The sequence below is a fragment of the Gordonia sp. ABKF26 genome (genome assembly GCF_041103195.1).
Lineage (GTDB): Bacteria > Actinomycetota > Actinomycetes > Mycobacteriales > Mycobacteriaceae > Gordonia > Gordonia terrae.
Genome location: NZ_JBGCVZ010000003.1, coordinates 3,907,965 through 3,965,230, shown reverse-complemented (window position 1 = coordinate 3,965,230; position 57,266 = coordinate 3,907,965). Strand labels below are relative to the sequence as shown.

General features: G+C 63.5%; 51 protein-coding genes, 1 tRNA gene, 1 pseudogene and 1 other annotated feature (1 of these 54 only partly in view). Of the genes and pseudogenes, 19 read left to right on the top strand and 34 right to left on the bottom strand.

The annotated features are described in order from the left end of the window. The 4 genes from AB4Z55_RS18320 to AB4Z55_RS18305 form a co-directional block, all read right to left on the bottom strand. Positions 1-2,928: the 5' portion of a multifunctional oxoglutarate decarboxylase/oxoglutarate dehydrogenase thiamine pyrophosphate-binding subunit/dihydrolipoyllysine-residue succinyltransferase subunit gene (locus tag AB4Z55_RS18320; protein WP_101819003.1), read on the bottom strand. Its footprint begins 963 nt before the window's first position; the window shows 2,928 of its 3,891 coding nt (coding positions 1-2,928); it begins with the start codon at positions 2,926-2,928; its stop codon lies beyond the left edge, outside the window. A 129-nt stretch (positions 2,929-3,057) separates the two neighbouring features. Next, positions 3,058-6,975 (bottom strand): ABC transporter ATP-binding protein, encoded by a 3,918-nt coding sequence (locus AB4Z55_RS18315; RefSeq protein WP_354560344.1) that lies wholly within the window; start codon positions 6,973-6,975, stop codon positions 3,058-3,060. Then, positions 6,969-7,727, bottom strand: a complete 759-nt coding sequence (locus AB4Z55_RS18310) for a hypothetical protein (protein ID WP_101819002.1) — start codon at positions 7,725-7,727, stop codon at positions 6,969-6,971. The genes AB4Z55_RS18315 and AB4Z55_RS18310 overlap by 7 nt, the downstream gene beginning before the upstream one ends. Further along, positions 7,724-8,794: a glutathione S-transferase family protein gene (locus tag AB4Z55_RS18305; protein ID WP_004021140.1), complete on the bottom strand. Its 1,071-nt coding sequence runs from the start codon at positions 8,792-8,794 to the stop codon at positions 7,724-7,726. The genes AB4Z55_RS18310 and AB4Z55_RS18305 overlap by 4 nt, the downstream gene beginning before the upstream one ends. A 150-nt stretch (positions 8,795-8,944) precedes the next feature. Here AB4Z55_RS18305 and AB4Z55_RS18300 point away from each other — a divergent pair, with 150 nt between their 5' ends. The 4 genes from AB4Z55_RS18300 to AB4Z55_RS18285 all read left to right on the top strand — a co-directional run bounded on the left by AB4Z55_RS18300 (position 8,945) and on the right by AB4Z55_RS18285 (position 14,854). Continuing rightward, on the top strand, positions 8,945-10,471 hold the full coding sequence (locus AB4Z55_RS18300; protein WP_004021139.1) for an MFS transporter: 1,527 nt from the start codon (positions 8,945-8,947) through the stop codon (positions 10,469-10,471). Positions 10,472-10,550: 79 nt separating this feature from the next. After that, positions 10,551-11,741, top strand: coding sequence for an exonuclease SbcCD subunit D (locus tag AB4Z55_RS18295; RefSeq protein WP_239403673.1), 1,191 nt, complete (start codon positions 10,551-10,553; stop codon positions 11,739-11,741). Beyond that, a complete protein-coding gene (locus AB4Z55_RS18290) occupies positions 11,738-14,722 on the top strand; it encodes an SMC family ATPase (protein WP_354560297.1) in 2,985 nt (994 codons plus the stop codon). Before AB4Z55_RS18295 ends, AB4Z55_RS18290 begins: the two co-directional genes overlap by 4 nt. 56 nt (positions 14,723-14,778) lie before the next feature. Then, positions 14,779-14,854, top strand: a tRNA-Arg gene (locus AB4Z55_RS18285). Positions 14,855-15,479: 625 nt separating this feature from the next. Here AB4Z55_RS18285 and AB4Z55_RS18280 read toward each other — a convergent pair. The 14 genes and pseudogenes from AB4Z55_RS18280 to AB4Z55_RS18215 all read right to left on the bottom strand — a co-directional run. After that, positions 15,480-16,508, bottom strand: a pseudogene (locus tag AB4Z55_RS18280) (recombinase family protein); the annotation flags it as partial. Positions 16,509-16,510: 2 nt separating this feature from the next. Next, a complete protein-coding gene (locus AB4Z55_RS18275; RefSeq protein WP_369520250.1) occupies positions 16,511-17,023 on the bottom strand; it encodes an ImmA/IrrE family metallo-endopeptidase in 513 nt (170 codons plus the stop codon). Between the two features lie 153 nt (positions 17,024-17,176). Further along, positions 17,177-17,581, bottom strand: coding sequence for a helix-turn-helix domain-containing protein (locus tag AB4Z55_RS18270; RefSeq protein WP_369520249.1), 405 nt, complete (start codon positions 17,579-17,581; stop codon positions 17,177-17,179). Positions 17,582-17,661: 80 nt separating this feature from the next. Next, the gene (locus tag AB4Z55_RS18265; RefSeq protein ID WP_369520248.1) at positions 17,662-18,267 is read right to left on the bottom strand and encodes an antirestriction protein ArdA; all 606 of its coding nucleotides are present in this window, start codon (positions 18,265-18,267) and stop codon (positions 17,662-17,664) included. A 140-nt stretch (positions 18,268-18,407) separates the two neighbouring features. Beyond that, on the bottom strand, positions 18,408-18,734 hold the full coding sequence (locus AB4Z55_RS18260; RefSeq protein WP_369520247.1) for a hypothetical protein: 327 nt from the start codon (positions 18,732-18,734) through the stop codon (positions 18,408-18,410). Between the two features lie 102 nt (positions 18,735-18,836). Then, entirely contained in the window at positions 18,837-19,898 is a 1,062-nt protein-coding gene (locus AB4Z55_RS18255; protein WP_369520246.1) for a site-specific DNA-methyltransferase, read from the bottom strand. Continuing rightward, on the bottom strand, positions 19,895-20,860 hold the full coding sequence (locus AB4Z55_RS18250) for a replication-relaxation family protein (protein ID WP_369520245.1): 966 nt from the start codon (positions 20,858-20,860) through the stop codon (positions 19,895-19,897). The genes AB4Z55_RS18255 and AB4Z55_RS18250 overlap by 4 nt, the downstream gene beginning before the upstream one ends. Then, positions 20,857-23,214: a type IV secretory system conjugative DNA transfer family protein gene (locus tag AB4Z55_RS18245; RefSeq protein WP_369520244.1), complete on the bottom strand. Its 2,358-nt coding sequence runs from the start codon at positions 23,212-23,214 to the stop codon at positions 20,857-20,859. Before AB4Z55_RS18245 ends, AB4Z55_RS18250 begins: the two co-directional genes overlap by 4 nt. Next, the gene (locus tag AB4Z55_RS18240; protein ID WP_369520243.1) at positions 23,207-23,485 is read right to left on the bottom strand and encodes a hypothetical protein; all 279 of its coding nucleotides are present in this window, start codon (positions 23,483-23,485) and stop codon (positions 23,207-23,209) included. The genes AB4Z55_RS18245 and AB4Z55_RS18240 overlap by 8 nt, the downstream gene beginning before the upstream one ends. Positions 23,486-23,645: 160 nt before the next feature. Beyond that, positions 23,646-23,846 (bottom strand): hypothetical protein, encoded by a 201-nt coding sequence (locus AB4Z55_RS18235; protein ID WP_369520242.1) that lies wholly within the window; start codon positions 23,844-23,846, stop codon positions 23,646-23,648. Then, complete coding sequence (locus AB4Z55_RS18230) at positions 23,843-24,466, bottom strand: hypothetical protein (RefSeq protein WP_369520241.1); 624 nt, start codon at positions 24,464-24,466, stop codon at positions 23,843-23,845. The genes AB4Z55_RS18235 and AB4Z55_RS18230 overlap by 4 nt, the downstream gene beginning before the upstream one ends. Before the next feature lie 86 nt (positions 24,467-24,552). Beyond that, positions 24,553-24,765: a hypothetical protein gene (locus tag AB4Z55_RS18225; RefSeq protein WP_369520240.1), complete on the bottom strand. Its 213-nt coding sequence runs from the start codon at positions 24,763-24,765 to the stop codon at positions 24,553-24,555. Beyond that, on the bottom strand, positions 24,762-25,037 hold the full coding sequence (locus AB4Z55_RS18220; RefSeq protein WP_369520239.1) for a hypothetical protein: 276 nt from the start codon (positions 25,035-25,037) through the stop codon (positions 24,762-24,764). The genes AB4Z55_RS18225 and AB4Z55_RS18220 overlap by 4 nt, the downstream gene beginning before the upstream one ends. After that, positions 25,034-25,336 carry a hypothetical protein gene (locus AB4Z55_RS18215; protein WP_369520238.1) on the bottom strand — a complete coding sequence of 101 codons (303 nt, stop codon included), beginning with the start codon at positions 25,334-25,336 and terminating at the stop codon, positions 25,034-25,036. Before AB4Z55_RS18215 ends, AB4Z55_RS18220 begins: the two co-directional genes overlap by 4 nt. A 294-nt stretch (positions 25,337-25,630) precedes the next feature. Between AB4Z55_RS18215 and AB4Z55_RS18210 the strand changes: the two genes are divergently transcribed. The 3 genes from AB4Z55_RS18210 to AB4Z55_RS18200 all read left to right on the top strand — a co-directional run bounded on the left by AB4Z55_RS18210 (position 25,631) and on the right by AB4Z55_RS18200 (position 27,898). Then, positions 25,631-26,227 carry a hypothetical protein gene (locus tag AB4Z55_RS18210; protein WP_369520237.1) on the top strand — a complete coding sequence of 199 codons (597 nt, stop codon included), beginning with the start codon at positions 25,631-25,633 and terminating at the stop codon, positions 26,225-26,227. Positions 26,228-26,580: 353 nt separating this feature from the next. Continuing rightward, complete coding sequence (locus tag AB4Z55_RS18205) at positions 26,581-27,135, top strand: hypothetical protein (RefSeq protein ID WP_369520236.1); 555 nt, start codon at positions 26,581-26,583, stop codon at positions 27,133-27,135. A gap of 85 nt (positions 27,136-27,220) precedes the next feature. Then, positions 27,221-27,898 (top strand): HAD family hydrolase, encoded by a 678-nt coding sequence (locus AB4Z55_RS18200; protein WP_369520235.1) that lies wholly within the window; start codon positions 27,221-27,223, stop codon positions 27,896-27,898. A 1,070-nt stretch (positions 27,899-28,968) separates the two neighbouring features. On the opposite strand, the gene AB4Z55_RS18195 is transcribed toward AB4Z55_RS18200, so the two are convergent. Then, positions 28,969-29,580: an HAD family hydrolase gene (locus AB4Z55_RS18195; RefSeq protein ID WP_369520234.1), complete on the bottom strand. Its 612-nt coding sequence runs from the start codon at positions 29,578-29,580 to the stop codon at positions 28,969-28,971. A gap of 1,788 nt (positions 29,581-31,368) precedes the next feature. Next, on the bottom strand, positions 31,369-32,472 hold the full coding sequence (locus AB4Z55_RS18190; protein ID WP_369520233.1) for a hypothetical protein: 1,104 nt from the start codon (positions 32,470-32,472) through the stop codon (positions 31,369-31,371). Between the two features lie 676 nt (positions 32,473-33,148). Between AB4Z55_RS18190 and AB4Z55_RS18185 the strand changes: the two genes are divergently transcribed. The 3 genes from AB4Z55_RS18185 (at position 33,149) to AB4Z55_RS18175 (ending at position 35,095) form a co-directional block, all read left to right on the top strand. Then, a complete protein-coding gene (locus tag AB4Z55_RS18185) occupies positions 33,149-33,400 on the top strand; it encodes a helix-turn-helix domain-containing protein (protein ID WP_369520232.1) in 252 nt (83 codons plus the stop codon). 224 nt (positions 33,401-33,624) lie between these two features. After that, a complete protein-coding gene (locus AB4Z55_RS18180; protein WP_369520231.1) occupies positions 33,625-34,581 on the top strand; it encodes an oxidoreductase in 957 nt (318 codons plus the stop codon). Then, the gene (locus AB4Z55_RS18175; RefSeq protein ID WP_369520230.1) at positions 34,565-35,095 is read left to right on the top strand and encodes a hypothetical protein; all 531 of its coding nucleotides are present in this window, start codon (positions 34,565-34,567) and stop codon (positions 35,093-35,095) included. The genes AB4Z55_RS18180 and AB4Z55_RS18175 overlap by 17 nt, the downstream gene beginning before the upstream one ends. A gap of 24 nt (positions 35,096-35,119) precedes the next feature. Here AB4Z55_RS18175 and AB4Z55_RS18170 read toward each other — a convergent pair whose 3' ends face one another. Next, positions 35,120-36,040, bottom strand: a complete 921-nt coding sequence (locus AB4Z55_RS18170; protein WP_369520229.1) for a hypothetical protein — start codon at positions 36,038-36,040, stop codon at positions 35,120-35,122. A 240-nt stretch (positions 36,041-36,280) separates the two neighbouring features. On the opposite strand from AB4Z55_RS18170, the gene AB4Z55_RS18165 reads away from it, so the two are divergent. Next, entirely contained in the window at positions 36,281-36,490 is a 210-nt protein-coding gene (locus tag AB4Z55_RS18165) for a hypothetical protein (RefSeq protein WP_369520228.1), read from the top strand. A gap of 70 nt (positions 36,491-36,560) precedes the next feature. Here AB4Z55_RS18165 and AB4Z55_RS18160 read toward each other — a convergent pair whose 3' ends face one another. Together AB4Z55_RS18160 and AB4Z55_RS18155 are read right to left on the bottom strand one after the other, a co-directional pair. Further along, a complete protein-coding gene (locus AB4Z55_RS18160; RefSeq protein WP_369520227.1) occupies positions 36,561-37,121 on the bottom strand; it encodes an SMI1/KNR4 family protein in 561 nt (186 codons plus the stop codon). A gap of 8 nt (positions 37,122-37,129) precedes the next feature. Then, positions 37,130-37,987 (bottom strand): DNA/RNA non-specific endonuclease, encoded by an 858-nt coding sequence (locus tag AB4Z55_RS18155; protein ID WP_369520226.1) that lies wholly within the window; start codon positions 37,985-37,987, stop codon positions 37,130-37,132. 509 nt (positions 37,988-38,496) lie between these two features. On the opposite strand from AB4Z55_RS18155, the gene AB4Z55_RS18150 reads away from it, so the two are divergent. The 3 genes from AB4Z55_RS18150 (at position 38,497) to AB4Z55_RS18140 (ending at position 42,206) form a co-directional block, all read left to right on the top strand. Continuing rightward, complete coding sequence (locus AB4Z55_RS18150) at positions 38,497-39,021, top strand: CHAP domain-containing protein (RefSeq protein ID WP_369520225.1); 525 nt, start codon at positions 38,497-38,499, stop codon at positions 39,019-39,021. 1,837 nt (positions 39,022-40,858) lie between these two features. Continuing rightward, entirely contained in the window at positions 40,859-41,008 is a 150-nt protein-coding gene (locus AB4Z55_RS18145; RefSeq protein WP_369520224.1) for a hypothetical protein, read from the top strand. An 865-nt stretch (positions 41,009-41,873) separates the two neighbouring features. Beyond that, on the top strand, positions 41,874-42,206 hold the full coding sequence (locus AB4Z55_RS18140) for an Lsr2 family protein (RefSeq protein ID WP_369520223.1): 333 nt from the start codon (positions 41,874-41,876) through the stop codon (positions 42,204-42,206). A gap of 382 nt (positions 42,207-42,588) precedes the next feature. Here AB4Z55_RS18140 and AB4Z55_RS18135 read toward each other — a convergent pair whose 3' ends face one another. Continuing rightward, entirely contained in the window at positions 42,589-42,948 is a 360-nt protein-coding gene (locus AB4Z55_RS18135; protein ID WP_369520222.1) for an Lsr2 family protein, read from the bottom strand. A gap of 764 nt (positions 42,949-43,712) precedes the next feature. Between AB4Z55_RS18135 and AB4Z55_RS18130 the strand changes: the two genes are divergently transcribed. Together AB4Z55_RS18130 and AB4Z55_RS18125 are read left to right on the top strand one after the other, a co-directional pair. After that, positions 43,713-44,078 (top strand): helix-turn-helix transcriptional regulator, encoded by a 366-nt coding sequence (locus AB4Z55_RS18130; protein WP_369520221.1) that lies wholly within the window; start codon positions 43,713-43,715, stop codon positions 44,076-44,078. After that, on the top strand, positions 44,075-44,635 hold the full coding sequence (locus tag AB4Z55_RS18125; RefSeq protein WP_369520220.1) for an ImmA/IrrE family metallo-endopeptidase: 561 nt from the start codon (positions 44,075-44,077) through the stop codon (positions 44,633-44,635). The genes AB4Z55_RS18130 and AB4Z55_RS18125 overlap by 4 nt, the downstream gene beginning before the upstream one ends. Positions 44,636-44,727: 92 nt before the next feature. On the opposite strand, the gene AB4Z55_RS18120 is transcribed toward AB4Z55_RS18125, so the two are convergent. The 5 genes from AB4Z55_RS18120 to AB4Z55_RS18100 all read right to left on the bottom strand — a co-directional run bounded on the left by AB4Z55_RS18120 (position 44,728) and on the right by AB4Z55_RS18100 (position 47,633). Continuing rightward, a complete protein-coding gene (locus AB4Z55_RS18120) occupies positions 44,728-45,006 on the bottom strand; it encodes a hypothetical protein (protein ID WP_369520219.1) in 279 nt (92 codons plus the stop codon). 84 nt (positions 45,007-45,090) lie between these two features. After that, complete coding sequence (locus tag AB4Z55_RS18115) at positions 45,091-45,369, bottom strand: hypothetical protein (protein WP_369520218.1); 279 nt, start codon at positions 45,367-45,369, stop codon at positions 45,091-45,093. Between the two features lie 167 nt (positions 45,370-45,536). Beyond that, entirely contained in the window at positions 45,537-46,220 is a 684-nt protein-coding gene (locus AB4Z55_RS18110) for a hypothetical protein (RefSeq protein WP_369520217.1), read from the bottom strand. Between the two features lie 13 nt (positions 46,221-46,233). Next, positions 46,234-47,241: a Tox-REase-5 domain-containing protein gene (locus AB4Z55_RS18105; protein ID WP_369520216.1), complete on the bottom strand. Its 1,008-nt coding sequence runs from the start codon at positions 47,239-47,241 to the stop codon at positions 46,234-46,236. An 86-nt stretch (positions 47,242-47,327) separates the two neighbouring features. Next, positions 47,328-47,633: a type VII secretion target gene (locus AB4Z55_RS18100; RefSeq protein ID WP_369520215.1), complete on the bottom strand. Its 306-nt coding sequence runs from the start codon at positions 47,631-47,633 to the stop codon at positions 47,328-47,330. Between the two features lie 251 nt (positions 47,634-47,884). Between AB4Z55_RS18100 and AB4Z55_RS18095 the strand changes: the two genes are divergently transcribed. Next, on the top strand, positions 47,885-48,439 hold the full coding sequence (locus tag AB4Z55_RS18095; RefSeq protein WP_369520214.1) for a hypothetical protein: 555 nt from the start codon (positions 47,885-47,887) through the stop codon (positions 48,437-48,439). 782 nt (positions 48,440-49,221) lie between these two features. Beyond that, the gene (locus AB4Z55_RS18090) at positions 49,222-50,289 is read left to right on the top strand and encodes a hypothetical protein (RefSeq protein WP_369520213.1); all 1,068 of its coding nucleotides are present in this window, start codon (positions 49,222-49,224) and stop codon (positions 50,287-50,289) included. Here the strand turns inward: AB4Z55_RS18090 and AB4Z55_RS18085 are convergent. From AB4Z55_RS18085 to AB4Z55_RS18065, 5 genes are all read right to left on the bottom strand, one after another. Further along, positions 50,252-51,802 (bottom strand): DUF2357 domain-containing protein, encoded by a 1,551-nt coding sequence (locus tag AB4Z55_RS18085; RefSeq protein ID WP_369520212.1) that lies wholly within the window; start codon positions 51,800-51,802, stop codon positions 50,252-50,254. The genes AB4Z55_RS18090 and AB4Z55_RS18085 overlap by 38 nt on opposite strands. A gap of 132 nt (positions 51,803-51,934) precedes the next feature. Then, a protein-coding gene (locus tag AB4Z55_RS18080) for an IS3 family transposase (RefSeq protein WP_085949824.1) occupies positions 51,935-53,217 on the bottom strand; the annotation gives its coding sequence in 2 pieces (ribosomal slippage) (positions 51,935-52,929 and positions 52,929-53,217; 1,284 coding nt in all). After that, positions 52,811-52,939: a sequence feature (AL1L pseudoknot), on the bottom strand. It overlaps the preceding gene by 129 nt. 217 nt (positions 53,218-53,434) lie before the next feature. Then, the gene (locus AB4Z55_RS18075) at positions 53,435-54,616 is read right to left on the bottom strand and encodes an McrB family protein (RefSeq protein WP_369520211.1); all 1,182 of its coding nucleotides are present in this window, start codon (positions 54,614-54,616) and stop codon (positions 53,435-53,437) included. After that, complete coding sequence (locus tag AB4Z55_RS18070; RefSeq protein ID WP_369520210.1) at positions 54,613-55,302, bottom strand: hypothetical protein; 690 nt, start codon at positions 55,300-55,302, stop codon at positions 54,613-54,615. Before AB4Z55_RS18070 ends, AB4Z55_RS18075 begins: the two co-directional genes overlap by 4 nt. Continuing rightward, complete coding sequence (locus tag AB4Z55_RS18065) at positions 55,302-56,303, bottom strand: site-specific DNA-methyltransferase (RefSeq protein ID WP_369520209.1); 1,002 nt, start codon at positions 56,301-56,303, stop codon at positions 55,302-55,304. The genes AB4Z55_RS18070 and AB4Z55_RS18065 overlap by 1 nt, the downstream gene beginning before the upstream one ends. A gap of 458 nt (positions 56,304-56,761) precedes the next feature. On the opposite strand from AB4Z55_RS18065, the gene AB4Z55_RS18060 reads away from it, so the two are divergent. Continuing rightward, on the top strand, positions 56,762-57,235 hold the full coding sequence (locus AB4Z55_RS18060) for a hypothetical protein (protein WP_369520208.1): 474 nt from the start codon (positions 56,762-56,764) through the stop codon (positions 57,233-57,235). Positions 57,236-57,266: the final 31 nt, after the last annotated feature.

Genomic DNA, 57,266 nt, shown 5'->3' with positions numbered 1-57,266 from the left:
GCTGCGGTCGATGAGCACCGAGTGACGCTGGGTGAAGGTACCGCGACGCGAATCCTGGCCGGACAGACGCACTGTGCGCCCCTCCATGACCAGCGACCCGAACGCCAGCAACTCGGCGAACGCCCAATCGATGTTGCCCTTGCGTGCGGCCTCGGCACGACGCTCCAGGACCGGCTTCACGCGGGGGTGCGGGGTGAAGCCGTCGGGCACGTTGACGAAGGCGTCGCCGATCAGCTCGAGCGTCGTGCTGTCGACCGCGGTCACCAGCTTCGTCGGCAGTGTCTGGTCGGACTCGACGGACGGCGACGGCTCGACGCTGAACTTCTCGAGTTCCTTGACCTCGTTGAAGACGCGCTCGAGCTGACCCTGGTAGTCGCGCAGTGCGTCCTCGGCCTCCTTGGTCGAGATGTCGCCGCGGCCGATCAGGGCTTCGGTGTAGCTCTTGCGGACGCCGCGCTTGGTGTCGATCACCTCGTACATCGCCGGCTGCGTCATCGACGGGTCGTCGCCCTCGTTGTGTCCGCGGCGGCGGAAGCACACGAGGTCGATGACGACGTCCTTGTTGTAGGCCTGGCGGTAGTCCACGGCGAGCTTGGCGGCCCAGACACAGGCCTCGGGGTCATCGCTGTTGACGTGGAAGATCGGCGCACCGATCATCTTCGCCACGTCGGTGCAGTATTCGGTCGACCGCGAGTGCTCGGGTGCGGTGGTGAAGCCGACCTGGTTGTTCACCACGATGTGCACGGTGCCGCCGGTGCGGTAGCCGGGCAGCATCGCCATGTTGAGCGTCTCGGCGACCACGCCCTGACCGGCGAACGCGGCGTCGCCGTGCAGCATGAGCGGCAGGATCGGAAACCGATCGTCGTCGTCCATGAGGTCCTGCTTGGCGCGCACCAGACCCTCGAGAACCGGGTCGACGGCCTCGAGGTGGCTCGGGTTGGCCGTGAGCGACACGTTGATCTCGTTGTCGCCGAACATCTGGTAGTACTTGCCCTCGGCACCGAGGTGGTACTTCACGTCGCCCGACCCGTGCGCCTGCGACGGGTTCAGGTTGCCCTCGAACTCCGTGAAGATCTTCGAGTACGGCTTGCCGACGATGTTGGCGAGCACGTTCAGGCGGCCACGGTGCGGCATGCCGATGACGACCTCGGAGAGGTTGTGCTCGGCGCTCTGGTCGATCACCGCGTCCATCATCGGGATGACCGACTCGGCGCCCTCGAGCGAGAAGCGCTTCTGCCCGACGTACTTGGTCTGCAGGAACGTCTCGAACGCCTCGGCGGCGTTGAGCTTGCTCAGGATGTACTTCTGCTCGCCGACCGGCGGCTTGACGTGCTTGATCTCGACCCGTTCCTGCAGCCATTTCTGCTGCTCGGGTTCGAGGATGTGGGTGTACTCGACACCGACGTGCCGGCAGTACGCGTCGCGCAGGATCGACAGCACGTCCCGGAGCTTCATCTTCTCCTGGCCGTGGAACCCGCCGACCTTGAAGCTGCGGTCGAGGTCCCAGAGGGTCAGGCCGTAGTTCTGGATGTCGAGGTCCGGATGGCTGCTGCGCGCGTCGCTGTCCATCATGAGCGGATCGATGTCGGCCATCAGGTGGCCGCGGCTGCGGTAGGCCGCGATCAGCTCCAGGACCCGGGTGCTCTTGTCGACGAGGCCCGCGGGCAGGTCGCGACGCCAGCGGATCGGCTCGTACGGCACGTGGAACGCGGTGAAGATCTCGTCGTAGAACGCGTCGTCGATCAGGAGTTCGTGGATCGTGCGCAGGAAGTCGCCCGACTCCGCGCCCTGGATGATCCGGTGATCGTAGGTCGACGTGAGGGTCATGAGCTTGCCGACGCCGAGCTCGGCGATCTGCTCCTCGCTCGCGCCCTGGAACTCGGCCGGGTACTCCATCGCGCCGGCACCGATGATGGCGCCCTGGCCCTTCATCAGGCGGGGGACCGAGTGCACGGTGCCGATGGTGCCCGGGTTGGTCAGCGAGATGGTGACCCCGGAGAAGTCGTCGGCGCCGAGCTTGCCGTCGCGGGCCCGGCGGACGATGTCCTGGTAGGCGGTGTAGAACTCGGCGAAACCCATCGTCTCGCACTGCTTGATCGCGGCGACGACCAGCGTGCGGTTGCCGTCCTTGCCGACCAGGTCGATGGCCAGACCCAGGTTGGTGTGTGCCGGCGTGACGACGTTGGGCTTCCCGTCGATCTCGGCGAAGTGCCGGTTCATGTTCGGGAACGCCTTGATGGCCTGAACGATCGCGTAACCCAGGATGTGGGTGAAGCTGATCTTGCCGCCGCGGGTACGCGCGAGGTGGTTGTTGACGACGATCCGGTTGTCGATCATCGCCTTGGCGGGCACGGCCCGGACGCTGGTGGCCGTCGGGATCTCCAACGACAGCGCCATGTTCTTCGCGATGGCCGCGGCGGGACCGCGCAGCACCTTGTTGCCATCGGCGTTCTCGGACTTCTGGCCTTCGGACGCGCTCGCCTTGCCTGCTTCCGGCTTGGTGGGCTTGGGCTGCGATCGCGCCGAACCGTCGCGACTGGCGACGCTGTGGCCCGATGCGGCCTTCGTCGCGGTGGACTCCTTGGCGGGGGCGGGCTTGCGCGGCGCGGTGCGGGCGGGCGTCTGATCCAGGGTGACCTGCTTGCGCGGTGCGGCCTCCGCGGCCGGTGCGGACGCGCTGCGCGCGGACCCGTTGGTCGACGAACTCGAGGACGAGGAGGTGGTGGAAGTCGTTGTGGCGGAGCGCTTTGCGGAATTCGAGGGCGGGGAGGCGGCCGCGGCGGAGCCGCCGTTGTCGCCGGGCTCGTAGTTCTTCAGTAGTTCGTGCCAACTCGGGTCGACCGAGTTCGGGTCTTCTTTGTACTGCTGGTACATTTCCTCGACCAGCCACGTGTTCTGTCCGAAGTCTGAAATCGAACTGCTGCTCACAGCGGTATCTCGCCTCAATTCCCTGAAGGTGCCGGGTTCTCTGCCACGCGTCGTCTCTTGTGGAGACTATCGGTGAACCACCTGACGATGCTACGCGTCGTCGACTCGCTCGCGCTGACCGACCTGTTACTACGGAGTCAGGTCCGAGGTGGCCCGCGTGACCGTCGTGGCGGCGGTCCGTGCGCTGGTCGGAGCGGGTGGATCGTTGTCGGGCACCGCCGGCTCGTCGGGATCGACACCGGCATCCCAGAAGCCGCGGTACCTCTCTCCCAACGCGAGCAACTCGTCGTGTGTTCCGAGCTCGACGATCCGCCCGCCGTCGACCACGGCGATGGCATCGGCGCGGGCGGCGGTCGCCAGCCGATGCGCGACGATCACCGAGGTGCGGTGCCGGGTCACCGCGCGGCCGGCGGCGAGCACCTGGGCCTCGGTCGCCTGGTCGAGGGTCGCGGTCGCCTCGTCGAGCAGGAGCAGATCGGGTTCGACGAGCTCGGCCCGCGCCAGCGCGATGAGCTGGCGCTGCCCCGAACTCAGTCCCTGTCCGCGCTCGCCGATCGGATGATTCATCCGGCCGGGGAGGACGGCGATCATGCGCAGCGCGCCGACCGCGGCCGCGGCGTCGACGATCGCGGCCCGATCGGCACCGGGCCGGCCGTAGGCGATGTTCTCGGCGACCGTGCCGGTGAACAGGTGCGGCTCCTGCGGGACCAGACCGAGTCGCCTGCGGTATCCGGCGAGGTCGTAGTCGCCGATGTCGGTGCCGTCGACGACGACGCGGCCGGTGGTCGGGTCGTAGAAGCGGGCCAGGAGCTTGACGATCGTGGACTTCCCGGCGCCGGTCCGGCCGACGAGTGCCAGCGACGACCCGGCCGGGATGTGCAGGTCGACGCCGGCCAGCGCGTCCGTCGAGGAGCCCTGATAGCGGAAGCCCACCCGCTCGAAGTCGACGACGCCGTCGAATCCGGTGTCGGGCGGGGACTCGGCCCGCGCCGAGGTACGCAACGAACTCGGCGTGCGCAGCAGGTCACCGATGCGCCGGAGACCCACCGCCGCCTGCTGGTAGCCGTCGAACACCTGCGACAGCTGCTGGACCGGACCGAAGAGCATCGTCAGGTAGAGCACGAAGGCGACCAGGGTGCCCGCCGAGAGCGACCCCGAGGCCACCTGACCGGCGCCGACCCCGAGCGCGATCGCGGTGGCGACGTCCGACATGAGCTGGATGAGCGGGAAGTAGGCGGCGATCGCGCGCTGCGACACCATCCGCGCCTCGACCCATTCCGCCGACCGCTGCGCGAACCGCGTCTGGGCGCTGTCGGTGCGCAGGTAGGTCTGGGTGGTCTTGATGCCGGCGATGTTCTCCTGGAAGTCGGCGTTGACGACGCTGATCAGTTCGCGCGAGCGGGTGTATGCGCGACTCGCCACACGCCGGAAGACGATCGTCGCGCCGATCAGCAGCGGGAAGACGGGCATCACCAGCAGCCCGAGGACAGGACCGGTGACCAACAGTGCGACCCCGACGCCGACCAGGGTCAGGACAGCCACGATCGCCGAGGTGAGCCCCGTCTGCAGGAACGTCGACAACGCGTCGATGTCGGTCGTCATGCGCGTCATGATCCGCCCCGACAGCTCGCGCTCGTAGTAGTCGAGTCCGAGTCGCTGGATGTGGGCGTAGCTGCGGATGCGCAGGCCGAACAGCACGCGTTCGCCGGCCCGGGTCGAGGTGATCGTCATCGACTTCGCGGCGACCCAGCCGACCGCGACCAGCGCGCCGCCGCCGAGCGCGGCCCACAGCAGGGTCGACCGCTCGGTGTGCCCCGTCGCGTCGATGACCGCCCGCGCGATGCTCGGGAAGGCCAGACCGACGAGGGTGTCGACCGCGATGGCGAGCAGTGCGGCGGCGAGCAGCCACCGAACCGGCGCGAGGAGGCCGCGCAGGGTGAAGACCGGGTTCTCGCGCCGAGCGGCGTCGACGTCGACCTCGGGACGCTCCACCGCAGGCGGGAGGGCGTCCACGGACGCCTGGAGTTCGGGGGTGGCCGGCATGGAACCCAGTGCGCTGGCGACGCCACCCCCGCGACCGGTCCGGGAGCCCGCCCCGGCCGCGGGCGAGGTCCGGGCTGCGACGCCGCCGGACTCGGATTCGACTGTCGGCCAGAGGTTCTCGATGTCGGTCGCGGTCGGGCCGCGCAGCGGCGGCGCGGTGTCGACCACCGCGGCCTCACCGGGTGTGCCGTCGGGGGGCGCCGTGCTCGACATCAGCTCGCGGAACCGCGGTGACGTGGCCTCGAGCTCGGCGAGGGTGCCCAGCGCCGTGATCCGGCCGTCGTCGAGCACGGCGACGCGGTCGGCGAGGACGAGCGTCGACCGGCGGTGGGCGAGCACCAGCATTGTGGCGCGCCGGGTGCGCAACCCGCCCAGGATGCGGGACTCGGTGGTCGCGTCGACCGCGGATGTCGCGTCGTCGAGGACGAGGATGCGGGGATCGGCGAAGAGCGCCCGTGCCAGCGCGATGCGCTGGCGCTGACCGCCCGACAGGGTGAGCCCGCGCTCGCCGATGACGGTGTCGTAACCGTCGGGCAGTGCGTCGATGAACTCGGCGGCGTCGGCGGCGGCGGCCGCCACTCGGACCCGGTCGGCGACATCGGGTGCGGTCGCGGCCGGGCCCATCGCGATGTTGGCGGTGATGGTGTCCGAGAACAGGAACGGCTCGTCGAAGACCACGGCCAGGGCGCGGTGCAGGGCCTCGGGCGCCAGGTCGTCGATCCGGTACCGGGGGCGGTCCGCGTCGGCTCCGGTGCCCTCGCCGAGCAGGGAGATGGTCCCGGTGTCGGGTCGTTCGAACCGGCTGACCAGGTCGGCGACGGTCGACTTCCCGGAGCCGGGGGGACCCACGATCGCCACGCATTCGCCCGGTTCGATCCGGAGGTCGATCCCGGACAGCACCGCGGGCGGGTCGTCGGCGTCGTGCGTGTGATGGGCGAATCCCACCCCGGCCAGTTCGACGCCCAGGGGGCCGTCGGGAAGTGAGCCGGTCGCGGCGTCGCCCGGGTCGTGGGGATGGTCGATGACGTCGTAGACGCGTTCGACCGCCGCGCGCGCGAGTTGCGCGTTGACGATGAGGTTCGTCAGCAACCGGGCGATACCCGTCATCGTGGCGACATAGGTGCTGAACGCGAGGAAGGTGCCGGCGGTGATCGCGCCGGTCATCGTGAGATAACCACCCACCACGATCACCCCGACCATGCCCAGCTGCGGGATCGCGGCGAGCGTCGGGGCGAACCGCGAGTTGATCCGCGCGGCGCGCAGCCGTCGCGCGAACACCGTCCGGCAGCGGGTGATGAGGTCGTCGACGGCACGGTCTTCCTGCCCGAAGCCCTTCACGACCCGTACGCCGGTGACGGTCTCCTCGACGTGCTGGGCGACGTCGGCGGCCGACTGCTGGGCCGACCACGTCGCGGCGAACAGGCGGCGTCGCGTCCGCCACACCTCGACGGCGATCAACGGGACGATCAGCAGCGCCACGCCGGTCAGGAGCGGCGACAGGTAGGCCATGATCGCCAGGGCCACGACCATCTGCACCGCGGCGCCCAGGGACAACGGCGCCATGGCGAGCAGGCTCTGCACCACCTGGATGTCGGTGATGGACCGGGACACGATCTGACCGGTGCGGATCTGGTGCTGGCTGCGACCGTCGAGGTGCAGCAGCGTGTCGAGCAGTCGGAGTCGGAGCGAGTTCTGCACGCTCACGGCCAGTCGCCCGGCGAACACCCGCCGGCCCATGTGGCACGCGTACCGCACGACGGCGAAGACGACCAGGGCGACGATGACGGTGCGCAGGGACAGACCGTCGTCGACGACGCCGGTCGCATGGTCGACCGCCGCCTTGGTCAGCAACGGCATGAGCACGTCGACCCCGACCGCGATCAGCGTGACGGTCATCGTGATGACCACGACGCGCCGGTATCGCCACGATTCGCCGACGAGCCGGCGAATCCACCCGGGCGCGGGCGCGGACGGAGTGGGTAGTGGGGGTGCCGCGATCACCAGGAACCGGGCGGGAGCGGATCCGGGGTGGGTGTCTCGGTGAAGTCGACGTCGATGACCCACGCCCGGGGAGCCGGTCCGAAGGCATCCCGGGCGTTGTGTACCACCTTGCGGCCCAGGGCGCGGCTGCCCGCGCCGCCGATGACCGCGCCGATCCCCGCGGGCATCAGCTTGCCGAAGATCAGTGGCGCCCGGCGGATCGCGTACTTGCGGACGAGTTTGTTCACCAGGGTCTTGTTCAGCTTGGTGATCGCCCCGGACGGCAGAGCCGCGCCGCCGAGCCTGCGCAGGGCGCCGCCGCCGGTGCCGACCACCCGACCGAGCGCCAGCACGCCCTCTTCGCCCAGTGCGACGGTCATGACGAGTGCCTTGCGGCGTTCGGATTCGTGCACCGGGATGCCGTGCACCTCGGCGATCGACAGCGCGAGCAGCGCCGAGGCCTCGAGGAAGAACGCCGTGTCCCCGGTCATCGCGCCGAAGGCGGTCATCGTGCCGACTCCGGGCACCGCGGCGGCCGCGCCGACCGCTCCGCCGGAACCGGTGACCGCGTTCAGATAGCGCTTCTCGAGCCGCTCGATGATCTGCGCGGGGGAGTCGTCGGGGTACTTCCGCCGCAGCGAGTCCACGTACTTCTTCACCGCGGGCGCCTGCAGCCGCTGCGCCCGGTCCAGGAGACCGCCGGTCACCTCGACGGCCTTGCCCGGCGGCGTGCGACCCTTGTCCGTCGACAGTCCCTGTGTCGTCTTGTCTTTCATGTCCGGTCTCTCTCGCTCTGGGGTACCCAATCCTGTGCGGGCACGACTTCGGCGGGTCGTGGGGGGCCGGGTGGCGTGCCGTCGCCGAACGGCCGACCGCCGAGGTCGGCACGATGGTGTTCGGTGAGCCAGCCACGCAGATCCGGCCCCTTGGGCACGATCTGGGTGGGATTCACATCGGTGTGCACGATGTAGTAGTGCTGCTTGATCTGCGTGAAGTCGGTCGTGTCGCCGAAGCCGGGCGTCTGGAACAGGTCGCGGGCATAGGCCCACAGGACCGGCATCTCGCTCAACTTGCTGCGATTGCACTTGAAGTGACCGTGGTAGACCGCGTCGAACCGCGCCAGGGTGGTGAACAGGCGCACGTCGGCCTCGGTGATCGTGTCGCCGACCAGGTAGCGCTGCGTCGACAGTCGGTCCGACAGCTCGTCGAGCTTGGTGAACAAGCGATCGTAGGCCGCGTCGTAGGCCTCCTGGCTGCCGGCGAAACCGCAGCGGTACACACCGTTGTTGACCTCGGTGTAGACGCCGTGGCTGACCTCGTCGATCTCGTCGCGCAGACGTTCCGGGTAGAGCTCCGGTGCGCCGTCCCGGTGGAAGGCGGTCCATTCCAGGGAGAAGTCGATGGTGATCTGCGGGAAGTCATTGGTGACGACCTCGCCGGTCGGCACGTCGACGATCGCGGGCACGGTGATCCCCTTGGGATAGCCGGGGATCCGCTTCTCGTAGGCGTCCTTGAGCCGCGGGATCTGCAGGACCGGGTCGACTCCGCCGGGGTCGAGATCGAAGGTCCACGAGTTCTTGTCGTGCGTGGGGCCGCACAGTCCGAGGGAGATGGCGTCCTCGAGCCCGAGGAGCCGCCGGACGATCAGCGTCCGGTTGGCCCACGGGCACGCGCGGGCGGCGACGAGCCGATAGCGGCCCGCCTCGACCGGGTAGCCGTCCCGGCCGTCGGCGGTGATGCGGGTCTCGATGTACTTCGTGTCCCGGACGAATTCCTCGCCGGTCATCACGTACGAACCCTGTTCGTCCTCGGATGCGGTGCTCTGGTCGGACTCGGTGGTCATGGGTTCCACAGTAATGATGTCCGGCGACAATGATGTCCGGCGACGATGACGTCCGACGACGATGATGTCCGGCGACAGACGACCCGGTCGCGGTCGAACCCCGCGATCGTGCGGGTCGTCGGCGAATCGGACAGGTCTAGCATCGGGAAAATGCGATCGAGCGACGCCACCCGCGGCGAGAACGCGGGTACCGACGAGATGGTCACCACCCGGCCGTGGGCCGCGATGCTGGCGCTCTGTGTGGGCTTCTTCATGATCCTCGTCGACATGACGATCGTGGCCGTGGCCCAGCCGCGAATCCAGGCCGATCTCGACACAAACGTCAACGGCGTCGTCTGGGTCACCAGTGCGTACCTGCTCACCTACGCGGTGCCGCTGCTGATCACCGGCAGGCTGGGTGACAAGTTCGGTCCCAAGACGATGTACCAGATCGGTCTCGCGGTCTTCACCGTGGCGAGTCTCTGGTGCGGGTTGTCGTCGTCGATCGGGGAGCTGATCGGCGCGCGCGCACTCCAGGGTGTCGGCGCGGCGCTCATCACCCCGCAGACGATGGCACTGATCACGCGCATCTTCCCGGCCGAGAAGCGCGGCGCCGCAATGGGTGTGTGGGGCACCGTCGCCGGCGTCGCGACCCTCGTCGGACCGCTGCTCGGCGGTGTCCTGACCGACGCATTCGGCTGGGAGTGGATCTTCTTCATCAACCTGCCGGTCGGCGTCGTCGGTCTCGTCCTCGCCGCGATCCTCGTCCCACGGGTCGGGACCAACGACCACCAGTTCGACTGGATCGGCGTCGCGCTGTCCGCCGTCGGTCTGTCCGCGCTGGTCTTCGGCATCCAGGAGGGGGAGACCTTCGCCTGGGATGCCTGGATCTGGCTGCTCATCGTCGGTGGTCTGGTGGTCCTCGGGGTCTTCGTCTACTGGCAGTCCCGGATCCGCACGGAGCCGCTGGTCCCGCTGTCGCTGTTCCGCGACCGCAACTTCTCGCTGTCGACCATCGGCATCGCCTCGATGGGTTTCGCGGTGTCCGCGATGATGATCCCGCTGACCTTCTTCCTCCAGCTCGTCGGCGGGATGTCGCCGACCGAGTCGGCGGTGGTCCTGGTGCCGATGGCCGTGCTGACCGGTGTCCTGGCCCCGTTCGTCGGGCGGATGGTCGACCGCGTGCACCCGCGCACGATCGTGTCCTCGGCATTGCTGCTGAACGCGATCGCGATCGCGTGGCTGGGCTTCGTGGCGCGTCCGGAGACCCCGGTCTGGCTGATCGTCGTCCCGCTGTGCCTCATGGGTGTGGCCTCGGCCGGAATCTGGGCGCCGCTGGCGGCGACGGCCACCCGCAACCTGCCGTGGCATCAGGCCGGTGCCGGTGCGGGCGTGTACAACACACTGCGGGTCATCGGCTCGGTGCTGGGTTCGGCGATGATCGGCGCGCTCCTGCAGACCCGGCTCGCGGCCGAGCTGCCCGGGGTCGACGCCGAGAACGCGCAGGACGGCGCGGCGGGCCAGCTGCCGGAGTTCCTCCGCGAGGGTTTCGCCGCCGCGATGGGACAGTCGCTGTACCTACCCGCGGCCGCGCTGCTGATCGGCGTCGTCGCGACGTTCTTCTTCGTGCGCCCCGCGCACCAGACCGTTCCACCCCAGGTCGTCGATCCACACGCGGTGGCCACCGACGCCCGGTAGCCGACCGCCGTCCCGGGGTCCGGGCGCCGGCGAGCGCGCGTCCCACGATCTGTCGGGACCCGACCGTAAGGTTGCGCCCATGCGGATCGTGCACACCTCCGACTGGCACCTGGGCCGGACGTTCCACGGGGTCGAGCTCCTCGCCGACCAGCGCCGCGCGCTGACCCACCTGGCCGAGCTCGTCGCGGCGGAGTCGGCCGACGCCGTCATCGTCGCCGGGGACGTCTACGACCGGTCTGTCCCGTCCGCGGACGCGGTGCGGGTGTACGACGAGGGCCTGGCCGAGATCGCCGCTGCGGGAGCGCAGATCGTCGTCACCTCGGGCAATCACGATTCACCCACCCGGCTCGGCGCCGGATCGGGGTTCGCGGCGGCCGGCGGCCTGCACCTGCGGACCTCGATCGCCGACATCGACCGGCCGGTCCTGCTCGCCGACGCCCACGGCGACGTCGCGATCTACGGCATCCCGTATCTCGAACCCGACACCGCGCGCCGCCACCTCGGGGTCGAGTCGGCCGGCGGCCACACCGCGGTGCTCGACGCCGCCATGACGCGGGTCCGCACCGACCTCGCCGCGCGCCGCGCCCGGTCCGTGGTGGTGGCGCATGCCTTCGTCAGCGGGGCCGCCGCCTCCGGGTCGGAGCGCTCGATCAGCGTCGGCGGTGTCGAAACCGTTCCCGCCGAGACGTTCTCCGGGGCAGACTACGTGGCACTCGGTCATCTGCACTCGCCGCAGCGCGTCACCGACACCGTCCGGTACAGCGGGTCGTTGCTGCCGTACTCCTTCGGCGAGCGAACCCATCGCAAGGCCGCCCTGGTGATCGACCTCGACGCCGACGGTGTCGCGGAGGTTCGTCCGCACGAGCTGCCCGTCGTTCGCGAATTGAGCTCCCTCACCGGCGTTCTCGGCGATCTGCTGACTGATCAGCAGTACGACGCGGCGCAGGACCACTACGTCGAGGTGACGCTGACCGACCCGGTCCGCCCCACCGATGCGATGCGACGCCTGCGTGAGCGTTTCCCGTTCGCCGTCCACGTGCAGTGGGAGCGTCCGCATTCCGGCTCCGGGGTCGACTACCGGTCCCGTGTGCGTGGGCGGAGCGACGCCGAGATCGTCGCCTCGTTCATCTCCGACGTGCGCGATGAGCCGACGAAGGGGGAGCGGGTGCTCCTCGAGCGGGCACTGCGCGCCGTGGTCGGCGAGCCCGAATCCGACGCCGCCGAACTGACTCTCTTCGACATCGAGGCGATCGTCGCGGAATCCGCATGAGGTTGCATCGCTTGCGCATCCGCGCGTTCGGCCCCTTTGCCGACGAGATCACCGTCGACTTCGACGACCTCGGCGGCGACGGACTGTTCCTGTTGCACGGCCAGACCGGTGCGGGTAAGACGACGGTGCTCGACGCCGTGGCCTTCGCGTTGTTCGGGCGGGTCCCTGGCGTGCGTGACGTCAATCGGCGACTGCATTCGGATCACGCGGCGGCCGACGAGATCCCGGAGGTCGAACTGGAGGCGACCATCGCGTCCCGTCGTCTGCGGATCACGCGGTCGCCCGAGCACGAGCGACCCAAGAAGCGCGGGAACGGCACCCGTAAGGTGAACGCCCGGGCGACGCTGATGTGGGTGGACGGGTCAGGTCCCGACCTGACCCGTATCCCCGAGATCGGTGACGCGGTGGTCCGGCTGCTCGGGATGAGTGCCGACCAGTTCTTCCAGGTGGTGCTGCTGCCCCAGGGCGACTTCGCACGGTTCCTGCGCGCGCACTCCGATGAGCGGGAAGCGTTGCTGGAGAGGCTGTTCGACACCGAACGTTTCGGTGATCTGGAGGAGTGGCTGCGCGAGCGGGCCCGCGAGAGCGCGGCCAGGCTGACCGAGCAGACCGCGGTGCTCGACCGGATCGCCGGCCAGATCGTGGCGGTCGGTGGTGCCGACCCGGCCGCCGAGCCAGACTTCGACTGGGCGCAGGAGTGTCTCGAGCGTGCCCGGGCGGTCGCGGAGCGCACGCTCGCGGAATCGACTGCGGCACAGGCTGCGGCGGACCAGGCGCAGGCCGCCCACGAGAGCGGGAGCCGGCTCGTGGAGCTGCGACGCCGGGGGCGTGCGGCCACCGAGCGTCTGGCCCGGCTCGCCGACGGGGAGCAGTCGCTGGCGGCCGCCGCGCACGCTCGCCGGCTCGCGCTGCGGGCGGCGCCGATCGTGCCGCTCGCCGACGACTCCGACCGGGTGGCGCGCGAACTCTCGGCCGCCGAACAGTCCGTTGCCGCTGCGCGTGCCGAACTGTGCCGGATGCCCGAGGGCGAGATCCTGTGTGCCGTCGAGCCGGACGCGGACCTCGACGAGCGCCTGGACGCCGCGATCGACCGCTGGACCGAGGAATCGGGTCGATGGGAACCCCTCGCCCAGCGGGTTGCGCAGCGGCCGGCACTGGTCGCCGAGATAGATGCACTCGACACGGCCCTCGCCGACGCCGATCGCCGGGTCGCCCAGACGCGGGAGTCGCTCGAGGCCGCACCGGGTCGGCGTGCCGAGGCCGCCGACGCGCTCCAGGCAGCCGGAGACCTGCGCATACAGGCCCCGAAGCTGCGGGCCGAGCGTGACGCACTGCGACGGGTCCGCGACGCCCTGACCGACCGGGACGAGGTCCTCGTGCGGCTCGCCGCCGCCGACAAGGAGCTGCTCGGCGCACGCGACGCGCATACCGACGCCCGGGAGCGGGTGCTCGACGCCCGGGAACGCCGCCTCGCCGGGATGGCCGTGGAACTGGCAGGCGAGCTCGTCGACGGAGAGCCGTGCGTCGTCTGCGGTTCGGTTGCGCACCCGCAGCCGGCAACGGATGTCGCCGCCTCGCTCGAGACGGCCACCGACGAGGAGGAGGCGACCGCAGCCGAGGAGCGGGCGAGTGCGATCAAGGCCATCGCGCAATCCGCGGTGGCCGCGCTCGGCGAACGCCGCGCCCATCTCGACGCCGTCATCGGCGGTGCCGACGCCGCGACCGTCGATGCCGACCTCACCCGTGTGAGTGCCGAACTCGCGGCGGCGGAGCGTGCCGCGTCTCGACTTCCCGCACTGCAGAAGGCCGTCGACCGGATCGACGCCGAGATCGATGCGTGGCGCACCGTCATCGCCGACACCGAGGCGGGACAGTCGGCGCGTCGCGAGCGCGTGAACTCCTTGCGCGAGAACCTCACCGAGCTCGACGCGGCAGTCCGCGAAGCGACCGGTGGGCGCGGCGGGGTCGCCGAGCGGCGACGTGAACTCGCCGACCTGGTCCGCCGCGCACGTCGGTTGCGCGACGCCCGCCAGGAGGCCGCGCGAACACGGGATCGGGTGGCCGAGGCGACCGACCGGTTGTCCGCTGCCTGCGCCGGCGCGGGATTCGACGACGTCACGGCGGTTCGGGCGGCGTTCGCCCCGGATACCCGCATCGCCGCGTGGGACGCGATGCTGCAGGAGGCGGCGAGTCTGCGCGCCGCCGCGGAGGAGACCCTCGCCGACGACGATGTGCGGGCTGCGATGACGGCTCCCGAGCCGGACCTCGACCGCCTCACCGCCGATCGCGATGCCGCGCGCCGCCGCCTCGACACCGCGTCGAAGGCACACGCCGTGGCCGGTCGGCAGGCGGCGGGGCTCGAGGAGTTCGTCACCCAGTTCTGGGCGGCCCTCGACGCCCTGGCGCCGATGCGGGACCGTCACGCCGAACTCCAGGGACTGGCCGAGCTGGTCAGTGGGCGAGGCCAGAATGCGCGCCGGATGTCCCTGCGGTCGTACGTGCTGGCCGCGCGCCTCGATGAAGTGCTCGTCGCCGCGTCCGGCCGGTTGCGTGAGATGTCCTCGGGCCGTTACGAGTTCGTCCACACCGACGCCGCGGGTGTCCGGGGCCGGCGCGGCGGCCTGGGCATCGAGGTGCGCGACGAGTACACCGGTGCACTCCGGGCGACGACGACCCTGTCCGGCGGGGAGACGTTCTTCGCATCGCTCGCTCTCGCACTCGGCCTCGCCGACGTCGTCTCCGCGGAGTCGGGCGGACGCGTGCTCGACACCATCTTCATCGACGAGGGATTCGGCACCCTCGACCCCGAGGCGCTCGACCTCGTGATGGGTGTTCTCGACGACCTCCGGACCGGTGGGCGTGTCGTCGGCGTGGTGAGTCATGTCGACGAACTCCGGGCACGAATCCCGGCCCAACTGCATGTCCTGCGCGGTGAGCACGGGTCGTCGGTGCGGGTGCAGAGCCCCCTCGGCGTGTCGTGAGCTGCCCGATTGGGATGCCGGTGGAACAGTGCGCTAGGCTGAGTCCCGCCCGATGAGCCCCCGTAGCTCAGGGGATAGAGCGTCTGCCTCCGGAGCAGAAGGCCGCAGGTTCGAATCCTGCCGGGGGCACCAACACCGTTTCTTTCAAACCCGCGTCTACGTGCGCGGGTTTGTTCTGTTTCTCGAGGTCGCCCGGGTTCTGAGGTCCGAGGGCCGGAGACGCCGCAGATTCGCGTCCGACCGTCGAGGCGGCGGTTCGTATGGACTCGAACGGTTCCTTCAAGGTCCCCGTGGCCTCGTCCTCACCCAGCTCGATCTTTATGAAAAAAGCCTGGTTGTAGAGCCGACGGACGGATGGTGCGGCAGCCATGTAACCCATGTGGCAGTTCGCTGCGTAACGCATCGCGAGCTGGAGGTTGTGCTCGATCTCGACCGCTTTGGTGATCGATCTCTCCATCTGCGTCTCGATTGTGGCGAGCTGTCGGGCAATACGGTCTTGCTCGGTCTTGAGGAGGTCGAGCGGTACGGCACCTGCGTAGTGCGCGCGAAGGAGTTGAGTGCGTTCGGTTAGCAAGCGGTCCTTCTGAGTGGTCAGTTCCCGGTGCGCCTGATCCACGGCTGCCTGACTATTCGACAACTCGGCCTGAACGAACGAACTGACCGATTCGTGCTGCTCGGGCGTCAGCTGTACGTCGCGGTACAGATCCTCCACCAGGCTCTCGGCGATGTCGATGGGGATCGCTTTTTGGTAGCAGTCATTTCGCTTCTGGTGGCGGCCGATACACATGAAGTAGGGGTAGATCCGACCTTGGCGGTTCTTGGCCATCGTCACCACGAGGCGGCTTCCGCAGCGGCAAAACACCGAGGACTTCAGGTAGTGCGGATGTTCGCGTTGCTTCTCGCCGCTCGCGTGCTCGCCCAGGACGACCTGAACTTGTTCCCACGTTTGCGGATCGATCAGGGGCTCGTGTCGTCCCGGATATGAAATCTCGCGGTAGACAACCTCGCCCTTGTAGTACGGGTTGCGCAGGAGCTTACTGAGTGAGTTGATTCTGATCGGTTGCCCTGGGCGGTTACGTGCGCCGCGTGAGGTGAACCCCTTGGCTTCGAGCGCCTCCGTTAATGTTCGGAGTGTCCAAGCGCCGGTGGCGTATTGCTGGTAGGCCCAGGTGATGAGCGGCCCTCGCTCGGGATCGATGTCAACCGTTCGGATCTCACGACCGTCGGCGTTGATGGCGGCGACGTTTCGGTATCCGAGGGGAGCGAGTCCCGGCGTTCCCCCCGTCCGTGCCTTCTGCTCCATGCCCTTGACGACCTCGGTAGCAAGGTTGCGCGAGTAGAACTCGGCGATGGAACTCATGATGCCGTGGAGCAGCATGCCCGACGCCGTCTCGTCAATGTTCTCAGTGCACGAGATCAGGCGCGCTCCTGCTTGCTGTATCCGCCAGGTGATCTCGACGTCGTCGCGTCGGTTCCGTGCCAGGCGGTCGAGCTTGTGGACGAAGACGTACTCGATGCCGTTCGTTTCGATGAAGTCGAGCATCTCCTTGAGTGCCGGCCGGTTGGCGGTGGACGTTCCTGACTCGCCACGTTCAACGAAGTCCCGCACGACCTCGCACTGGTAGGACTCGGCTTTGCGTTGGCATTGCTCGATCTGTGCAGGTATGGAGAACCCATCCCGCTCCCCGCCACGGGTTGCCTGATCGGCGGTCGAAACGCGCGCGTAGATGACGCCGCGTCGCGCATCCCCGGTTCCGTCCTGATCTGAGCGCGGATCGGTGGTCATGGTCATTGTTGATCTCCTGGAGTGCGGACCGGCGCTGCAGCGAGTTGTGTCGAACGAACCGCATGGTGGCGGCCCATGCAGCGCGGCGTCGCGTCGACGATGCCGATTTGATTGAGGCGAATGGTGATTGACCGCTCAGAGACCTGGAACAGGTCGGCGAGATCGTGGACGCTTTGGAGTCCCTGCATGTACGCGCGTTTGAGCAACACTCGGGGAACAAGTAGGCAGCCGGCGAAGTAGTCGGCGACGTACTCAGCGTGGTCGAGTTGGTGATCGCAGGTGATCGGCGGGTACAGGTAGTCGGTGTAGCCGTGATCGATGATGTGTTTGAACTCGTGGGCGGTCACGAAGCGCTGCCGGGTGAACCGCTGCTGTTGGTTGACTTCGATAACCCACTCCGTGCCATCCCAGTAGCACGCGCCGGAAAGCGGCGATGCGACGTGTTCGAGTCGGATCTTGGGGAGGCTCAGGATGACTTCCTCGGAGATGGGAGGCGCGTCGACGTGGTGCATCATGAGCAGATGTGAGGCCTGTAGTTCGGCGATGTGGAGGGCTTCGTCGATACTGAGTGGGCGGTGCGGCACGAGCTTGCGGAGACGTCGCAAGGCGCCTGCGTGATCGAGTGCGTTGTGTGGCATATCATTTCCCTCCCTTCATGATCTTTAGTGCTATTCGTCTTCGCCCGGTTGTGGTCCCGACGCGGCCCGGTCGTGGGTGGCGGCGATTCGCTCGATGTGGGTCTCGATCTCCGCGATGGCAGATGGCGGGAGATGCTTGAACTTCGCCTTGAGGTAGATCGCGGGTGTCGGCAGTTGGCTGCTGGGCAGCCACCCGGCCGCGGTGTACAGATCCGCCACGGGGATGTCGAGCACGTCGCCGATATGCTTGAGACTGTCGACAGTCGGGTTGGCGATGTCGCCGTTCTCAATACGGATGAGCGTGGACTTATTGATCCCGGCGCGGTCGGCGACGGTCTGGGCGCTCAGGTGCTGTGCGATACGTTCTTTTCGAACGAGGTGGCCGATGACACGGCGTTGTACATTGTTCATTGCGTGAATTTCCTTCTCTATCAATCAATTCTAATTGACACGGTGCATTGGTGCAATGAATTTAAGGTTCGCTTAACAACTTTCGGGGTCCGGGTCAGCTCGCCCTACCCCGTAAATACCCAGACGCCCGATTCGTGCGGGTAGGTGGCCACCGAGCCGCTGAGTTCGAGATCGCGGGCGTATCCATCGATATCCACCTTCACGTAACCGCGCAGGGACTCAGGGACGACGCGGTCGAGCAGTTCGTCGAGCCCGTAGTCGTCGAGCAGTTCGGTGGCGTAGTCGCGGAGCGTCGGGTAGTCGCCGAGGTAGTTGTCGGTGAAGTGCGCGAGGCCGTCGAGGTTGCCGTCCATGACATCGGCCCATGCGCTGAACGCCGGACCATGCTCGGCGATGCCGCGTGCGACGGCGCAGACCCAGTCGAGTTGGTCGTACTCGCCGAGGCGGAGGTATCCGAAGTTCTCGAAGTCGTGGATGGCGAACTCTTCGGCGCCGGGGACTGGCGAGCGCGCCAGCATCTTCTGGATGTCGGCGGCGACGGCGTCTGGTTCGCGGGCGGCGTCTAACCAGGTGCCGTGCAGGCGTCCGTCGACGTAGTCGGCCAGGCTGGCGACGTAGATGCGCGGCGGATCGTGGAGCCGATCGTGCTCCGGCGTGTGCGCTGGTTCTTGGGTCGGCGCGTATTTTGGTGGCTGTGGTTCGTGGTTCATGTGTCCTCCTTTCGATTGCGTTGGTGGTGAGTGGGCCCCCGAAGGGCGGACAGCACGGATGGTCGCGGCGGCAGGTGCCGGAGGATCATTCGTGCGCCCGCCGCTTCGGGGGAGTGAGGGCCGGGGCGACCGGCTTGCTCTTAGGTGGCCGGTCCGTCCGTGGCTTTGCGGCCACGGGCGGGACTCTTGGAAGACGTCGGCGGCGGCGCGGTGCCGAACAGCGCCGCGATGGCGTCGCGGCGGGCGGCGGCGTCGCGTTCGATGTCGGCGAGCGCCTCGTCGGCGCGGTTGGCGAGATCGTGGGCGTCCTTGGCTGCCGCGATGTGGGCGTCCAGGGCTGCGTTGATCTCGTCGGTGATGGTGCTGCCGCGCAGGTTGGCGATCAGAGCCAGCTGCGCGTGCACCGCGCCTTTGAGACGCACAGCAAGCGTCTTGACCCCTGCTTTGGGGTCGTCCGGTGCGGACATGGGGACCTCCTCGGTGGTGGTGCGGCTGGCGATCTCCTGTGAGATCGCGGGGTCAGCCGCATGGCACCGACGAGGCCTCGGCCCTGTCCGTTTGCGAACGGTTCAGGCAGCGGCGGGTTCGGGTCCGGCGCGCTGCTGATTGGCCCGCCGTTGACGTTCGGTTCGAATGCGAGCGGACGCGGCGGCGGCGAAGTCGGGATTGAGTTCGATGCCGAGCCAGTCACGCTTGAGGGTCTCGGCGGCGACGGCGGTCGTACCGGCGCCCATGAATGGGTCGAGCACGATGCCTGGTTCCGGTGGTGCCTCGCACTGGCACGTCGGGTGCAGGGCGCTTCTTACGGCGGTGGCTCCGAGACGCCGGATGACGTCGCGGCGCCACGGCAGTCGGCAGGTCTGACAGCGGGCTTCCGGGCAGCCGGCGGCGATGCAGCGTGCGGCGAGACGTTCTGGGAAGACGGCGTGATGCTTGCTGCCTCGGACGGAGCCGGGCGCGATGACCCAGACGTCGCCCGGGTTCTTGCCGAGAACGTGACCGACGCGGCCGTCCCGGCGCACGATGTCGAGGCCGACGGCGGTGTTGCTGTTGGGGCCGCGCCAGGCTTCGCGGGTCTTCCTCGCCGACTGTGCATCCGCGCTCGCGGCCGCGGCCGATCGGTGGGGTTGGCGGATGGCGTCGAGGTCGAAGAAGTACGTCGGGTGGCGAGCGAGGAGGTAGACGACTTCGTAGGTACAGGAGAGTCGGTCGCGGACACTGGAGGGCATCGGGTTGGGTTTGGCCCAGATGATCTTGTTGCGGATGATCCAGCCGTTTGCTTGCAGTGCGATGGCCAGCTTCTCCGGCGCCAGCAGCAGTGACTTCCGCTCAGCCCCGTCACGGGGGTGCGCGGAGTAGCTGTCGCCGAGGTTGAGCCAGACGGTGCCGGTGGGCACGAGGACCCGGGCGAGTTCGTCGAGCACCGCCACCAGACCCGTCACCCACTCGTCGACTGAGCTTTCGAGGCCGAGTTGCCCGGTGATGCCGTAGTCACGCAGGCGGAAGTACGGCGGGCTGGTGAGGACGGTGTCGATGGACGCATCCGGCAGGGATCGGAGCCGCGTGGTGGCATCGCCGATGAGGAGTTCGCGGCGCGGCAGCAGCGGTGACGGTGATGGCGATGCCGTCATAGGTCGCCTCCCTGCAGGATGAGCGCCGGCAGGTCACCGGGCGCCACGATGCGGAACAGGTCGCTCGGCAGGCGCGGGTCGCGGTCGATGGCTTCGGCGAGGGCTGATCGGCGGCGAGCGGCTCGTTCTGGTGTCGTGGCCGTCATGGACCAGATGACGAGGGGGAAGAAGCCGGTGCGTTCCTGTTCCTGGCCGCTGGCGCGGTAGTCGACGTACTGCTGGCATTTCTTGATGAGCGTCGGGATCGACTCCGTGCCGCGGTCGATCTCGATGAACCAGGCATCCTCGTATTCGGTGGTTTGGGTGACGAGGTACATGTCGGGACGGAGCGACTGCCCTGCCCCGCCGGGACCGGCGTAGCGGCGCGCAGCCGCGCCCTCGATGGCGAGTTCGGTGATCGTGACGTCCGGGTCGGTGTCGACGGCGGACTGCACGGCGACGCGGGCGTCCGCGATGGCCAGGCAGTGGTCGAGGAACCGCGTGGACGGATCAGGCGGCAACCGGTGCGCCGAAGTGTGGCCGCTGCGCATCGTGAGGATGCGCGCGCCCACGACGTCGACGTAGTGGGCCAGCGGACTACTCCCCGCCGTGATGCCACCGACGCGGCGATCGAGTTCGCCGAGCACCCGGAGCGAGCGCAACCGGGCGGCGGCGCGTCTGGCAGCGCGGGCGGCAGTCGCGTGCGAGGCGTGTCCTCGGAAGTGCAGGGCCTGGATCTGTTCGATCGTCAGGAACCGGTGCGCGGCCACGCTTTCGAGAATGGCGAGATCGCGATCGGACAGACGCTGGGCGATGGCGTCAACCTGCTTCTGATACGTCCGCTGACGGCCGGACGGGGTCTGGCGGATGGCGCGCGGGAGCGCGCCATCTTTCGGGCGGCGTGGCGGCCGTGATTGGCCTGGGACCGCCGATGACGGGGCGGCAGTCGGGTGCGCGATGGGGTGGTCGAGAGGGTGCCTCATGACGACGTTCCTCCTCGGCGGGAGCGGCGCGACGAGGCGTCGCCCTCGGCATCGTCGGCGCGGGTGTCGGCGTCGGGTCGCCCGTCATGGGTGCGGCGCGCACGGGTGCGCCGAGAGCCGGCGGCGGCGTCATCCTGGTCGTCTACGTGGTCGGGATTGGGGCCAGCAGCCGACGCGGTCTCGGGGTGGGATCGGCGGCGCCGGTTGCTCACCCGCTCAGTCGGTGGGTTAAGCAGTTCGGCGAAGCCCGCCTCAATGTCGCTCAGGGGTTGGCCGTAGCGAGACCGGGAGCGGGCGCGAATGTCTTCCGGGTCGGAGCAGCGCGGCGGTGGCGGCAACGTGCGGCCCGAGGCCCATGGTTGGACGGTGTTATCCCGGACCACCTGGGCGTAGATCTCGTACTTGCCGAGCGCGCTGAAGTCTTCTGGCGCGAGTAACGACTGCCCGGTGGCCATGGCGCGGGCGTCGGTGGCGCCGAGCTGGAAGACGATTCGCGAGCGGGCGTTGGCCTCGACGGCCGCCAGCATCGCGGGTGGCAGCTGGGTGCGGAACTGGTGCGCTAGGTGGAACCCGGCCCTCAGACTTCTGGCGGTGGCCAGCGCGTCAGCCAGGTCGGTGGGCAGGCGCAGATAGTCCTGCACCTCATCGATATAGATGCTCACCGGCGCGCGCTCGGTCTCGGGGATGGTGACGCGTTCGCGGATGGCTTGCCACAGCTCCCCGATGACGACGGCCGCCAGCAGTTGGACGTTCTCCGGCCCGAGTGTTCCGGCGTGCAGCGGCACCAGCAGGATCTTGTTGTCGGTGAGGACCTCGCGCACGTTGAAGCGGGGGCGGCGCTGGGAGAGGACCGCGCGCAGCGTTGGTGAGAGCAGCGGACGCACCTTGTTGGACAGCGGCCCGACGACGCGGGCGGCGGCGTCGGGGGAGAGGCTGTCGAACCAACTCCAGAACGGACCGGCGGCGAAAGGGTCGTCGCGCATGGCGTGCTGGGTCAGCGAGCGGCGCACCCCGGTGTTGGACAGCAGCAGCGGCAGCATGACCAGACTGGCGTCGTCGCGGCGCGCCAGGACCTCGAGGGCGTTGCGCAGGATGTCGGCCGAGCGCGGCCCCAGTCCGTCGCCGTGGAGCGCCCGGAACATCCCGTAGAGCGTGTCGGCTGTGACCTGCCAGCGCCGGCCCCGGCTGCCCGCCAGTGGATTGATGCCGACGGGTTCGGGATCGAGGGGGTCGAGCACGACGACGTCGTCGCGGCGCTCGGTCGGGATGCGGGCCAGGACGTCGGCGACCAAGTCCTTGGGCTCGATGACCACGACACCGCGTCCGGCAGCCATGTCCTGACAGATGAGCGAGAGCATGAGGGCGCTCTTGCCGACGCCGTTGGGACCAAGCATCCAGGTGTGGCGCATGGCATCGGTGATGCCGTAGCCGAGTTGTCCGCTCGCCCCCGGCGCCGTCGCCTCGGCGACGATCCGATCGCCGTCCTCAGCAAACCGAGCGGGACGGAGCGGTCGCGGATGCTGGGCGGGTTGTCCGGGCAGCGGCGGGTCGTGGGGCCCGGCGATGGGCCAGCCGAGGACGTGACTGACCTCGGCCACGTTCCAGGTCTGTGCCCTTCCCAGCCACCAGGCGGTCGTCTCCCCGCGGTTGAGCTTCTCCGCCTTGGCGGTGCCGATGGTGAGGCGCACGCCCGGGGCGTCGGCGGTGCCAAGGGCGCTGGCGACGCCGAGCAGCAAGGTGCGGCGACGCTCCGGGGTGGCGGCGGTGGCGCCGATCCGGACAGTGGCCGCGAAGGCGTGCTGCGCCAGCTTGGCGCCCAGAGCCGCTCGTTCCTCGTTCGAGGGTGTCCGGTCGATGCCGCGCACCAACTTGGCGGTGGTCGACTGCGTGGTGCTCGGCGGCGCGGGAGGCGCCGGTCGCGGCGTGCGGCGTTCGGCCAGGACGACCTGGAGGACCAGTTCCTCGCGCGGCGCCACGGCGGTCAGGGCCGTTAGGACCGAGCGCGCCGAGGCCGCCGGGTCGAAGGCCACCAGCGGACGCCGATCGGTCGAGAGTCGGATGGCCCGGGCCGTGTCGACGTCCTCGCGCTCGTCTGTCGGAAACGACGTCACGATGCTGCCGGTGGCGAGCTGCTCGATGGCGCGGCGGACGCCTGGAGCGTGGCGGGCCTGCGAGCCGATCACGTACTGCACGCCCGCGCTGTCGGCGCGCGCTTCCAGAATGAGGCGCGGGGCGTGCCGCTGCGCTGCGAAGTGCCGCAGGAGCGCCACGGCCGACGACTCCGGAAACGGCACCGGCCAGAACACTTCCTGCCAGACCAGCGTGTCAGGGCGAGCGGGACGCGTCTCAGTCATGCGACCCTCCGTCGTTCGGGCGGGGCTCGTCGCTGCCGTTCGGGTCGTCGAGCTGCGGCGGGGTCTTCGCCTGCGTGCCGCGCGCGGCGGCATCGGCAGCGGCAGCCCGCTCGGCCTCGGCCAGGGCCAAACTGATGACGGCCCGGCCAAGCTTGGCGATGTCCGGCTGGTCGCGGCGGATGCCCCGAACGCTGATCTGGCGGTGCCGAGCGCGTCCGCGTCGGCCGCCGCGCGGGGACTTGCCGGATGTTGAGTGGGGTGTTTTGGACATAGGGGTAGCCTCCTTTGAAATGAATTAGTTTGATTAATGGTGCGCAGATGCACCGCGCAATGTCCCTATTTAATGATGCTTTAATGCACCGGTCAATACCATAAGCTCATTGCACAACACCGAACGGAACCGACTGTCTCGGAGTCGAATTACTCCATTTTCACCAGCGATTTAGGCGCCAGCGATTGAATACAACGGCCGCAATCAAGAACGCGGCGACGACGCCGACAATGACGACCAACGGCACCCAAATCGCACGCATGATCTCGACGGCGAGGCTGAGCGCGATCGCCGCGGCGAGGACCAAGAAGCAGCCGCGGATGAATCGGCTGAACACGCCGGTCGACGCGCCGTCGCTCACGACGACTCCCTGGCGATCTCGCGCAGGATGCCCTGCTCGAAGCCGAACTGCTGGCACTCCAGCGCGAACCGCGCCTGATCCTCCGGGAAGCGACGCGCCAGCGCGTTGACTATGACCTGACCGAGCGTGTCGGCCTTGAGGAAGGCGTACTCCAGGGCGTCGGGGGAGAAGCCGTCGCGCTCTAGTTCGTCGAGGTGCCAGAGCGCCAGCGCGAACTCGTCCGGGAGCGAGAAGGTCAACTTGCGCTCAACGTGGGCCACGTCGTGGACGAACCGCCAGGCGTAGTTGGCCTCCGGCGAGATCAGGATGACGGCGTCGGAGTGCTGCGACGATACGGCGAGCGGGTGCCCCACGACGCTCGAAGCGAACACCGCCATACACAGGTCGGCGTAGATGGATGGGGCGTGGGCGCTCGGCGCCCATCTGAACCCCACGCGCTCCGCCGTTGCCTCGGCGCGTTCGTGGACCCAGGCGCTGAGCCGTGCCCGTGCGTCGTCGATCTCGCTGGTGAGGACGTAGTCGACTTGACGATCGGCGGCTGCAGCGGTCGCCTGTTCGGCGACGAGATCACGTCTGCCGGGCCAGCTGCCGTCCGGAGTCGTCTTCGGTGAGGTGGACACCTGCGGGGTCCTTCCGTGATCGTGATGTGGAATGGGTTCTGCGGCTCGACCCGGACTGGCTACGTCCGGGCGGCTGCTGTCCGGGGCTAGTCGACGAGGTTGCGCCATGACTGCCCCGCTGCCTCGTTCATGGCTCGCCGTGCGAGCCGAAACTCGTCTTCGACTTTCTGGTCGGCATCCCGAAGGGTCCGCTGCAACTGTTCGGCGCCGGATGTCGTGGCTGCCGGCCCGGTCGCCAGCAGACCGCTGAGAATGACGCACAGCAACCCGATCGCCAGGGCGACCGCAAAGATCGTCACGATTGCCCCTCCTGCGTTTCGAAGCGCCGGAGCCGGGCGCGGAGGATGCGGTCGTCTCCAGCAAGGGCATCCGCGAACTCACTCACCGCGCGGTGCGCCGCGGCCACGTGGCTAGCGAACTCACGTTCGACCTGTTCGCGGTCAGCGTCGGTCAAGACGTGCGCTGCCGGGTCGGGACAGCGCCGGCCCCGAAGGTGTAGGAACACAGCCGAGGCGCCGACGGCGACGCCGACGAGCCAACTGGACGTGCCGACCAAGAGCGCGGCGGTCACAGCGGGAACTCCGAACCGAAGTTGTGCTGGATGCGCTCGACCTTGGCGACGAACCCAACCTCGATGCGCGTGAGCACCGCGTCGAGCACCGGGTCGCCGTTGGCGAGCTGCTTGCGGTAGTTGTCGATGTCGACGGCCCGCTCCATGATCTTCCCTGTCAGGGCGGCTTCGGCGTCGACCCGAAGGCCCGTCAGGCGCGTCTCGCGCATCAACTGGGCGACTGCCTTCTTGTGGTTGCGCTCCTCACGCGACGGCACGATCGCCGACCCCGAGTTGCCCCACCGTTCCAGTTCACTCACCTGTTCGTTCCTCACCGTTCGTCGTGGTCAGCGGGTTGCCGACCGGTGAGACCAGACTGAGGGATGACCTAGCGGACTTCACTGACAGAAAACTGACACGATGAAGTAATGGCTGGCCCTACGACCGTCGACCCCATGCGAGCGGGACTGCGGGACGAGCTTCGCGCCGTGCGACGAGGCAATGGTCCGTACATCGAGCGACTGGCTCGACTCCCATGGCTGATCGACTGCCTTGGACAGGGCAGTGTGGAGCGCGCAGTTACTCGGCTCGAGGAACTCCGACAGCAGCACGGCATGAATCCCGAGGAACCGATCGGTGCGTTCTTCTGGCTCGCAGACCAGGGCTTGCTCGCGCACAGGCCGTCGCTGGAAGCCCGTCAGGTTGCCTACGAGACCCAGATCGGGTGGAACGCGAGGACTGTGCTGCGGCGAAGCGATGTCGGAATCGAGGTACTTGCGGGCCTAGCTCGAGATCTGACTGAGACGTCCCGTCCCGTCGGCATGTTCTGGCTCTTTCAGGGGTCAACGGCCACCGTCGTGCTGGACTTTTGGATGAACCGAGAGTCGTTCCGGAGCCCCGAGATTCTGGTCAACGACGACGTAGCCGACACCGCATTCGCGGTCGATGACTCCTCCGAGTCCGAGTGGGGCCACAGATGGCACAGCCGAGTCATCCTTGACGAACTTCCGATTTCGGTGAACGTTGAGCCCTATGAACTGTCGTTACGCGTTCGAGCAACGTGGGAGATGCCGATCTGGCCTGTTTGGCAGGTGACAGGGTGGACCGCTGATCCGCGATTCGCGGTCAGACTGCAGACGTTCCGACAGCGCGCTGCTGAGGCAGGTCTGATGCGCACCGGAGAAAATATTGACACAAATCCGCCAGCGTAAATGCCACGCACGCAAATACGTCGCCAATTAGGTCCCAACTCTGAGCAGTGCCATCGCCATCAAGACACCTTGTCAAGGTGTAATAGGATTGGGTCAGGTTTTGTTGAGCGAACGTGGGTCGTAGGTGCTGATCGTGAAAGGCACGCCCGGGGATCTGACGTCGCCAAAAATAACGCCTTTGACATTCCCAAGCGACATCGCACCCGGATCACGCATCGCAGCACTTGGGCCAGGTGGGGGGCATGTGCCGAGGTGGTCGGGGGTTGGTACACTACAGTGTCCGTATGCCTATAGTAAAGTGTCGGTGACTCGTGATTGGTCCAACCGTCGTGCGTTGGGAGTACTCCGCAGTTATGGACGCGCTCGACATGGCGTCGTCCTACTGCATGGATATCTTGTCGCTCCCTACCAGTGAGTCGCGTGCGGACGGTCTCGAAGAGGCGGCAAGTGCGGTCAACAGCGTTCTAACGTCGGCCCTCGATAATTTTGAGATGTCTGCCAACAGCAGCGGCACCGGCTCCAGATTCGGCTGGAGCGTGAACCCGATTTCCGGCAGGACGAATGTCTTGGCGGGATTGTACGACTGCGGAATCTCAATAGTTCGAACTAACAAGAATCAAGACACTGTCTTCGCTGCTATCTCGGTGCCAGTTATGGGCCGGATTTACGGATCTGACGGCACAATCATAATCAAGCGTACTCGCGATTCCTCAACCGGCCACATTGTGGAGCGCGTCTTCGAGGCGCGAAAGACGATTGAAGCTGCGGGCCCCGATGCCGACTCGCTTTCGACAGGGTGCTACGTATATGACGCGGTGCTCTATCTCGAGGGAAGAACCTCTGGATTGGCAAACAACGCCGAATCTCCAGTCGACCGCACTGCAGTCTCGTTTATATTAGATCAGTAAGCCATCGTCACCTTCGTATAAAGATAGAGTGCCGCTTTACCTTACTAGTAAGCTATACATTCTTGTGATATACTAAGACGAGTTTATGAACTGCTATCTTTTCGACATCGATGGAACAATCATAGCCTCGGCTGAGGGGCATAAGGACTCTTTCGCAGTCGCATTTAATCAGGTCGTCAATGTTGATGTCTCGATCCACGAGGTCGAATTTTCCGGGTGTACAGATTTCGAAATTATTCAGCGCTTGGCGACAAGCCACTCAATTGAACTCAGCCGGGATAACCTGGTGAAGATCGAGAATACAATGACGCGGTACTACGCAAGCGTGTCCCGAAATATCGAAATTGAACCGGTGCGTGGAACCGAGGAAACGCTACTAAGGCTTCGTGATGCTGGACACAGAATCGAACTATTGTCAGGCAATTTGCGCGAAATAGCACACGCCAAGCTAGAAAAGGCCGGCCTATGGCATCTGTTCGACTCAGGCACATTCGGCGATTACGCGCCGAACCGAAACGATCTAGTCAAGTCGGCCATAAGCGGCCGAGCAGATCGCAACTTTAACGAGCGATTCGTAGTAGGAGACACTCCGAAGGACGTTGTCGCAGCCGTAACGAACGGGCTGAGTGCTATCGCGGTCTTAACAGGGGGCTACGACGAGAAAACGCTGGTCGATTCTGGCGCTAGTGTAGTCCTTGACTCGGTCGCAGATCTTATAAGTCTCGATTTGCAACCCTCGAGTGCAGCTGCCATAGCTGCCTGACGGTAGCGATTCCAGGCACAAGCACCAATGAAATGTACCCAATATACCAGCCTGAGTCCTTAGACAGAAATAGTCCATAAATGGCAAGTCCTGTCAAGATAAGAAGGACTTGGCTATAGGTGAGCGTTCGCCAGAAATAGCCAGTGTTTATGCTGTTGTACTGTTTTACGTATACCGATTCGAGGTTCTGTGCCAGATCTTCGGCTTCTTCGAGTATCAACGCTAGATCGTGAACCGGTAGTGTGACAGCCTGACGGGCTGATGCTAGACGCAGTGCGGCGAGAGCCCAGCTAGTCTCCCACGAGTCGTGATACCAACTACCGTCGAGTCTTCGCCCGTCGTTGAACAAATCATCGATGCATGCTGCCACCCTGGCCGCATGTGCCGGATGAGTGCTCCCAGACAGTCCGATAAGTGCGGAGCAATACTCAACGAAGTTCGCTTTAGTGACGTCTACACTGCCAAGCCATGCGGCCAGCTCATCGCACTGTAGACGAAAGTCCGTACTGGCATCCAGGGCGATAGAAAGCGCAGACGACACTTGACCTAGGCAATAAGGCGTCGCCGGGTGAATTCTATGGATCTGTAGGAGAGAAACCCACAACGAGATATTCGAAGAATTTGGTTGAGTAGACGTCAGAGTAATTACGAGTTGCGCTGCGTGATGGGGCTTCAAATGGGGATCGGGCGTGATGAGTGCCAAGTAGTTCGTAGCTCGGTCAACCCACTCACGAACGGCGGAAATGCGCGACTCATGCAAGGCAATTACCGCCATTGCTGTGTCCCAGACTGTTTCCATACGTCCCGCTGGTGCGGATGACATTATGTGACTTGCCGCGCGTGAAAACTCGTCTGTTTCTACCCACGCCGGCCGCCACGTCCGGATTGTTTTCACTGCGATCGCAGAATAAGCCGGACTGTCATTGCCAAATCCCCCGGAAGAGAGTTGCGACGAGATTAGCCACTCTATCGACTGATGTATTCGTGGATCAGTGTGTTCGTCAACTGGAGACTCGACAGTATAGTCAGCTAGCTGGCGCCGCACATGATTCACCAGACTTCGGGCATCATCAGCCATGCGAAGTATCTTCGTTCGCTAGTCCCAGTGATCTAACCCACGCGTCAGAGCCGTCGGCGTACAAAGACTCGATATTCAAAGACTGAGCTGATTCGATGTTGGTTAGATCGTCGTCAACAAAGATCACCGATTCAACCGGAGCGTTCACAATCTCAAGTAGTTCCACGAAATACCTCTCATCCGGCTTTCGGTAACCCATTTCAGAGGAACACGCGATGTAGTCGATCTTACGAAACCACGCAAACTTTCGATTCCAGATATCAAGCCATGGGGCATAGTGGTTTGTTGCAAGAACCGTTCTACCGCCGGTGCTGGAGAAACTCCTGAGTGCACTGATGCCGAGGTTGATCTCGGTAAACCCGCCCAAGAACTGAGAACGAATATCTTCGGGTTTTAATCGAGTGATAAGCGAGAGTGCTCCCCAAACCTCATTCTCAGATAAGTGTCCGGTTTCGAATGGCGTCCGAAGTTCGGCAAGCCATCGATGCCTGGCCGCAGCTGCCAATTGCTCGTCGCCACGCGCGATGTTGCGCCAGAAGTTTCCACGGGTCGGATCGTGGAGCAACACGCCGCCGAGATCTATCGCTAAGATCGGATGTCTCACGCGGAGCAGGCCTCCTGCAAGTTGTGCCGGATTTCGCGAATCAACGCCAGTTTGACTTCTCGTAACGCAACAGATTCGCTCCGCGACTCTATCCAGTTGAGGGCGCTCTGGCAGTTCTTTACCATCTCTGATGGCGATGCCGAAAAAGCCAAACTGTGAACGAGATCGCCGCCATCCACGGCCCTGCTCTCGAATCGCCGAGACGGTTCGCGAAAGTTTGGTCTGCCGAGAGTTCTTTCCTCGACTAGGCATAGTAGCGACTCAACGACTCCGGTCATTCTGCATCGAGCGTTGAGGAACTCTCGTCGTCGGAGCTGAATGGCCACGTTCGACAAATGGTAGAGTGCACCGTCTAGCGTGTTCTCGATACTCGAGCTCGCAGAAGACGCTCTATCAAGCGTGTTGTTCCGAACCACATTATCGTGATCCTTCAAGATTCCGTCTACCGAGTAGAACAAGGTAGGCCACCGTCGGATATCATCTTCACGCGACCGATCGAGGACGCTAAAATCTACGCCGATTGCGTTGACAATGGAATGAAACTTGGTGAGGCCGTTCCAGTACACAACCTGGGGTTCTAAATCGCAAGCAGCGAGGAGCTGGATAACGTACTCTCGATCCCAATCATCTATGTTGCTAGTGAATATGAAGTAGTCCAAATCGGAAAATTGGTCACCATTTAGGATTGATTGTGAGCCAACAATAAGCGCGGACGATACTTCGGTCATGTTAAGAATCGAAGTTCGGATTCTGGCATCGATCTCGAGCCGACTGATGGGAGCAGTCACTTTGCATATCCTTTGGCCACGGCCGACTCGTATAGTTTTGATTTGACGGCTGAAAGCACTGCGATGGACGTGTCCTCTGAGGAGCGCGGGAAGTCGAGAAAAAACGGCCAGTCATCATCATGCCAGTACGCACCCCCAAATCTTACGGGTCCGCTATAGCGAGGGATGGCATGGAAATGGACCGAAGGATCATGCTGCATGGACGCGACGTAGTTGAAATGCGCCGGCCGGAAAGCATGGGAGACGACCGATTCGAAAGCCGATACTGCCCTTTGGAAGTCGCGCATCTCGGCGCGTTTGAGATCTGGTATTTTGGGCGCACTTCGCTTCAACAGAAGTGCGCAGCTTCCAATTGTGATTTGGCGTGGTCTAACTGCGACGATCCAGTGTCTGGTCTCGAGGAGCCTGGTCTCGTCTAGGCGGAACCGGTTCCAGTGCGAAAGATCGGTCAGCGTGGACTCCTGGTGTCGTCTAGCAGGGGATTGCAGGGATGCTACCTGACGATCATTGTCTATGACTGTCCTTCTCATGGACGATAGTTACAACCACCCTGCTCGCACGAGTGGAGCGAGCTACCAAAGCGTGCTTGTTCCGGCGCATGCAGTTGGACGCTCCTCGCACGTGGCAATGACGCAAACCGGGCGGCTCGCTCGTGATGCGTGCCTGGGTGTTCTTGTGTTCGATCGTCTGGCCGGGCAAGTGTTCTGGTTGGGCCTTCTGTCCATGCGGGCCCGGCAGGGCCAAGTCGGCGACCAGCTCCGCCTTACGGCTGCGAGGGGTATGGTTTCACGTCCCTGGTTCAACGTGTCGGGCTCAGTAGGCAGTAGATGTTGGGTTCATTATCATGGAGGCTTCCGTCATGCAGGCGATCCTGTGCGGAAATTCATCATGCGTGTACGTGAAACGGCGGGTGCCGTGGATCGGGACTCCAGTGCTGAGTCGGAGGGCCGTCACAGGCAATCAACAGGCACCGAAGTAGTCAAGTCCAGCCGGGTCTCATTCACTGTCGTGTCGTCGTGTACCGCATCGCTGGCGTACTAACCCATACGAAAACTACCCCGCTCCTTTGCATGACCCACCCGTCGTGCGAAACAACGACCGACCGCTCGGGCACTGTCGGCGGCATGTGCTCAATGTTGGTCTTGTGGCTGCTGACGAAGAAGTCAAGCACGTTGACGTAGTCGATGTTGGTGTCGCTGTAATCCAGCTCGATGTCGACATTGCGGGTTGGTTGTTCCATGTCGAGATGCAGCAGGTGTCCGTGCTGGAACAGCATGACTCGGTATGTGTAGGCGATCGTGACGGCTTGGCCAGCGTCGACGAGGTCTTTGCCGATGGCTGCGGTGAACATCTGTCCGCGTTTGCGGGTAGACCGCTTGATTGTGCGCTGTTCGCCGTTGACGCTGAACTGGGCCAGTTCGAACGCCTCGGTGGAGCCGGCGTCGATGGCGCCCTGTGGCCGGAAGAACCATGCCGACATGGCGCCGAGTTCGCTAACGAGTTCGCGGTAGTCCTCCCGATCGGAGACGACGGCGAATCGTCGGACGGCGTGTTTCGGAACCGTGGTGTACTCCCAGCGGATCGTGGCGATGTACGCCGGGATACGAGATTTGCTCGTGGCCGTATCCATCGAAAGGCGGACGGAGATCTTGGCGTCGTGCCAGCGCTCTTCCGCAGTGATGGCCTGGTCCCGGACGTCTTCGTAGACTTCCTCGGCAAACTCTGCGTCACCGAGACGCAGGGCAAGGCTGTTCGTGGTGATGCGGTCGAGCATGTCGGGTGTGGCGACGCGGGCGAGATCCTCGGCGTCGAAGGCGAATCCCTTGATGACTGATTCCCGGAAGGCTGACACGTTGGCCTTCAGGAGCCGGTCAAGCCGGGCGTCGTTTCGCTCGTCGTCACTCTTGCTGAGCAGGTGGTCGATGACGATGCCGAGCGCGGCGGCGATGAGAAGGGCATCACCAACGCCAAATACGAAGTTCGAGAGCTTGTCGTCGTCCAGGAACCACACGCTGGTAGCCATCAGCGCGAGCCCGGCGAAACTAAGACTGACGGCAATGAGTGCCAGCTTGATGGTGTGAATTCGTTCGAACGGGTCACGCATGAATATAGTTAGTATAGCAAACGAAAGCGTTGTGGCCCAGACTATTTCGCATCAAACGGTTGGTGGCCAGGGGTGCTGTGTAGAGACGAAGTCAGGCGATGCAACAGCCGTCGCCACGACACGGATGGAGTGGCAGTGGCCTTCCAGATCACATGCCGAAGGATGTCTGGATGGATCGACCTTTGAGCACGTCGTTGTGGTTAGGTGGCGCGACCACTCCACCTAGATACCGGTTGGTGTCCCCCGCGCGGCGATGGTCGACTGGATCGACACCAAGGGTGGGTACGCCTACGTCGAGGGTCCGTTTTCGCGAGCCGACGTTCATACCGTGCACCGGTCGGGCCGCGCCGCCGCGTATATCAAGACTGAGCCGAATCGGGACGGCACCGACAATCTGCTCGCTCTGGCAGTAGTAATATCAAGAACCCCTGGGCGTGTACACGACGCCCAGGGGTTCTTGACTGCTTGTGGTGACGCACGAGGCTCAGATCAAGCCACCGCCGCCACCGAGGAAACCGCCTCCGCCGCCCATAGCTCCACCTCCCCACCAGATAGGGTGTCCAATTCGCCGACCCCAGGCACCGCCCGGTCTCGGTCGGACCAATGTACCAGGATTCATAGACATGGGATTCAACGTCTCTGGATTGATGGTCATGGGACGTATGGGGTTGGTGGTGTGCCTGCCCCGTCCAAGTCGCCTGTCTCGCCGGCGACCCGTGAGTTCGGTCTTCGGGTGCTTGCGCGGCGAACCGAACTCGGGCTCAGTCAGGAGAAGGCCGCAGAGCGATGCGGGCTGCACTGGACTTACCTCGGTCAGGTGGAGCGCGGACGCCGCAATCTGACACTGCACAACATTCTGAAGATCGCCGCCGGACTCGACACTGTGCCCGGTGAGCTGGTCGACGGACTTGAGGTACCAACCGACTGAGCGCGAAGTGGTTCGAATCTCCTAGTTGGCGTGTGCGTAACCCAGACTGTCCTCCGGCTGGATGAAATTGCCGGATTCTGCGGCGAGGCTCGCCCGTCGGCTCTCTCGAGCGGCGGGATGTCCGTAATGTCTGGACGCCTGGGCGCGACGCCAACCCCAAGCGGACGAGTGCCTGTCGGTGGTGCCGCATACGGTTACATAGAACGAGAATTGAGGAGCGCGCGATGCAACGCAGTGTTCAGTACTGGCGGATCGTCGATGTCGATGGTGCTTCACTCTCGGGTCGATTCCCTGCGAGGCAGGTGACGCGAGTGCTCCGCGAGGCTCAGGAAGCGGGACTGGATCGTCATCTCGCGTGCCGAGATGGAATGGTGCTGATCGCTCACGCAGAGGAGCGAAACGAGCGACGTCCCATGGTCGTGCTAGACAAGGTGCGCCGAGAGAACCTGCCCAGCATCGGCGACCGCAGCGGTACACGGAAACCCATTGGGCTCGCCAGCGGCGAAGGTTTACTTGAACCGACCTACTGCATGTTCGGTGAGAACAACGTCGTCGCCATGCTGACGAGTGGGGACGGGCCGAGAGCGAAGCGGCTGTGCGACTACCTGTCGGCCAAGCTATCGATCGAAGTCGGCGTTGACCCTGTCTTGACGCAGGATCTGGATCAGGTGCTCGACGAGATGCGCTTTTCGTCGATCGAGGTGGCCATCCCCGCCGAGCGGATCGATCGTGACCTGGTCGGCGGCGATTGGGTCGAGACTCTCGCTGCGAGTCGCGCACTTGCGCAGAATGGGGGTGTGGTCCACGTCGGTATGGCCGTCGGTCGCAGAGGGAGTCGATCTTTCAAAGAGACGATCCGTCAACGCATCCGGGAACTCACGAGCCAGCTCCGCGGATCATCTGGGTTGTCTGAGATGCAATCGGCTCGCGTGACCGGCACAATCCGCGGGCAACAGCGGACGGTAGACCTTTTGGCCGATCGATTCGTTGAGAAGGTCGATGTCGATGCTGACCGACTGGCCGATCCCGCTGAATCGGTGGCGTATGCCCGTCAGGTGTTGGGCAAAGCCCTCCGCGACAGGAGCGACTACCTCAGCAGGGTCGTACCCATAGTCGATCAGACGCCGAGCGGCCACCGTGCGCAGTTTGTCGAAAACCAGGACGATGGCCAGCCCGCATAAGACGCCGCTCTTCCGCTTCGGCCCGGTGCGGAAACTGCAGCACTCATGGGTTCGTCACCGGTGGGCGGACCTGCTAGTCGCGCTTCTCATCATCGCCGCTTGGTTACTTGCCGGAAAACAGGAGTGGATTCCCCTGGGACTGGAGGATGTCGCGCCCCCGCAGCGTCTAGCCACCTACCAGGTGATTGCGACGATCGCCGGGACGATGGCTGGGTTCACGCTCACGAGCGTTTCCGTACTCGTCAACCTTCTGCGTACGCCGATGTCCACCATCGATCGGCTCCTGCCCGATAGCGATAAGGGGCGCGTCGGGAATGCTGTCATTGGAGTACTTCCCAGTCTCGCCTTGCTGTTTGCGAGCGCACTTGTGGGCATACTCGGGGACTCATCGACCTTCCGGGGCCATTGGTGGATTCAGGCGTTTGTCGGAACGGCGCTGCTGCTTTCGGTACTCGCACTGGCGCGAGTCATATGGGTGCTGCGGCGCCTGCTGGATACATCGACGATGTCGTAGCGACAATCCGCCGTCGAGCGAACCTCACCACCAGCGGCGACCGCGAACCTTGACCTCGCGGACCTGCACCTCGTCGGGACGAAGTGGTCGGTCGACCTGCGGACGTACTCGGGCGGGGGTGATTCGCTCCAGTTCGTGCTCACGCCGAAGGATGTCCGCGAGGGCCGATTGGGTGTCAGGGAGTGCCTCGATAGCTCGAACCAGCAGGAGGTCGAGCCGGCGCGCTTCGTCCTCAGCCGCGCGCCGGCGTTCGTCAGCGGTGACCGATCGGAACCCGCACCACTGACGGAGAAGCTCCAGGCGCGGGCGCGTCGACTCCAAATACACCTGCCACTCGAACTGCGGGTCCGATCGATCTCGTCCGTGGATCTTGCTGCCACCCCAGGAGCGCCCGTGGCGGCACTTCTCTCGCGCGTCTGCCTCTTCTGCGATCACCAGGTCGAGCACGGGTTGGGGATCGCGACGGCACATCAGCTCAGCTGCGATCAGCGCTCCCTCTGGCGACAGAGTCAGATCGCCCTCGATCATGCAGGAGAAGCACTGGCGTGCAACGTCATCAACGGGAACGCCGATCAGGTCGGCGAAGCTGGCCTCGTCATGAACGGTAACCGCGCACCGGACCGGTCGATACTCTAATGTGGCGACGCTTTCGGGAACGAGTGTCTCGAACACGTCATCGAGGGCGTATTGCTCGACGTCGTGAAGGTCGAAGTCGCCGAGCCGTTCCCAGTTGCTCATCCGCATGTCGAACGCCTCGACGTTCTCCCAGGCGGTGCGTAATCGAGCGACGGGCACCGTCTCTGTCCGGCTATCTTCGACAAACCGGATCTCGCAGCGCTGCTTACGGCCGTCAGTCGTGATCGCGAGAACCTCGACCTCCTGCGAGGCTGCCCGGTCGTTCTTGCGGTAGACCCAATGTTCACCGGGGCTCGGTGCGATCGACATTCCCGGAGGGTAGCGATGGCCGATAGCGCGATCTGTCGGCCGTTCGGGTGAATTTCGTTAGTGAGATTCGGGCCGGGACGATGGAACTGTGACGGATACAGCGGCGTTGGGTCGACTGATTGCCAGATGTCATGGGACGCAGCAGCCCAGAGGGAAGCGAGTGTGAGTCTGATCTGGTGTGTCCTCAGAAGATCCCAGTTTCAGCTATGCGAGGACGTGTGGTGCTGTACACCCAGTGGCATGAAGATCACAGCCGACCTCAGTGACGTGCGAATCGAACTCAAGAATAACGGGATCACGCTCCACATAGCGGACAACAGCGGTAAACACGTTGGGAACCTCCGTATCGGACAGGCCACGGGCGAATGGATGAACGGCAAGACCCGCCCAGGCAACGGCGTGCAGTTTAAGATCTCGGAGCTCGTTGAGCTGCTTAACAACTGGGAGTGACGACGACGGCCTGCCCTCGATTTTGTGAGAGGACAGGCCGGCGGCGGGCATTTCGAGCCCGAAGTGGGAACTACGGGATCGCAGCAAACCCTGGAGACCGGGGTAACTCCACCAGGATGCGGTCGCGCGGATATGTCGATGTCAGCAGATCGACGATGAACCCCGCTATGCCGCCCCGGTGGTAGAGGTAGAGCGCCTCGCGAAAGTCGACATACAGGACTGGCCACGCTTCGGGATCGTCGCCGACCCGGTGCCAGAATCCGTATGCCCCGCTTGCTCCGCCACCCCACGGGGTGAATCCCGCGGGTATCGCGGCGGCGTTAACCGGCGACTCAGAGCCGTCAGGTTCCACCCAGGTCTGATGATCTTCTACGACGAACTCGCGCACTTCACCGAACACCTCAAGCGCGGCCGGACCCTCGCTGAAGAGATCCTCTCCACCCGCGCCGCCCGGAACCCACACGGTGACCTCGTCGCCGAACAGTCCGGCGCCGTACGTCTCCACGATTAATTTGTAGTCCAAGGGAAGCGTAAGCCCGAGGCGGTCTTCGACGTCGGCCCACTGGACAGCGGCACCGGCTGACGGCGGGGCTACCAGGTCGACAAGACGCTGGAATGCTCCAGTTGTCACTGCTACTCCTAGACGTTCGGGATGACGCGCGAGATGTTGAGTCCGCAGCCCACCGCGCGGATGACGATGCGCTCGGGCACGACCGAACGTCCATACACAGGTATGACGGTGTAGTCGACCTTGCCGCCTCCGCAGGTCTTCAGCGCCCGGTAGACATGATTCTCGACCTGGGACATTCTAGCGTTTGCGCTCCTTGTGATTGCCATGATGTTGCGAGCATCGCCCCCGAGGCCGCCGAGGCGGTTCGCGAGCAGGTGACCGCGAATGTTGAACTTCCCGCCGTAGCCTCGAGGCGTGATTCGGGGAACGGAGGGTGTTCCCTGGTCCCGCATGCCAGCAGATAGGCGACCGCTGATACCCGAAGCACGCCCACGTTCAAGGGAGAACAGTGAGGCTGTCCCGCCGTCGCGGAAGCGGACCTCGCGCGATCCGATGGAGTTCGTTCGGTCGCTGACAACGTTGGAGCCGGGCCGGTACTGCTGAGGCGCCGGGAATCCTGGCGTCGGGTTCGTCTGTCGCGGGGGAGGCGGCGTTTGGCGCGGCGGCGGTGCGTTTCGCTCACCAGGTCCAGTCGGTGGACGAACATCGCCGAGGCGGCCCTGGGACTTACAACGGGACAGTTCTCCGTTGAGCGCGCTGCGCTGTGCGACGAGGCGCGACTTCCACGAGTTGTAGTAGGCAACCTGCCCCGGGTTGCCGCCACCCCGAGCGTTGATGGCGCCGACTTGGCTGTTGTAGGTGTTGGTTTCGCGTGCATAGGCGTCGAGCCGTGACGGCAGCGTGTCGCAGTTGGTCGCGGCGTGCGCTGGAGCGACGGCGGACGGTGTCGCATGGAGCCCCGCAGCAAGCAATGCGGCAAACAGCAACAGGATGACGAGAGATCGGACTCTGAGCATTTGTTCCCCCGAGTAGTGATCGTAAGCGCTGGAGTGTCAGCGGCGATCTACATAATGCTGGGGAACGAGTCGACCCGGGACTTCTTGTCTACAGTTTGACCGACCACCGTACGTACGTGGATATCGGACTGCGTTGAAGTAGGAGTAACCGCACGCTGGTGGGCGGTCCGCGACTCGCGTCTACCTCGTCGATCATCGTCAGCAAACGCCCGGCGACCAGAAGTCTGACCCCCGCTGGGGTTCTCCCTGAACGGCAGGTTACTCGCAGTACCGTTATCATAGGCGCCGGGCCGACCAGCCGACATATCACCCAACTGCCGTCTACGTCTTGAATTTTTCAGAATTTCATTCTCTCAACCGATTTTGCGCAGCCATATGCGAAGTCGCGACTGGCTGTCTTCGAGACGCCTTAGCATAGAAATACCCGACCGCGTAGACAATGTCGATTATTTATCTTGAAGGCGATTCGGGAGATTCGAATGGACAGCCACACATCGATACCTGCACCGGACCCTGCAGTATTTGTCGGACTCGTACCCGTTGAACACGACGAATTGCAAGGCGGTGAACCCGACGGCTTGGCTGGCTCGCTGGGCTTGCAAATGGTCTATATGGCGCTCGGCGAACGAGGCGTCTGCGAGACCGGCCAGAACGGAGGCATCCCCCTACAACGTTACGTACGAGCGTTCTGGCCACAGTCAGGCCCTCAGCCATGGTGCGCATTCTTCGTTTCGTGGTGCTACCTGCGAACAGGCAACAGACGGCCTCCTTGGGCAAACCCCGGACTTGTAAGCTCCGTACGCACTTGGGCACGCTCCGCCGGCATGCTTCATTCGCGGCCCAAACAGGGCGACATGTTTGGTACAGGTTCGACACACATGGGTCTCGTCCGTGGCGTTAACAACAACGGCACTTTCGTCACACTCGAGGGCAACACATCTACCGGCTGCGTCACAGGGTTTGTCCGTTCCGCTTCGACCTGCTGGTTTGCGACGCCGCGGTAATCAGCACCAGTCACCGTAGCACGACGTGACAAGAAGAAGGCTCACTCCTCAATCGCTACCAACTGTCGCCGATCGGCGACCTTTCGCGAGAGGACTATAGAATGTCATGGACTCAGACTAAGCAGGTAATCGGCGTCGGTCTGCAGGCGCAGCGATTCCGTCCTGTGCAGACCGCTGAACTCGAGTCTGCTCAACTTATTGCGCACGCTTCGGGCACGGTTTTGGAAAGAGCACTCAATGGAGTCGCCCAGAATCCAGACTGGATCGAAGTTGGAACCCAATTGAACCAACTTCGAACGCGCGCCTACGTATCGCTCTATGTGCGACGAGATACGAGTGACTTGGAGATGGTGCCCGTCTATGGATGGAGCGGGGGCCTAGGTCTGCAGACAGTTGAGCAACACCTCGACTGGGTTCACAGCGTAACGAGCAGGCTCTCAGGGGCTCTAGGCCGGTTCACGTTGTCACCTCCAGTAGAAGAGGTGATTTCCAAAGGAATAGCGTCGACACCTCCGCTGCTTCAGTCGCTAGCCAGCGTTGTGCTCGATCTCAACAAGTCACGAATGCCGAACACCACAATGCTGGCGGTCGATTCTGATGGTCTATCAACCGAGATTCGAGAGCGATTCAATACAGCGGGAGTGTATCGCAGCAGCGCGAATCCTCTCACGCTCAACCGACCCCTAACCTACGCTGCGGTAGTAGATGGTGCCAGCCTCAGTGTTCACGGACATAACGATTGGTTTTCACTGGATCTGCCTGAGCTGAGTCGCTCGCTGCCATTTCTGTACCAGAATCTCTGAATTCCAACGAGTGCAAACTCCAATTTCAAAGCCTCCTCATGTCAATCCGACAGCAGACACCCCGATCTCCCTCCGCTTCGAGAGATTAGACATGCCGAAGTCAGTGAAGGCTGGTCTACTACGAATAGTTAAAGACAATGTCAGGTTCTGGTTGGTTACGGAAAGCGTTGAACTCTAGTCTCGAAGAATCCTTGCTTTGCAATCTGATTGCCGAGGGTAGCTTGCGCATCGTGTTGAATGTCCACTGGAACCGCGAGTCCACAGTCGTTACAGAATTTTGTATACGCACCTACAGCATGTCCGTTCGGGCAACCAATTGCGCCGTGAGATTGCGACCATCGGGGACCATTGAGTTCGCCCCATACGACCGGGGCCTGCTGTGGAGACACTTTAAGGCCAATCGAAACACCACACCAAGGGCAGAACATTGCATTCACCGGGACGGCGTGATGATTTACGCACTTGCTCCCCTGATTCGAGACTCCGGTTATTTGCATAGAGCGTCCTTCCACTAAGTGAGTTGATGAGAAGGTTGCTCACGGAGGCGGATCGAAGCCGATGTGCACATGGTTGCCATGACCCCCGATCGAAGGTATCCGGCGCCCGTTGTCATATGCCCCAAGAGGATCGTAGAAAAGCTCGCAGACGCCCATCCTGTTCTGGGCATGCCTTTCGTAGGCCCTGAAGAATCGCGCCATTCCTTGTGCTGATCCAGCAACATCGATTGCCCTGCCGACGTAATGCAACGAATTAGGCGTGTGCGTGCCATTTCTCTCGGCGGTCACACGCAGACCGCATTCTGCCGCAGTGCGCCGTATGTTCTGCCGCTTGACTTCTAGTGTGGCATTCTTGAACTGCTCTCCAGCCACTGTGTTCTCCTGTCACTGACATCAGTGACTGCGATTTTAGTACGATAGGTATCAGCCTTGGCGGTTTTCGGAAATCTCGGTGATTCGAAAGGGTTAGAAATGCTAACAGTTCCTGGTTCCGTTTGCCTACAGCGGCGGGAATCGTGCCGGTCTTGGCTATGGGTGATGCGAGCAGACAAGCACATGACGCGGGAGGACGTGCCGATCCCGATCGTTGGGAAGGGCCTGCTGTACGAACTCAAGCGTGTCGATGGAACGTGGCGGATCTACGACATCGGCAGCAATGTCGTGCGTCCGACGCCCCCGCGACGGTAGGGATACACGCGATGGACTGGCACGCTCCGTGGCTGGTGCCGTCGTCTCCGAACATGGAGAACACTCAACGGTGGACGAGCTGATCTCCGCGGCGCGGACGGTGGTCGCCGGCGGGTCGCGCGATGACGTCGTTGCAGCGGCACACTAGCACGTGGAACCAGGCACAAGAGCCGAGGTGCTTCGATTCTCTGAGGGCTCGAGCGAGGCTGAACGACGCTCCTCACCGGTCTACGAGGTATTACGCCTGACGTACCGTTCCGGGTACTCGCCTGACGAGATTGCCGAGGCAGAGGAATGCCTGGGGCTACTGATCCTGTCGGAGTGGACTGAGTACCTGACGGGGCAAAGCGTGTTCGTGGGCGGCTGGCTCGAGACGGTATTTCACTATGGTCTGTTCTCCCCGAAAGACATTGCCGAGGTAACCAATGCCTTCTTGGAGTGGGTGCCGTCGAGGGGGTCATTTTGATTGCCGACGATAGAAGCGTGAGTTGGCTTCAGCTTGACACCGGTAAAGAAAACGATGGCCCTGTTTTGCTGGCCTACTAGTCTGCTGCTGAGTGAAGCGAAACGAATGTCAGTGCAACGGTATCCAGGAACTGATCGCCAGAATTGAGAACCGCAGTTTCGAGTTCGATGATTACGCACCGGACTACCGTTCATGAAGGGACTCGCCCCGTTCGGGGTGCCTACTCAGGGAGGTATCAAGAGAGCTCCTGTCCGCCAATCGGACGACCGACGTTCCGGCCAATCCGCATATGAACGAGTCGTCGGGCATCCGCGAAGCGTACGTAGTCGCTCTGTGTTAGGGTGCCGAACGCGGCGGAAACTGGGGAGGTTCCGCAACTTACATCCGGAGGGGAAAGCAATGGCGCGACAAACAGTCGTAAAGGTCACTGACGATATAGACGGCAAAGAGTTGGATAGCGCGGTGACCGTCACGTTCGGGTTGGACGGTAAGCAATACGAGTTTGATACGTCGCCCGCGCATGCGGAAGAGTTCTTCGCCGGTCTGGAGGCGTACGTGGCGGCGTCGCGGCCCGTCGGTAGCGTTCGCGGCTCGCAGAGTCTTGCGCAGCGTCGTCGACCTGCTGGACAGAGCCAGGCGATCCGGCAGTGGGCACACTCAAACGGCTACGAGATCAGCGCTCGCGGTCGTATCCCCGCCGAAATCGTCGATGCGTTCGAGGCCGCGCACTAGCGCCCTCAAGTGCGTCCTCAGCCGAGGTAGTACGTCGAGAGATGAGTCACTCGAACCGTGATGATCGGTATCGTGGTCGAAAAGCTCTTGAACGACGTGCCCCTGCCGCGTGAGGCATTCGCGATAGCGCCTTACGTTGTGCTCTCCCGTGTCTGCCGCCTTCGACGATGGAACCGGTTTGACCGTCGGTGCGTCTAAGACCCATGGACGATCCACCATACGAACCAGGGTGTGAGGCGTGCGCACGACTCGCCTCCTCTAGCGCAAGCAGAACGTGGTGGACACGCTTCGATGCCATCGAAGTCAAGTCCGATCACGTGCCCGGCGATCCGACCGTCGTCCGCTACCTCATCGCCGATCAGCTTGCGCCGGGGCGCCTCGCCTAGTTCGCCGCTTCGTACGCCTCCACGACGTCGCGTGCAATACGCCCGCGCGGTGAGACCTCAAGCCCGTTGGCTATAGCCCATTCGCGAATCTGTGCGTTCTGCGAGAAACTGGCCTTCGAGGCGCCGTTTCGCTTCGATGAACCGCGAACCTGTCGTCGCCCGCCAACACGCGTGGACGCAGTCAGCAGCTTGGCGACCGTTACTTTGCCTTCTTCGATCTTGTCGAGGTTGGCGGGGGAGACGTCCAACTCGTAGTCGACGCCCAACCACGTCCAGGAGACAGTACGGGCTGCTTCGGGATCGAGCTCGCGTCCGTCGAGATCGTCAACGACGGTGACTGTTTGAATTCGGGCCATGAGGTTGAGGCTAGCGCACTGGGTATTAAGACGCGCTTACGTCCCTGGGCTCGGGGATATGCGGAGTGAATTTAAATCGCATATTCGAAGTCGATCGAGATTAACTCTGATCCGTATCACGGTGCAGCCGGCGGCCGAATAGTTGGTACACACGCATCGGCTTCTGCTCCTCTGGGCGCGGTGTCTGCGCCTACCTCGAGAATGCCTGGCCGGACCTGGGTGTCACGACTTCCCCATTGTGACCACCAGGCCCGGCACGACGGTCGATCGCTAGTTTTCCCGTCGGACGCCTTTGAAGGGCTTCCCATCCGCCTTGACGTCCATGAACCGGCCGGTGTTGGAGTTCCGCTTGATGTATCCGCTCTTGGTTGAGACCTGGGTCCGTGAACGAACGGAGCCGCGGCGCGAACCGCTTCCGGTGTTCTTTGCCACCTCAATCACCCCCTCTCGCTCTCTCTAGCGGTGGCGCAGCAACCGTTCATGCCCGCCGTTGTAGCTCCCAGGTGACTGCCTGGTTGTTGTAGGGCGGCATCACATTCCCCTTTGCGATCGGGGCGGTTGTCGAGGGCGTCGACTGCGCCTTCCACACGCCGCTGACGGGGCACTGCTGTCCGGTACGGGCCGTGATGGCCATGCTGACTCCTAGGCTAGATTCGCGCGCTTCGAAAGTGAAACGCTGATACGAAACTACAACATGATCCGGAAGTGCGCCAGCGCATCGAATCTGCAACACTTGGTAGCATGGGAGCACAGCAAAGTTGAGCATGAAGCGGACTATCGATACGGACGCTCTGTACGCGGCGCTCGACGCAGTTCGGCGTGAGAGGGGGGTCTCGATGCGACAGTTGGCGAAGGACATCGGAGTGAGCCCCTCGCTCCTGTCCCGACTCGCGAATGGCTATAAGCCAGACGCCGAGGGTCTGATGACGTTGACGGCCTACCTCAAGATCCCGGCAGAGCGGTTCGTTGCGGGGGAGCCTGGGCAGAGCGACGATGTCCCGAGTCTGATGACCGAGATCGCGCCGCTACTACGGGCGCGGCCAGACCTGGACGCTGACGACGTGAAGTATCTCGAGGACGTCATCGATGCTGCGGTGCGGTTGAAACAGGCGGTGCGGTCGAAACAATGACCATGCCGCGCGGAACCAAAGCTGAGCTTCGACGTCTTGCTGCAGAGCTGCGCCTCGAAGTGGGTGCCGGGAACAACGGCGTCTTCGATCCGTTCGCTCTCGCTGAACTGTACGGCGTCACGGTGATTGAGATGTCGACAGTCGCCAGTGAGGAGTCACAGGACCACTTTGGCGCTGCGGGTTACAGTAAATTCTCTGGTGCGCAGATTCCGGTCGGTCCGTTCGGTTCGGTGATCCTGGTCAACGATCTGCATCCGATGACTCGCATCAGGTCAACGGTTGGTCATGAGTTGGCGCACGTGGTACGCGAGCATCCTCACACTGCGAGGTTGCTCGACGCTAACGGCTGTCGCACCGACAACCGTGTTCACGAGGAAGAAGCGGACTTTCTCAGCGGCGAGCTACTTCTCCCCACGGACGTCGCACGTAAGCTCGCTATTCGTGGCATGTCCGCTGCCGTGGTGGCGGACATGTACGAGATAAGTGAGCAAATGGCGCGGTGGCGAATGAACATTAGTGGAGGACAGCAGATCCGGCGTCGCGCGTCTGATCGGTAGACCAGCTAAGCCCGGCGAGACGCCAAGATCGGTACCTGGTGTTCCGCGGGCTGACCTGGATATGCCGACCGCCCGACACCCGCGAACGAGGCTCATCGCGCAGCGACAAATGCAGCGGCGGATGCAATCGCCTCGGCCAGCGAACCATCGAGATTCTCGCGCGGCCAAACATCAGAACTGCCATACGCCCACATGATCGTCCATTCGCGAACTGCCCCGAGGAGATGTTGTAGCGCAGGCACTGTGGTCGATGGGCGCGGATAGTTGGCACTGTGACCAACGGCCGATCCGTTGGCGCGGTTGCGCACGACCTCGGGCCGTGTGGCGAAGGGATCAGCATGCTGTTCGTTGTTCTCGGGGTACGAAAGCATCAGCCATGGCTGCGCGGCGTTTGCGTCGTCGCCAGCGCGACGGTAGATGCGGTATGCGGCGGCAAATGTGGCGCGAACGTACTCCTACTGTAAGTAGTTGCCGGTGAATGGAATTCGGTCGCACACCTCGAAGAGGCGGTCGATGTCGAGCGGTTCGGCGGCAGTGGCGATGAGGAGCACCGGTTCGAACAGTTGCCTGGTGCCGGCATCGCCCGCGAGATTCCCCTTCGCTATTGCTCGCTCGGCGAACTTCTGCCCTTTGGGGGTCAAGACGTCGGCGTGGTCGTTGATCCAGCTCTCAACGACCGGCGCGACCTCTGCGGTCAGGGCCTTCCATTCTTTGGCGGAGATCTTTGCGGGCATCTGGCTACAGGTTCAGTCCTGGCGCAGGGGTCCCGGCCTGTTGCTGCTGCGCCCGCGACCAGAGATGCTCGATCAAGTCGGTCATGGATGATTCCTTGATCGGGTCGTAGGTGGCTGAATGACGACGTCTTACGGTGCTGCACGGCGGATTGTTAGGCGACAACCTGCTACTCGTACCCGAGAGCCTGCCGCACGAGGCGCGCGCTCTCAACGCTCGGCGCGTCTGGAGTGCCGGGCAGCGTCAGGTACAGTCCGCCGTCTTCCTCTGAACGAATGATGTCGCTGCCATTGAGCGGGGCGAGATCAAGTGAGACAGAGTCGCTGAGGTAGGTGTCCCATCCGACCGGGATCTGACGGGTGGACGAGTCCCAGCATTGCGCGTCTCTGAGTTCGTAGGTGTGCGCGCTGAGGTAGTCCGGGTGCCAGGCGCGGACCAGAGCAGCCATGTGATCCTTCACGGCGCGGGCCACCAACACTTGATCGTCGCTATCGAAGTTCAGCCTGGCGAGGGTGTGATTGCGAACGCCACGCGGGCCTTCAAGACCGGCGCGAATTCGGCACTCGACGGCGTAGTCCTTAGCGTCGGTGAGTCGATAGACCTTGATGTCGAAGCCCGGCTTGGGGCGGCGTCCGCCGGCCGAGTCGAACGTGGTCCGTTCGATACGCCCCATGAGATCGGAGACATCTGAGGCATCGTCGAGGGAGTCGTAGATGTAGGTGCCGCCCTCGTTGCGAGGAGTGACCCACTCTCCGGCTGGCTCGTTCGGCATCGCCAGCACCATTCGGGAGGTGGACTGGGCGGCCGATTCTAGGGACTGTGCTCGCCAGTCCCAACCGCCAAGAATGATCATCGAAGTCACTTTGTTATTTCTCCGGTGGGATATGTTCGACCCGGATGCGATCACCGAGTCCGAGGTCTTCGATCTGACGCTTTATTGCTTTTTCGAGTGCCGGGGTGGCGACGCGCCATTCAACTTCGGCGTCGTGCTCCTCGGCGGCGTCGTACTGACGCTGCAACTGATCGGGAAGCTGTTCTGCGAACTTGGTGTTCTTCCGGATCGATCCGTCGTCCTCGATCATCCAGTCGTAGCTGGAGGTGCCTTTCGCTTCAATCCACGTCTCTCTGGAGTCGTCCGAAGCAGGCTCCATGCCGTCGACCTTAATGGCCCCGCTGGGGGCGTCTTCCGACGGAATCCGGTAGGTCACACCCGAATCGGTGCCGGTGACTTGCCGCTCATAGTCGCTGGCTTCCTTCGACCATCCGGTTTCGTTCTCCGGTACCCATTCGCCGCTCCCGCCTCCGGTCGTATCGATATTGCTGCGACTCAGAAGCTCGTTGATATCGATGTCGGGAAAGTGCTCGATCGCCCAGGAGATGGCCAAGGCCACGCCGACAGTTGCCGCGGCTGCTGCGAACGCGACGGCGGCAATCTCGAGGAGGCTGGCGCCCGCGAGCGCTCCAAGGAGCAGCGGGAACGCGACCGTCTGGATTTTGCCGGAGCTGGCGTTGTCCGCGTTCTCGAGTTGGTGGTAGTAGCGGGTGATGATCGGTTGCCAGAGTGCCACCTTGGCCTCGGCGTCGTCGCTGCCCGTATCGGCGGCCGTGACCTGCCAGGTGTCGCTCACCTTGCAGCCATCGGCTTCGGCGGCGTCTGCCTGCGCGAGCAGAGCAACCGCGGCGTAGTGCATCTCGGTGAGGCCGTTGTATGCAGCATCGCCTGCCTGGGTGACGATGTCTGCGGTCCGGATGTTCGCGGTGTAAAGCTGGTCAATCGTCGCGAACGCGTTCTGATACCCAACACCGGACCATCCACCTTCACCACCCAGGTTGCTGCCGCCGTCGCGGATGCGCGTGCTGGCCGCCTCGAGCACGCGCGCCTGCGATGTGAGCGAACCTCGCGCCGTCGTCGCCGCAGCGGCCGCTGTCCAGGCTCGGACAGCGGATCGGGTGAGTACTGTCACAGGCGCAACTCGCCCTCGCGGAGTTGGCTGGCGGAAGTCGCATCAGTGTTCTCGTAGGAGGCCGCGGCGTTGACGACGCTCGGACCTACCGGCTCGGACTGCTCGGCTGCGCGCGTGATCGCAGCCTTCACGGCAGCGTCGAGCACCACTAGCGACAGTGCAGTCTTGCTGCCCGCGACCTGCTCTGACGCCGCGGCGAGTTGACTGTCGCCCGCGGCGGTAGCGATGTCGGTCGATGCTGCGCCCACGGCGCCGCCGTACGTGCGCATGTCGTCGGGTCGAGCCGAAACGTTGTTCGTCATAGATCCCCCGTCTCTATGTCTCGGCAACAGTGTGTCAGATCCGGCCACTGCACATATTGAGCGATCCACAAGCGATGTGAGTTCAGGGTTGACGTCGCCAGGGAGGGGCATGGGGTTCATGTCGGGGTCCCAATCTACCTGCCCGTCGATGTCCGACCCCCGCCAGACTGGCTCCCTCCAGATCCCCGTCTATGTCTGGTGAATCGCCCGTCGTGCCTGCATAGCGGCGTGGGGTTGTCTAGGCTCTAGCAATGGCATCGGACGATATCGCCGAATACTCGCACGAGGAACTGACGGACGAGCACCTGCGCCAACTGGCCAAGATCGCCCACGACGAGGTCGAGACGTTCTTCAGGCGGAACCCACACCTGCACGCGTACCAGGACGCGTACTTGCTTTCTGCACTCACCCAGGGAGGCGCCCTGCATTACGCCTCAGGAGGTCGGCATCGTGTCAAGGATTTGGATATTCATTCGTTCTTTGTGCGAATCGACCCTGAAAAGACGCAGCTTCGCCGACAGCGGCAAGTGATCGATTTCGGTACATCGGTGTTTGGACGGCATCCCGAGGATGTGCGCCTGGGACTGAAGGGTCGCCACGTCGACTCGATATTCCGGCTCGTCGACACTGCGCAGTTGGGTGACGACCCTGTTGAGGCGGTCCGGCGCTATCTCCAGGAAAGTTCGACGCCGACCGCGTTCCACTTGCGTCAGAAGGCGGTCATCGCGCTTGATCCCCCCGCTTTGTTCGGCACGGTCGTGTGGCACAACCGCACCGCGGAACTGAATCCTGGATACGACACCTGACGGGCGTCAGGATCATGAGAGTCAGAAGCCATCGCGCAGTCCTTACGGAAATCGGAGTGACTGTGGCCTCAGCTCAGGCCTGCTGACGCGATCACGCTCGCCAAAATAGACGAACCGACAGCGGTAGCAGCCGAACAAAGCTGTGTCACATAGTTTCTGAGCACGGACACCGTCCTTCCTACATGCGCGAGCACATGGGTCCGTTCGAAGAACTTCGAACCGAATTGTAGAACAACGGCGAGCGCGAACAGCAGTGCAACTGAGCCCAGGCCACCGGAGCTTATGGTTGGTGCACCTGAACTCAGGCCACAGTCACTCCGTGAAATCGTAGCACTGCCCGCCTGAGGACTATCTCACCCCCCAACTGGGTGATTGACATGGGTTTGTCCCCGGGCTTGGCAACCTGTCGAGGACGAGAAGGGAGCTCAACTTGCCGTCGCGCGCGGTGTCTACCGTGATCTGTTCACGTAGCAGACTACGGTGCCGGACGAAGGAAGGTGGGCTCGAATGCGCTGTAGTTTCCAGCACTGGCGACTATGCGAAGCTGACGGGAGTTCGCTCGACGGACAGTGCGCCCCTCGTCGAACTGGCACGCTAGCTTCGTCAGGCTCGGAGAGTTGGACTTGACCGCCTTTTAAGTTCCGCGACCGGATGGCGCTCTCGCCCACGCGGAGAGCGACAACCGCGCCCGTCCGTAGCTCAACTGTCGCACAGGTGCGTCATCAGGATCTACGAAGTGCATGCGATGGGGCCGATTACCGTAAACCAAGCAGGAGTGCGTTGTGGTGATACAAACTGTGCAATCGGCAGATGCGCGGCCTAACTGCCGCTCGGTTGAGCCACGTACGTCGGATTCGCATTTAGACGCTCGGCTGTTGGACGCGATAGGGCCTCAACGTCCAACCGAACCGTTGCTAGCACGCCGTGTCCGCTTCCATCAGTCTTGGTATCGCGCTGCAGTGTTGGGTATTCCACAATACGGGCACACTGCAGGCCGGGTGCAGCGTCCCATGGGTAGCGTGTTAACTGATCGCGATGCGTTGGCTGCACGAAACTTCACGTCGCCCTGCGCTCGTCGCCTATATGAGCGGCGCCGTTTGGAGGGTTGGGGCGTCGACCCGGTCAGGTGTACGAAATACCTCACTTCAAGTCAGGCGCTCACCCTCAACCTGCTAGGTCCATTAAGCGAGTACCCATTATGGGCTGCAAGGGTTCTGGGGCGAGTGATGGAACGACCGGACGTTTATGAGGTGGTTCGACTTTGGGTTGAGTTCGCGCCACGCCGCCGCAGCCAGTACTTGGACGATATGACTCGGATCGACGCGCTGATCGAAATGCGAACATCTAGGGGAGCAGAGCTCCTCGCAGTGGAAATCAAGTACTCCGACCGGTTTAATAGTCGTCAAGTCTACATCGACAGGCGGCCATACCGAGACTTGGCTGCGTACACAGGGCTCTGGCGGAGCGTGAACGCAGCGTTGCAAACGCCGCAGGTCAATCAGTTGGTTCGGTGCCACGCGCTGGCAACGATAATGTCGAACGACCTGATCGGGAAGGTCTCCACAGCCAACCTATTGGTGGTGCATCACACAGAAGACCGACCGTCTCGCCAAGTCGCAGAGGATTACGTCGGGTATTTGAACGATCCTGCCATCGCTCACGTGGCGACGCTGGACGCATTTGTTGAGGCGCTCGCCGGAACGGCAGTTCAACCTCGCGAACGGCTGATCGCAGCGAACTTGCGCGTACGGTATACGGCTGAATCTGAAAGCGAAGCAGCGTGGCGTATGTCGGGGGACCGATCGTTGAGAGTCAAACACCGGGACGAGCGACATGACTCCAAGCGATGAAGTCTGGTCCGGGCCATGCGAGTTGTCTAGCTGGCGCCTTGATGCCGTGCTCTAGCCATTCGTCCACCCACGACATGTTGCTGGGGAGAAAAGGCAATGCGCCGATACCGACCTCGTCGATGGCCTTGAAATATTGATGATCGACCCAATTATGTGAGTCATACTCCCCGAGCGGGAACAGAGCGACTGCACGCACAACCGGTCGCCCCGCGCCGTACTTTGGGTACTTGACGGTTATGGCGTCGCGGTACCTGTGTAGCTGGCCGATCGCATCGGCGGGCGGACCCGGGCAACCGAAGGTTTGTACGTAATCGGGGGTTGTGTCCAGCCGATACTTCGCATCTAGCAGGAGGAGTACAGGCGGCATATCGTCTCGCATGATCTCGACAACGATGTCGGGGCGCTGGGGGCCGGAGCGCATCGTGTACTCTCGGTTGTAGGTGACCCTGGCTTTACATGTGTCGGTCTCAACGCTCACGGTGCTCCGAGCGCCGGGCACGACCGTGAGGCGCACACCGGTGTCACGAAGTTCCACAAGGTCGAAGATGTCCACGGTCGCTCCCAGCACCTGCGAGACCTGATGCACGACGCTTAGGAAACACCATATTTCGTAGAGTTCGGAGATGTCGCGAATTGGGATGTTGATGGCCTCGCCGCCCACGATCAATGACATGTTCAGTCTCAGGAGCGCCTGGTACGCCTCTCGGTACCCGGGCTGCCCCTGAAGTGTGAGCGATGTGAACGACTGCGCTACCCATTGGGGTGCGTCGACGAATGGCGACTTGGAGAGGAAGGGCGCGAGGGTCGATTCCATGGAAGCCAGTTCGTTGATAACCGATTGTGTGCGGGCGTTCGGCTTCCTATCGGGCCGTCGGATGAGTGTCGCACGGTAGTCCTGGCGCAGTTGCGCCAGTATGTTGGTCGTCCGCTCAAGTTGGCTTCTGAGCCAACGATTCTCCGGGCTATTAAGTGTCTCGTATGGCTGCGATGCCGGTAGACGTTCCCGGTGAGGACCGATGCCGTCAATAGTTCCCCAGGTTCCCTCACCTTGTCCTCTTGCGATGGCCCGTCGCGTCGCCGCTGAGGCACGCCGAATGCGCTCGGCGGGCACCATTCGTGTCTCTCGAAGCAAGTGTCGATGTGGGTTCGCCACGACGTAAGACAACGCCTGCTCCAGTGAGTGAATCTCCTCGCGCAACAGAAGGAGCCACTCAATCTGGCGGGTGTCGTCGCCACTACCAGTGCTAGCACCTCTGGTAGTGGCGCGTAGGAATTCCATTACCAATTGGCGAGCCAGGCCACTGACGCCAGCGAGAAGATCCTCGTAATCAGTTTCGTAGTCCAGTTTTGATGGGCGGACCTCGACGATGACCTCGATCTCGGATTCGCCGTCATCGATAACGAATCGGCTATCACCGACCTGGGATCGGAAGTTTATGTTACCGCTCAGTACATCGTCGTGTCCTGGGATGGGTCGCACGTCGCGTATAAGACTCGGGTCGAGGTGGGCCACGTGCGGTTTGCTACCCCGTCGGCTCACCACGCTCAAGCGATAGTTGGTCTCCTCTAAGAGCCTTGCTCCAACGTCGTCGTACATGCGTCCGCTTGGATGATGTGAATCGCCCCGGGTTTGCTGGAGGCTCGGTTAGTTGGTTCCAGCGTTTGCGGGGACCGGGTTCTCACGGTAGCTGGTGACGGTTTGGGTCGACCAGTAGGCGCTCTCGTACTCGACGGGTGGGACGTGTCCGATCTCGCCGTGCAGGCGGCGGTGGTTGAACCATTCGACGTACTCAGCGACGGCGATCTCGACCTCGCCCACACCTGCCCAGCCGCCTCGCGGGCGCATCACGGGGTTACGGATGCATTCGGCTTTGAACAGCGAGTTGAACGCCTCAGCCATCGCGTTGTCGTATGAATCCCCTTTGGAGCCAACAGATGTCACCGCTTCGGCTTCGGCCAGTCGTTCGGTGTAGCGGATGGCTCGGTATTGCACTCCGCGGTCGGAGTGGTGGATCAGCCCGGCCACGTCGTGGCCGGCACGCGACCGTGCCCACAATCCCATGTTCAGGGCGTCGAGGGCGAGGTCGGTGTGCATGGTGGTCGAGACCTGCCAGCCGACGACCATCCGCGAGAACACGTCCAGGACGAACGCCGCGTACACCCAGCCCGAGTGGGTGCGGATGTAGGTCAGGTCCGCCACCCACAACGCGTTCGGTGCCGCCGCGGTGAACTGACGGTTGACCCGGTCAGCCGGCCGGGGTGTTTCAGCTCCCTCGCTGCGCGTGGTCTTGCGTGTCTTGAGTCTCGCTATCCCTTGCAGCCCATCGGCTTTCATCAATCGCTCGACGGTGCAGCGGGCAGCACTATGGCCCTGTCTGCGCAATTGGGCATGCACCTTGCGGGCACCGTAGACGCCGAGGTTGTCGGCATGCACCGCGCGGACCTGGGTAAGGAGCTCCCGGTCACGCACCACACGAGGCGCCTCGGTCTTCTGGGGGCTCAGGTGGGCTCGTACCGTGGACGGAGCGATCTGGGCGGACGTATCGCGCAATGCCGCACAGATCGGATCGACTCCGTGTTCATCGCGGTGAGCCGCGACGAACTCCACGATCAGCGCTGTGGGCGGTCGATCTCCGCCGCAAAGAAAGCCGAAGCCTGCTTCAAGATCGTGTTCGCTCGCCGCAGTTCACGGTTCTCCCGCTCCAACGCCGCGATGCGGTCAGCGTCCTCACTCGTGGTGCCCGGGCGGACCCCGCCGTCGATCTCGGCCTGACGAACCCAATTGCGCAACGCCTCGGGATGGACTCCGAGCTGATCGGCGATCCGCTTGATCGCACCTCTCGACGAATCGGGATCTCGTCGCGCTTCACATGCCATCCGGGTGGCCCGGTCCTTGAGTTCCTCACTGTACTTGCGTGGTGCTGCCATGCTCTCCATCCTTCACAGGTTCGAGAGCCTCCGACAGACCCGGGGCGGTTCAATGCGTCGCATTGTCTGTCGCTACTTCCAAAATGCGGTCGTGGTTGTCTGTTCTGATTCGAAGGTGTGGGGCCTGTCTCGCCGCACGGTTTTCCCAGACGCTAGCGCGGTTTGGGCCTTCGACTGTGATGTCCCAGCGTTCAGTCTGGATGCGGAGGCTCACGCGTCAGACCCAGTACGATGTAAACCCGGTCTGGTCCAGGCGCCGCTGCATCAATTGAATCCGCTCGTGGGTTCTGAGGAATCCGGATGGGCTTTCAGAGTCGGCGGTGTCCGAGCGGCCCGGTGCTGTCCATGATTCGAGATCATTGAGGACATCCCGGAGTAGAGCACCGCCGCCCTGAATCCTGGGAAGTACCTTCATACTCAGGCATAAATCGAGCGGCGCGATGACCGTCTCATCGCGGTCCACGAACTGCTCCTTAGATCCCATCGCGTTGAGGCAAAACAAGGCCACCTCGTCGCGAACCCGGAAGCCGACTTGGAGTTGCGCCCGCTGCAAACTCTCGTTTGCGCGCACCAATGCGTTCACGGACTCGACTACAGCTTGAATGGACTGAGGGTCGGGAATGTCCGCCAGGCGGAGGTGGGCCGGCGCCCATGCCGACGAACCCCAGCTGGATGGGCTCGGCGGTTTCCTCGCGCCGGTTGACACATAGTCTGCGAGATCGACTTGCGACAACTCCAGGACAAACGCGCGGTCGAGGACCTTCTTAGAGAATCCGTGCGTGGTTTCGTCCATGTTTACCGTGCCAATGATTGACACGTTGGCTGGGAGGTAGATCGAGCTCCAGTCCACCCCGTCCTGGTTCGGTGCCGAGAGGTTAAGCGGCTCGGTCACTATCACGCCGTTTTCCCACCGGCGATTTTCCATGACGCTCAGGACCTCCGCGAAGTAGTACTCCACTCGCGCGACGTTCATCTCGTCTAACACCATGAAAAACTGCGTTTCCGGCGTACGTATTGCCCTCTCGCACAGCTTCAGTAGGTGCCCCGGCACAAACTCCGAGTTGAGACGCTCATAACCGAGCAGGTCGCTGGAGTCCGTCCAGTCGGGGCGGACAGGAACGATGACCGCCTCCGCGCCGGTAGCCTGCGCGATGAGCTGCGGCAACTTGGTCTTCCCTGTGCCGGAGATGCCAGCCAGGATCAGAAACGGCTTCGTTCGGATCGCGGTCACGAACGTGGCAACTTGCCAGGGGTCAAATGTGAAGCCCGTTCCAGCAATGTACTCCAGTACCTCAGATAGACGGCCCCCGTCATTGGACGCCACCTCCTGCGGGCCAGACGCATGGTGCGGAAGATAGGTACTCGGGTCAGCAACGTCGTTGATGTATTGAAGCGTCACGATAGCTCCGATCCTGAATCGGCTTCGTCTGGCGTGTTGGACGTTAATTTGAGACCGTCCGCCGAACCGGCAATTTCGCCATTGAAGCCGTCTTCTTCGGTGTCCTCATCCGAAAGGCGGAAGACGGCGGTTATGTCGTCTTCTTCGAGCCCAAGATCTCTGACGAACCTGCCTTCCAAAGCTGACCGGTCTGGCGTCGTTCCGTCTTTGCCTTCTAGGTCGGCACTGCGATAGAACCACACCGCGGCATCGATTAACCTCGGGCGGTCGTCATCCCTGCGACTCTGGATGAGGAAGGCGCGCAATTGCGTCGACGACAGCGTGCGCCGTTTGATCGACTTCGGTCGCGTGTTGAGGATTTCGAACGGCGAGTTCGCCTGGGTGGCCCAGCCGTGCATGGTGTTGGATGGTCCGTTCGAGCGGAACTTCCGACTCTTGAAACCTGCCTGGCCACCGAATGGATTGAAGTAGGGGCTGTCGGCCTCGTCATCCGACGTCCAGCGAGTAAACTCCTCCAGCGCCTGAATGAACACCGGCACGGATTCAGCGACCGCCGTTTGGTCGACACCCGCGAGCCGCAGCGCCCTAACACCGATCAAGAACTCACACAGTCGCCCCTTCGCAGACGACCGGCCAAGTTGCTCGACAGCATGTCTGATTTCGGCACCTGCAAGGTACTTGGGCACTAGTCCTCCGAGGCGGCAATCTCGCGAAGTGAGTCGGCCATTTCTTCGCAGTAGTCACTGTTTAGATCAATCCCGATGCTGCGAAAACCATTCTTGCGAGCAAAGCGCAGCGTAGTGCCACTGCCGCCGAATGGGTCAAGCACCACTCCATTCGCTGGAGTCGTGGCGAGCACAGGGATGCGAACTAACTCCTCAGAGAAAGATGCCTTGTGCTTCTTCGATCCCCGCGACGGCCGAACGACCCATGTGTCTAGTGGAGGAAGGGTCCGTCCATTCGCCGACAACCTACCGACCGGTTCCCGATCGTAGTAATACCAGCGCTCCTTCGTCATATGAAACACGTACTCGTGACTGATTGAGGAGCGATCACGGACCTGGTCGGGGATTGGGTTGGGCTTCACCCACACGTTGTCGTTACGGATTAGCCATCCAGCATCCTGCATGGCGATTGCGAATCGGTGAGGAATTAGGAGAAGCTGCTTCGGACGAGCCCACCCCCCATCGCCTGGGAGGTCTTGCGGGCGCACCCCGAATCGGCGAGCACCTTGCTTCGCTTCGTTGCTCTTGTGTGCGCCTTTGCCACTCCAGTAGGTGTCCCCGAGATTCACCCACATACTCCCTGTGTCCTTCAGGACCGGGCGACACAGCTCAAACACTTCCACCAACGCATCAACAAACTCTTGGGGGTGCTGCTCCAGACCGATCTGGCCATCGACACCGTAGTCCCGTTGGCCGTAAAACGGCGGCGAAGTCACGATGCAGTCAACCTCCAGCCCCTCGTTCGCCAACACCTGGAGCACCTTCGACACGTCTCCATGAAATACCAGCGAACGGTCATCGGCGTAGTACGCGCGATCTTGGAGTGTCTCGCTGCCGAATGCCGCCTGAGGTGTCTCGATTGGGTGCAGGGCTCGATTGGCCGGTGTGTCCTTGAGCTGGCCATTGGGCAGTCGGGAAGCAGTCGACGGAACGTCGGGACCTAGTGGCGCCCGATTCGACATACGCTCTTCCTCTCGCCGAACTGCACGTTTCTCGCCAAATCTACCCACGACGGCCGACTGCGCTCTGGACGACATACCTCGACACTCCGTAGGGCTTCGCGCCACCTGGATCGTAGGGCGTCGCATCTGCCACGGATTGTGTCAATACGACCAGCCCGTGACCGCGCCGGCTCGGTCACGACGGCCGCGACGGCGGAATCTACCATGTGGAACTCAGGGGGGTGAATGGGCGGTTTTGCTCGCCGTCGCGCGCAGACAACCGCGGGCCCGGCTGAGCTGTCCCGCGTTGCGACATGCTGCCGGGGTATCGCGGGTAAACGGATAGCACCGTTTCAGCTCGTCGCAGGCGGGTCGAGGTCGAAAACGAGTATCGTTCTGCACGTGATCACGTCCGGCCAGCACCGGTGTCCGCCCGTACATCTGTTTGTTTTGCTCGAACAGGTGTACGATAATAGTAGATGCCACGTGGACATCACCACACCAGCCGTGACGAAGCAGGCCGCATGAACGGTCACTTGCGGATGCTGGAGAACCAGCCTTCACACACACGACGATCCACCCGGCCAAACCGGGCTGATCTCGTCCGCGAGGGTAACCCGTGGAGCGGTGTGGTCCAGGTGGATGTTCCGTTATCGGCCGCGACTTACGAGACGGCGATGAAGGTCGTGAGGGCAGCTCGTGAACTAGATATAGTTGCTTCCGCCTATTTCGAGGGCGCGCTATTGCAGATCGTCTTTGATGTTCCGGGCGACACGTATGAGTCCCGAGTGATGGTGCATCGGGTCGGCGAGCAGGCGCGTGCCGTGCTGGAGCATGGCGTTATCTTCAGCGAGGACATCGAGTGCTGGGACGCGGATAGCAGCCCAGATGTTGCTCCGAGCCTCGGCCGGTCAGCGTTGCGGCTTGTTCCCGATCCCGATAGTGACGGCTAGCAGCCCGATCCTGCGCGTTACCAAAACGTCG

Excerpts from the sequence above, each read along its gene's own strand:
- AB4Z55_RS18310 (WP_101819002.1), bottom strand. The coding sequence starts at position 7,727 with ATGAAAGACAAGACGACACAGGGACTGTCGACGGACAAGGGTCGCACG.
- AB4Z55_RS18305 (WP_004021140.1), bottom strand. The coding sequence starts at position 8,794 with ATGACCACCGAGTCCGACCAGAGCACCGCATCCGAGGACGAACAGGGT.
- AB4Z55_RS18300 (WP_004021139.1), top strand. The coding sequence starts at position 8,945 with ATGCGATCGAGCGACGCCACCCGCGGCGAGAACGCGGGTACCGACGAG.
- AB4Z55_RS18295 (WP_239403673.1), top strand. The coding sequence starts at position 10,551 with ATGCGGATCGTGCACACCTCCGACTGGCACCTGGGCCGGACGTTCCAC.
- AB4Z55_RS18290 (WP_354560297.1), top strand. The coding sequence starts at position 11,738 with ATGAGGTTGCATCGCTTGCGCATCCGCGCGTTCGGCCCCTTTGCCGAC.
- AB4Z55_RS18275 (WP_369520250.1), bottom strand. The coding sequence starts at position 17,023 with ATGATGCACCACGTCGACGCGCCTCCCATCTCCGAGGAAGTCATCCTG.
- AB4Z55_RS18265 (WP_369520248.1), bottom strand. The coding sequence starts at position 18,267 with ATGAACCACGAACCACAGCCACCAAAATACGCGCCGACCCAAGAACCA.
- AB4Z55_RS18260 (WP_369520247.1), bottom strand. The coding sequence starts at position 18,734 with ATGTCCGCACCGGACGACCCCAAAGCAGGGGTCAAGACGCTTGCTGTG.
- AB4Z55_RS18255 (WP_369520246.1), bottom strand. The coding sequence starts at position 19,898 with ATGACGGCATCGCCATCACCGTCACCGCTGCTGCCGCGCCGCGAACTC.
- AB4Z55_RS18250 (WP_369520245.1), bottom strand. The coding sequence starts at position 20,860 with ATGAGGCACCCTCTCGACCACCCCATCGCGCACCCGACTGCCGCCCCG.
- AB4Z55_RS18245 (WP_369520244.1), bottom strand. The coding sequence starts at position 23,214 with ATGACTGAGACGCGTCCCGCTCGCCCTGACACGCTGGTCTGGCAGGAA.
- AB4Z55_RS18240 (WP_369520243.1), bottom strand. The coding sequence starts at position 23,485 with ATGTCCAAAACACCCCACTCAACATCCGGCAAGTCCCCGCGCGGCGGC.
- AB4Z55_RS18210 (WP_369520237.1), top strand. The coding sequence starts at position 25,631 with ATGAATCCCGAGGAACCGATCGGTGCGTTCTTCTGGCTCGCAGACCAG.
- AB4Z55_RS18205 (WP_369520236.1), top strand. The coding sequence starts at position 26,581 with ATGGACGCGCTCGACATGGCGTCGTCCTACTGCATGGATATCTTGTCG.
- AB4Z55_RS18200 (WP_369520235.1), top strand. The coding sequence starts at position 27,221 with ATGAACTGCTATCTTTTCGACATCGATGGAACAATCATAGCCTCGGCT.
- AB4Z55_RS18190 (WP_369520233.1), bottom strand. The coding sequence starts at position 32,472 with ATGCGTGACCCGTTCGAACGAATTCACACCATCAAGCTGGCACTCATT.
- AB4Z55_RS18180 (WP_369520231.1), top strand. The coding sequence starts at position 33,625 with ATGCAACGCAGTGTTCAGTACTGGCGGATCGTCGATGTCGATGGTGCT.
- AB4Z55_RS18175 (WP_369520230.1), top strand. The coding sequence starts at position 34,565 with ATGGCCAGCCCGCATAAGACGCCGCTCTTCCGCTTCGGCCCGGTGCGG.
- AB4Z55_RS18170 (WP_369520229.1), bottom strand. The coding sequence starts at position 36,040 with ATGTCGATCGCACCGAGCCCCGGTGAACATTGGGTCTACCGCAAGAAC.
- AB4Z55_RS18165 (WP_369520228.1), top strand. The coding sequence starts at position 36,281 with ATGAAGATCACAGCCGACCTCAGTGACGTGCGAATCGAACTCAAGAAT.
- AB4Z55_RS18150 (WP_369520225.1), top strand. The coding sequence starts at position 38,497 with ATGGACAGCCACACATCGATACCTGCACCGGACCCTGCAGTATTTGTC.
- AB4Z55_RS18145 (WP_369520224.1), top strand. The coding sequence starts at position 40,859 with ATGCGAGCAGACAAGCACATGACGCGGGAGGACGTGCCGATCCCGATC.
- AB4Z55_RS18140 (WP_369520223.1), top strand. The coding sequence starts at position 41,874 with ATGGCGCGACAAACAGTCGTAAAGGTCACTGACGATATAGACGGCAAA.
- AB4Z55_RS18135 (WP_369520222.1), bottom strand. The coding sequence starts at position 42,948 with ATGGCCCGAATTCAAACAGTCACCGTCGTTGACGATCTCGACGGACGC.
- AB4Z55_RS18130 (WP_369520221.1), top strand. The coding sequence starts at position 43,713 with ATGAAGCGGACTATCGATACGGACGCTCTGTACGCGGCGCTCGACGCA.
- AB4Z55_RS18125 (WP_369520220.1), top strand. The coding sequence starts at position 44,075 with ATGACCATGCCGCGCGGAACCAAAGCTGAGCTTCGACGTCTTGCTGCA.
- AB4Z55_RS18120 (WP_369520219.1), bottom strand. The coding sequence starts at position 45,006 with ATGCTTTCGTACCCCGAGAACAACGAACAGCATGCTGATCCCTTCGCC.
- AB4Z55_RS18115 (WP_369520218.1), bottom strand. The coding sequence starts at position 45,369 with ATGCCCGCAAAGATCTCCGCCAAAGAATGGAAGGCCCTGACCGCAGAG.
- AB4Z55_RS18110 (WP_369520217.1), bottom strand. The coding sequence starts at position 46,220 with ATGATCATTCTTGGCGGTTGGGACTGGCGAGCACAGTCCCTAGAATCG.
- AB4Z55_RS18100 (WP_369520215.1), bottom strand. The coding sequence starts at position 47,633 with ATGACGAACAACGTTTCGGCTCGACCCGACGACATGCGCACGTACGGC.
- AB4Z55_RS18095 (WP_369520214.1), top strand. The coding sequence starts at position 47,885 with ATGGCATCGGACGATATCGCCGAATACTCGCACGAGGAACTGACGGAC.
- AB4Z55_RS18065 (WP_369520209.1), bottom strand. The coding sequence starts at position 56,303 with ATGTCGAATCGGGCGCCACTAGGTCCCGACGTTCCGTCGACTGCTTCC.
- AB4Z55_RS18060 (WP_369520208.1), top strand. The coding sequence starts at position 56,762 with ATGCCACGTGGACATCACCACACCAGCCGTGACGAAGCAGGCCGCATG.